The 57229-nt window shown below is 74.1% G+C and carries 52 protein-coding genes and 3 tRNA genes (1 of these 55 cut by a window edge); 36 read left to right on the top strand and 19 right to left on the bottom strand.

Annotated features, from left to right (window positions below; all coding sequences use genetic code 11):
• Positions 1-54 precede the first annotated feature (54 nt).
• From grpE to ACW69E_RS19720, 4 genes are all read left to right on the top strand, one after another.
• Positions 55-738: a nucleotide exchange factor GrpE gene (gene grpE, locus ACW69E_RS19705; protein WP_457499593.1), complete on the top strand. Its 684-nt coding sequence runs from the start codon at positions 55-57 to the stop codon at positions 736-738.
• 33 nt (positions 739-771) lie between these two features.
• On the top strand, positions 772-1956 hold the full coding sequence (dnaJ, locus tag ACW69E_RS19710; RefSeq protein ID WP_457499594.1) for a molecular chaperone DnaJ: 1185 nt from the start codon (positions 772-774) through the stop codon (positions 1954-1956).
• A 5-nt stretch (positions 1957-1961) separates the two neighbouring features.
• Positions 1962-2438, top strand: a complete 477-nt coding sequence (locus ACW69E_RS19715; protein ID WP_457499595.1) for a heat shock protein transcriptional repressor HspR — start codon at positions 1962-1964, stop codon at positions 2436-2438.
• A gap of 247 nt (positions 2439-2685) precedes the next feature.
• Entirely contained in the window at positions 2686-3546 is an 861-nt protein-coding gene (locus ACW69E_RS19720) for a trypsin-like serine peptidase (RefSeq protein WP_457499596.1), read from the top strand.
• Positions 3547-3692: 146 nt separating this feature from the next.
• Here the strand turns inward: ACW69E_RS19720 and ACW69E_RS19725 are convergent, their stop codons facing one another.
• A complete protein-coding gene (locus ACW69E_RS19725; protein ID WP_457499597.1) occupies positions 3693-4124 on the bottom strand; it encodes a pyridoxamine 5'-phosphate oxidase family protein in 432 nt (143 codons plus the stop codon).
• A 111-nt stretch (positions 4125-4235) separates the two neighbouring features.
• On the opposite strand from ACW69E_RS19725, the gene clpB reads away from it, so the two are divergent.
• Positions 4236-6833 (top strand): ATP-dependent chaperone ClpB, encoded by a 2598-nt coding sequence (gene clpB / locus ACW69E_RS19730; protein ID WP_457499598.1) that lies wholly within the window; start codon positions 4236-4238, stop codon positions 6831-6833.
• Positions 6834-7030: 197 nt separating this feature from the next.
• Positions 7031-7558 (top strand): YbjN domain-containing protein, encoded by a 528-nt coding sequence (locus ACW69E_RS19735; protein ID WP_206350342.1) that lies wholly within the window; start codon positions 7031-7033, stop codon positions 7556-7558.
• A 155-nt stretch (positions 7559-7713) separates the two neighbouring features.
• On the opposite strand, the gene ACW69E_RS19740 is transcribed toward ACW69E_RS19735, so the two are convergent.
• The gene (locus ACW69E_RS19740; protein ID WP_457499599.1) at positions 7714-8949 is read right to left on the bottom strand and encodes a pyridoxal phosphate-dependent aminotransferase; all 1236 of its coding nucleotides are present in this window, start codon (positions 8947-8949) and stop codon (positions 7714-7716) included.
• 476 nt (positions 8950-9425) lie between these two features.
• On the opposite strand from ACW69E_RS19740, the gene ACW69E_RS19745 reads away from it, so the two are divergent.
• The 14 genes from ACW69E_RS19745 to ACW69E_RS19810 all read left to right on the top strand — a co-directional run bounded on the left by ACW69E_RS19745 (position 9426) and on the right by ACW69E_RS19810 (position 24404).
• Complete coding sequence (locus ACW69E_RS19745; RefSeq protein ID WP_457499600.1) at positions 9426-9677, top strand: hypothetical protein; 252 nt, start codon at positions 9426-9428, stop codon at positions 9675-9677.
• Positions 9678-9925: 248 nt separating this feature from the next.
• Positions 9926-10459, top strand: coding sequence for a DUF2617 family protein (locus ACW69E_RS19750; protein ID WP_457499601.1), 534 nt, complete (start codon positions 9926-9928; stop codon positions 10457-10459).
• A gap of 202 nt (positions 10460-10661) precedes the next feature.
• Positions 10662-12431: a polyamine aminopropyltransferase gene (locus ACW69E_RS19755; protein WP_457499602.1), complete on the top strand. Its 1770-nt coding sequence runs from the start codon at positions 10662-10664 to the stop codon at positions 12429-12431.
• A gap of 118 nt (positions 12432-12549) precedes the next feature.
• The gene (locus ACW69E_RS19760; protein ID WP_457499603.1) at positions 12550-13650 is read left to right on the top strand and encodes a hypothetical protein; all 1101 of its coding nucleotides are present in this window, start codon (positions 12550-12552) and stop codon (positions 13648-13650) included.
• A gap of 36 nt (positions 13651-13686) precedes the next feature.
• Positions 13687-14517 carry an aldose epimerase family protein gene (locus ACW69E_RS19765; protein ID WP_457499604.1) on the top strand — a complete coding sequence of 277 codons (831 nt, stop codon included), beginning with the start codon at positions 13687-13689 and terminating at the stop codon, positions 14515-14517.
• A gap of 64 nt (positions 14518-14581) precedes the next feature.
• Complete coding sequence (gene pyrE, locus ACW69E_RS19770) at positions 14582-15121, top strand: orotate phosphoribosyltransferase (protein WP_457499605.1); 540 nt, start codon at positions 14582-14584, stop codon at positions 15119-15121.
• A 337-nt stretch (positions 15122-15458) separates the two neighbouring features.
• Positions 15459-16481 (top strand): class II fructose-bisphosphate aldolase, encoded by a 1023-nt coding sequence (fbaA, locus tag ACW69E_RS19775; RefSeq protein ID WP_457499606.1) that lies wholly within the window; start codon positions 15459-15461, stop codon positions 16479-16481.
• 206 nt (positions 16482-16687) lie between these two features.
• Complete coding sequence (locus ACW69E_RS19780; RefSeq protein ID WP_206350355.1) at positions 16688-17101, top strand: DUF3151 domain-containing protein; 414 nt, start codon at positions 16688-16690, stop codon at positions 17099-17101.
• A gap of 162 nt (positions 17102-17263) precedes the next feature.
• Positions 17264-18166 carry a tryptophan 2,3-dioxygenase family protein gene (locus tag ACW69E_RS19785; protein WP_457499607.1) on the top strand — a complete coding sequence of 301 codons (903 nt, stop codon included), beginning with the start codon at positions 17264-17266 and terminating at the stop codon, positions 18164-18166.
• Positions 18159-19433 (top strand): kynureninase, encoded by a 1275-nt coding sequence (gene kynU, locus ACW69E_RS19790; protein WP_457499608.1) that lies wholly within the window; start codon positions 18159-18161, stop codon positions 19431-19433. Before ACW69E_RS19785 ends, kynU begins: the two co-directional genes overlap by 8 nt.
• The gene (locus tag ACW69E_RS19795; RefSeq protein WP_457499609.1) at positions 19426-20220 is read left to right on the top strand and encodes an alpha/beta fold hydrolase; all 795 of its coding nucleotides are present in this window, start codon (positions 19426-19428) and stop codon (positions 20218-20220) included. The genes kynU and ACW69E_RS19795 overlap by 8 nt, the downstream gene beginning before the upstream one ends.
• Before the next feature lie 74 nt (positions 20221-20294).
• On the top strand, positions 20295-21752 hold the full coding sequence (locus ACW69E_RS19800; RefSeq protein WP_457499610.1) for a sensor histidine kinase: 1458 nt from the start codon (positions 20295-20297) through the stop codon (positions 21750-21752).
• A complete protein-coding gene (locus ACW69E_RS19805; protein ID WP_457499611.1) occupies positions 21749-22414 on the top strand; it encodes a response regulator in 666 nt (221 codons plus the stop codon). Before ACW69E_RS19800 ends, ACW69E_RS19805 begins: the two co-directional genes overlap by 4 nt.
• A gap of 139 nt (positions 22415-22553) precedes the next feature.
• Positions 22554-24404 (top strand): protein kinase domain-containing protein, encoded by a 1851-nt coding sequence (locus ACW69E_RS19810; RefSeq protein ID WP_457499612.1) that lies wholly within the window; start codon positions 22554-22556, stop codon positions 24402-24404.
• On the opposite strand, the gene ACW69E_RS19815 is transcribed toward ACW69E_RS19810, so the two are convergent.
• The 3 genes from ACW69E_RS19815 to ACW69E_RS19825 form a co-directional block, all read right to left on the bottom strand.
• Positions 24388-25086: a hypothetical protein gene (locus tag ACW69E_RS19815; RefSeq protein WP_457499613.1), complete on the bottom strand. Its 699-nt coding sequence runs from the start codon at positions 25084-25086 to the stop codon at positions 24388-24390. The genes ACW69E_RS19810 and ACW69E_RS19815 overlap by 17 nt on opposite strands.
• 154 nt (positions 25087-25240) lie before the next feature.
• Positions 25241-26878, bottom strand: a complete 1638-nt coding sequence (locus tag ACW69E_RS19820; protein WP_457499614.1) for an ABC transporter permease — start codon at positions 26876-26878, stop codon at positions 25241-25243.
• Positions 26875-27846 carry an ABC transporter ATP-binding protein gene (locus ACW69E_RS19825; RefSeq protein WP_457499615.1) on the bottom strand — a complete coding sequence of 324 codons (972 nt, stop codon included), beginning with the start codon at positions 27844-27846 and terminating at the stop codon, positions 26875-26877. The genes ACW69E_RS19820 and ACW69E_RS19825 overlap by 4 nt, the downstream gene beginning before the upstream one ends.
• Positions 27847-27942: 96 nt before the next feature.
• Between ACW69E_RS19825 and ACW69E_RS19830 the strand changes: the two genes are divergently transcribed.
• Positions 27943-28503: a GbsR/MarR family transcriptional regulator gene (locus tag ACW69E_RS19830; protein ID WP_457499681.1), complete on the top strand. Its 561-nt coding sequence runs from the start codon at positions 27943-27945 to the stop codon at positions 28501-28503.
• Between the two features lie 64 nt (positions 28504-28567).
• Here ACW69E_RS19830 and ACW69E_RS19835 read toward each other — a convergent pair whose 3' ends face one another.
• Positions 28568-29434, bottom strand: coding sequence for a diacylglycerol kinase (locus ACW69E_RS19835; protein WP_457499616.1), 867 nt, complete (start codon positions 29432-29434; stop codon positions 28568-28570).
• A 304-nt stretch (positions 29435-29738) separates the two neighbouring features.
• Between ACW69E_RS19835 and ACW69E_RS19840 the strand changes: the two genes are divergently transcribed.
• Positions 29739-31022: an adenylosuccinate synthase gene (locus tag ACW69E_RS19840; RefSeq protein WP_457499617.1), complete on the top strand. Its 1284-nt coding sequence runs from the start codon at positions 29739-29741 to the stop codon at positions 31020-31022.
• A gap of 134 nt (positions 31023-31156) precedes the next feature.
• Here the strand turns inward: ACW69E_RS19840 and ACW69E_RS19845 are convergent, their stop codons facing one another.
• Entirely contained in the window at positions 31157-31630 is a 474-nt protein-coding gene (locus ACW69E_RS19845) for a MarR family winged helix-turn-helix transcriptional regulator (protein WP_457499618.1), read from the bottom strand.
• Positions 31627-32238, bottom strand: a complete 612-nt coding sequence (locus tag ACW69E_RS19850) for a DJ-1/PfpI family protein (RefSeq protein ID WP_457499619.1) — start codon at positions 32236-32238, stop codon at positions 31627-31629. Before ACW69E_RS19850 ends, ACW69E_RS19845 begins: the two co-directional genes overlap by 4 nt.
• 162 nt (positions 32239-32400) lie before the next feature.
• Here ACW69E_RS19850 and ACW69E_RS19855 point away from each other — a divergent pair, with 162 nt between their 5' ends.
• Both ACW69E_RS19855 and ACW69E_RS19860 read left to right on the top strand, forming a co-directional pair.
• Positions 32401-33054, top strand: a complete 654-nt coding sequence (locus ACW69E_RS19855; protein WP_457499620.1) for a GntR family transcriptional regulator — start codon at positions 32401-32403, stop codon at positions 33052-33054.
• Between the two features lie 75 nt (positions 33055-33129).
• Positions 33130-33780: a hypothetical protein gene (locus tag ACW69E_RS19860; protein ID WP_457499621.1), complete on the top strand. Its 651-nt coding sequence runs from the start codon at positions 33130-33132 to the stop codon at positions 33778-33780.
• Between the two features lie 48 nt (positions 33781-33828).
• Here ACW69E_RS19860 and ACW69E_RS19865 read toward each other — a convergent pair whose 3' ends face one another.
• Positions 33829-34575 (bottom strand): SLATT domain-containing protein, encoded by a 747-nt coding sequence (locus tag ACW69E_RS19865; protein ID WP_457499622.1) that lies wholly within the window; start codon positions 34573-34575, stop codon positions 33829-33831.
• Positions 34576-34914: 339 nt separating this feature from the next.
• Between ACW69E_RS19865 and purD the strand changes: the two genes are divergently transcribed.
• From purD to ACW69E_RS19885, 4 genes are all read left to right on the top strand, one after another.
• The gene (purD, locus tag ACW69E_RS19870; RefSeq protein ID WP_457499623.1) at positions 34915-36195 is read left to right on the top strand and encodes a phosphoribosylamine--glycine ligase; all 1281 of its coding nucleotides are present in this window, start codon (positions 34915-34917) and stop codon (positions 36193-36195) included.
• A gap of 226 nt (positions 36196-36421) precedes the next feature.
• Entirely contained in the window at positions 36422-38110 is a 1689-nt protein-coding gene (locus ACW69E_RS19875; protein WP_457499624.1) for a hypothetical protein, read from the top strand.
• Between the two features lie 229 nt (positions 38111-38339).
• On the top strand, positions 38340-39818 hold the full coding sequence (locus tag ACW69E_RS19880; protein ID WP_457499625.1) for a N,N-dimethylformamidase beta subunit family domain-containing protein: 1479 nt from the start codon (positions 38340-38342) through the stop codon (positions 39816-39818).
• 150 nt (positions 39819-39968) lie between these two features.
• Positions 39969-40883: a phosphoribosylaminoimidazolesuccinocarboxamide synthase gene (locus tag ACW69E_RS19885; RefSeq protein ID WP_457499626.1), complete on the top strand. Its 915-nt coding sequence runs from the start codon at positions 39969-39971 to the stop codon at positions 40881-40883.
• A gap of 100 nt (positions 40884-40983) precedes the next feature.
• Here the strand turns inward: ACW69E_RS19885 and ACW69E_RS19890 are convergent.
• From ACW69E_RS19890 to ACW69E_RS19925, 8 genes are all read right to left on the bottom strand, one after another.
• Positions 40984-41056: transfer RNA gene (locus ACW69E_RS19890), tRNA-Gly, on the bottom strand.
• A gap of 23 nt (positions 41057-41079) precedes the next feature.
• A complete protein-coding gene (locus tag ACW69E_RS19895; RefSeq protein ID WP_457499682.1) occupies positions 41080-41721 on the bottom strand; it encodes a response regulator in 642 nt (213 codons plus the stop codon).
• 35 nt (positions 41722-41756) lie between these two features.
• Positions 41757-43040, bottom strand: a complete 1284-nt coding sequence (locus tag ACW69E_RS19900) for a sensor histidine kinase (RefSeq protein ID WP_457499627.1) — start codon at positions 43038-43040, stop codon at positions 41757-41759.
• A 16-nt stretch (positions 43041-43056) separates the two neighbouring features.
• Positions 43057-43890, bottom strand: coding sequence for an ABC transporter permease (locus ACW69E_RS19905; RefSeq protein ID WP_457499628.1), 834 nt, complete (start codon positions 43888-43890; stop codon positions 43057-43059).
• Complete coding sequence (locus ACW69E_RS19910) at positions 43887-44864, bottom strand: ABC transporter ATP-binding protein (protein WP_457499629.1); 978 nt, start codon at positions 44862-44864, stop codon at positions 43887-43889. The genes ACW69E_RS19905 and ACW69E_RS19910 overlap by 4 nt, the downstream gene beginning before the upstream one ends.
• Before the next feature lie 160 nt (positions 44865-45024).
• Positions 45025-45097: transfer RNA gene (locus ACW69E_RS19915), tRNA-Gly, on the bottom strand.
• A 74-nt stretch (positions 45098-45171) separates the two neighbouring features.
• Positions 45172-45243 (bottom strand) — tRNA-Gly (locus ACW69E_RS19920).
• A 101-nt stretch (positions 45244-45344) separates the two neighbouring features.
• The gene (locus tag ACW69E_RS19925) at positions 45345-45698 is read right to left on the bottom strand and encodes a histone-like nucleoid-structuring protein Lsr2 (RefSeq protein ID WP_457499630.1); all 354 of its coding nucleotides are present in this window, start codon (positions 45696-45698) and stop codon (positions 45345-45347) included.
• Between the two features lie 335 nt (positions 45699-46033).
• Here ACW69E_RS19925 and purS point away from each other — a divergent pair, with 335 nt between their 5' ends.
• The 7 genes from purS to purM all read left to right on the top strand — a co-directional run bounded on the left by purS (position 46034) and on the right by purM (position 54433).
• Positions 46034-46300, top strand: coding sequence for a phosphoribosylformylglycinamidine synthase subunit PurS (gene purS / locus ACW69E_RS19930; protein WP_093663089.1), 267 nt, complete (start codon positions 46034-46036; stop codon positions 46298-46300).
• Positions 46297-46974: a phosphoribosylformylglycinamidine synthase subunit PurQ gene (purQ, locus tag ACW69E_RS19935; RefSeq protein ID WP_457499631.1), complete on the top strand. Its 678-nt coding sequence runs from the start codon at positions 46297-46299 to the stop codon at positions 46972-46974. The genes purS and purQ overlap by 4 nt, the downstream gene beginning before the upstream one ends.
• A gap of 91 nt (positions 46975-47065) precedes the next feature.
• Positions 47066-49315 (top strand): phosphoribosylformylglycinamidine synthase subunit PurL, encoded by a 2250-nt coding sequence (purL, locus tag ACW69E_RS19940; protein WP_457499632.1) that lies wholly within the window; start codon positions 47066-47068, stop codon positions 49313-49315.
• 176 nt (positions 49316-49491) lie between these two features.
• The gene (locus ACW69E_RS19945) at positions 49492-50721 is read left to right on the top strand and encodes a hypothetical protein (protein ID WP_457499633.1); all 1230 of its coding nucleotides are present in this window, start codon (positions 49492-49494) and stop codon (positions 50719-50721) included.
• An 84-nt stretch (positions 50722-50805) separates the two neighbouring features.
• Positions 50806-51609: a sterol carrier family protein gene (locus ACW69E_RS19950; RefSeq protein ID WP_457499634.1), complete on the top strand. Its 804-nt coding sequence runs from the start codon at positions 50806-50808 to the stop codon at positions 51607-51609.
• A gap of 87 nt (positions 51610-51696) precedes the next feature.
• Entirely contained in the window at positions 51697-53256 is a 1560-nt protein-coding gene (gene purF, locus ACW69E_RS19955) for an amidophosphoribosyltransferase (protein ID WP_457499635.1), read from the top strand.
• Positions 53257-53347: 91 nt separating this feature from the next.
• On the top strand, positions 53348-54433 hold the full coding sequence (purM, locus tag ACW69E_RS19960) for a phosphoribosylformylglycinamidine cyclo-ligase (protein WP_457499636.1): 1086 nt from the start codon (positions 53348-53350) through the stop codon (positions 54431-54433).
• A 102-nt stretch (positions 54434-54535) separates the two neighbouring features.
• On the opposite strand, the gene ACW69E_RS19965 is transcribed toward purM, so the two are convergent.
• Both ACW69E_RS19965 and ACW69E_RS19970 read right to left on the bottom strand, forming a co-directional pair.
• Positions 54536-54814, bottom strand: coding sequence for a DUF3073 domain-containing protein (locus ACW69E_RS19965; protein ID WP_206350398.1), 279 nt, complete (start codon positions 54812-54814; stop codon positions 54536-54538).
• A 354-nt stretch (positions 54815-55168) separates the two neighbouring features.
• The gene (locus ACW69E_RS19970; protein WP_457499637.1) at positions 55169-56281 is read right to left on the bottom strand and encodes a Leu/Phe/Val dehydrogenase; all 1113 of its coding nucleotides are present in this window, start codon (positions 56279-56281) and stop codon (positions 55169-55171) included.
• A gap of 272 nt (positions 56282-56553) precedes the next feature.
• Here ACW69E_RS19970 and ACW69E_RS19975 point away from each other — a divergent pair, with 272 nt between their 5' ends.
• On the top strand, positions 56554-57229 hold the 5' portion of the coding sequence (locus ACW69E_RS19975; RefSeq protein ID WP_457499638.1) for a hypothetical protein. Its footprint extends 185 nt past the window's final position; the window shows 676 of its 861 coding nt (coding positions 1-676); it begins with the start codon at positions 56554-56556; its stop codon lies beyond the right edge, outside the window.

Genomic DNA, 57229 nt, shown 5'->3' on the forward strand with positions numbered 1-57229 from the left:
CGACGTGGTGGACGCCGAGATCGTCGACGACGACAAGCCCAAGGGTGATGCAGCGTGACGGAGGAGACCCCGGGTTTCGAGCAGGAGCCCGACGTCCCCGCCGAGCCGGGCAAGCCGGGCGAGCAGCCCGGTGACGCGGCGCAGGCCTCCGAGGCCGCCGAGGAGGCGGCCCCGGAGGCGGCCCCCGGAGCCTCCGGGGACGCCGAGCGGGTGGCGGCGCTGACCGCCCAGCTCGACCAGACCCGTACCGCGCTGAACGAGCGGACCCAGGACCTGCAGCGGCTCCAGGCGGAGTTCTCCAACTACCGCCGCCGGGTCGAGCGGGACCGGGTGGCGGTCAAGGAGGTCGCGATCGCCAACGTGCTCACCGAGCTGCTGCCGGTGCTCGACGACATCGGCCGCGCCCGGGACCACGGCGAACTGGTCGGCGGCTTCAAGTCGGTGGCCGAGTCGCTGGAGACGGTCGTGGCGAAGATGGGCCTGCAGCAGTTCGGGAAGGAGGGCGAGGCCTTCGACCCGACGGTGCACGAGGCGCTGATGCACTCGTACTCGCCCGACGTCACCGAGACGACGTGCGTGCAGATCCTGCAGCCCGGGTATCGCATCGGCGAGCGCACCATCCGGCCCGCGCGGGTCGGCGTAGCCGAGCCCCAGCCGGGCGCGCAGCCCGGCAAGGGCGAGGACCAGCAGGCGGAGACGGCAGCTGATGAGGAGAGCGGTGGCCCCGAGCAGGGCTGACGCGAGGGAAGACCGGGAGGAGGGACGCCGGGGATGAGTACCAAGGACTTCGTGGAGAAGGACTACTACAAGGTCCTCGGCGTCCCCAAGGACGCCACCGAGGCGGAGATCAAGAAGGCGTACCGGAAGCTCGCCCGCGAGTTCCACCCGGACGCCAACAAGGGCGACGCCCGGGCCGAGGAGCGCTTCAAGGAGGTCTCCGAGGCCCATGACGTCCTGGGCGATCCCAAGCGCCGCAAGGAGTACGACGAGGCCCGCGCGCTCTTCGGCGCCGGCGGTTTCCGCGCCGGCCCGGGGGCGGGCGGCCCCGGCGGCTTCAACTTCGACCTGGGCGACCTCTTCGGAGGCGCCCAGGGCGGCGGCGCCCCCGGGGCGGGCGGCTTCGGCGGCGGCCTCGGGGACGTCTTCGGCGGGCTGTTCGGCCGGAGCGGCGGCGCGGGCACACGTACCCAGCCGCGCCGCGGCCAGGACGTCGAGTCCGAGGTGACGCTCAGCTTCACCGAGGCGGTGGACGGGGCCACGGTCCCGCTGCGGATGTCCAGCTCGGCGGCGTGCAAGGCATGCGCGGGCACCGGCGACAAGAACGGCACCCCCAGGGTCTGCCCGACCTGCGTCGGCACCGGCCAGGTCAGCCGCGGCGGCGGAGGCGGGTTCTCGCTCACCGACCCGTGCGTGGACTGCAGGGGCCGGGGCCTGATCGCCCAGGACCCGTGCGAGGTCTGCAAGGGCAGCGGCCGGGCCACCAGCTCGCGCACCATGCAGGTCCGCATCCCCGCCGGGGTGTCCGACGGCCAGCGCATCCGGCTGCGGGGCAAGGGCGCGCCGGGCGAGCGCGGCGGCCCGAACGGCGATCTGTACGTCGTGGTGCACGTCGAGCCGCATCCGGTGTTCGGCCGCAAGGGCGACAACCTGACCGTCACCGTGCCCGTCACCTTCACGGAGGCGGCGCTCGGCGGCGAGATCAAGGTGCCCACCCTGGGCGGCCCGCCGGTCACCCTGAGGCTTCCCGCCGGCACGCCGAGCGGCCGGACGATGCGCGCCCGCGGAAAAGGGGCGGTGCGCAAGGATGGCACCAGGGGCGATCTGTTGGTCACCATAGAGGTGACGGTCCCGAGGGAGCTGAGCGACAAGGCGAGGGACCTGCTGGAGTCCTACCGTGACGCGACCGCGGGCGAGGACCCGCGGGCGGCGCTGTTCAAGGCCGCGAAGGGAGACTGACCGATATGGACGGCTACGGCCGCGGACGACAGGGCCAGGGACGGGGGCGCGCCAACCCGTACGAGCTGACGGACGAGTCACCGGTCTACGTCATCTCCGTGGCGGCACAGCTCTCCGGGCTCCACCCGCAGACGCTGCGGCAGTACGACCGGCTCGGTCTCGTCTCCCCCGACCGCACCGCCGGGCGCGGCCGCCGCTACTCGGCGCGGGACATCCAGCTCCTGCGCCAGGTGCAGCGGCTGTCGCAGGACGAGGGCATCAACCTCGCGGGCATCAAGCGCATCATCGAGCTGGAGAACCAGGTCGCGGCCCTCCAGACCAAGGTGGCCGAGCTCCAGCAGGCGGTGGAGGGCGCGGCGGTGGCCATGCGCCAGCGCGAGGCGCAGGTGCACGCCTCCTACCGCCGCGACCTGGTGCCCTACCACGACGTGCGGCAGTCCAGCGCGCTGGTGGTCTGGCGGCCTCAGCGCTCCGCCGACTGACCTTCGCCCCGCGGTGCGCCGGGACCCCGGCGCCCCCGAGGCCTGCTCTCCGGCCCGGCCGGTCCTCCGGCCGGGCCGGAGGCGTTCGCGGGCCCGGCGGGGCCGGGTGCGCGGCGGTGTGGGGCCGGCGTGGGGCCGTCCGGCGTACACATGCGTCCGTCCGGGTCCGCCCGAACGGACGCTCCGTGTCACCCGTCCGGCGGTGTGCGGATGGCATGCCGGGATGGGAGGGGCGCAGCGTGAGGGCATGGACAGGATACGTGCCGTCATAGCCGCTTTCGTGACCGTCACGACCTCCGCCGCGCTGCTGGGGGCCGCTCCCCTGGGCGTCCCCGCGGTCGATCCGGTGTCCGGCGCCGCGGCCGTTCGCACAACGGCCGACGGGGCCGGCACCCCCCGGGCGCCCTGGCCCGGCGGTACGGTGCGGACCGTCGGGAAGCTCATCGGGACCTATCCGGACGGGCAGCTGCTGGCCTGCTCCGGCGCAGTCGTGGACGCCCCCAACGGAAGCGTCGTCGTCACCGCCGCGCACTGCGTCCACAACCCCGGCGAGGCCCGCTGGAAGCATGCCTGGTTCGTCCCCGCCTACGACCGCCACGGCACCGCGAACGCCGCCCGGGCCGGCTGGCGGGTGGAGTCGGTGCACCTGGAGTCCGCCTGGAAGCGGGGGAGGCTGCCGCAGGCCCTGCCGTACGACTACGCCTTCCTGAAGGTGGAGAAGAAGGACGGGCGGACGATCCAGGAGGCGGTCGGCGCCAACCGGCTGGACTTCGAGCCCGTCGAGCCGGCCGAGCGCACCGTGGCCCTCGGCTACCCGGCCACCGAGCCGTACGACGGCGAGACGCTCGCCCACTGCGCGGGCACGCCCACCCTGCTGACCGAGCGGGACACCCGGCAGCCGAACGTGGGCGGGCTGCTGCTGGAGTCCTGCGACCTGACCCAGGGGTCCAGCGGCGGGCCGTGGCTGCGGGACTACGACGCCGCGAGCCAGTCCGGCACGGTGGTGGCCGTGATGTCGGTCGGCGACGACCGGGGCCGGGTGCTGGGCCGCCCCTTCCCGGCCGAGGCGCGCCGGCTGCTCCAGGCGGCGGGCGGGTCCGGCGGCTGAGCCGCGCGGCACCCGCCGGCCCGCGCCCGGCCGGCCCACGAGCCGACGCCGTCCCGCCCGATGTGCGACCGGGCGGGACGGCGTCCTGCCGTACGCGGGCACGTGTGCGGGTGCGGGCCGGGGGGACCGGAGGGGCGGGGGACGGGTCAGAGGGACGGGACGGTGCCCATCGCCCGGTCCAGGGCGATCTCGATCAGCACCCGCTCCGGGTTGGGCGCGGGGGTGCGCCCGTACCGCTCGGCGTAGCGGGCGACCGCGTCCGCGATCGCGCCCGCGTCGGTGCGCACCGAGGCGGTGCCCTCCAGGGTGGCCCAGCGCCCCCGGTCCACCTGGCAGACGGCGGCCCGGGCGCCCCCGGGCCTCCCCGCGGCGGCCAGGACGTTGGCGACCTTGGTGCTGGTGCGGCGGGTGATGACCCGTGCCAGACCGGCCCCGGGGTCGTAGGTGACCCCGACGGGCACCACATGGGGAGTGCCGTCGGGGCGGAGCGTGGTCAGGGTGCACAGATGCCGCTCACGCCAGAAGGCGAGGTACGCGTCGTCCGGGTGCCTTGGGTCCCGCCGGGATTCACTGGCCATGCTCCGGAAACTATCCCGGCGGCACTCCCGTTCACGCCTTGAGTGGAATAGACTCAACTTACTGCATGCTGATGTGTGCAGAGTTGGCGACAGGAGGAGGAGCACGCACCCGTGGACGCCGAGCTGACCAACAGGAGCCGGGACGCGATCAGCGCGGCCAACAACCGCGCCCTCACCGGGGGCCACCCCGACATCACCCCGGCGCATCTGCTGCTGGCCCTGCTGGAGGGCCAGGACAACGAGAACATCCAGGACCTGCTCGCGGCGGTCGACGCCGACCAGGCCGCCCTGCGCTCGGCCGCCGAGCGGCTGCTGGGCTCGCTGCCCAGCGTGCAGGGCTCCACCGTCGCCAAGCCGCAGCCCGACCGCGACCTGATGGCCGTCCTCGCCGACGCCTCCCGGCGGGCGAAGGAGCTGGGCGACGCCTACGTCTCCACCGAGCACCTGCTCATCGGCCTGGCGGCCAGGGGCGGCCAGGCCGGCAGGCTGCTCACCGAGCAGGGGGCTACCGCCGAGAAGCTGCTCACCGCCTTCGAGACCTCCCGCGGCGGCCAGCGCGTCACCACCGCCGACCCCGAGGGCACCTACAAGGCCCTGGAGAAGTTCGGCACCGACCTGACCGCCGCGGCGCGCGAGGGCCGGCTCGACCCCGTCATCGGCCGCGACCAGGAGATCCGCCGCGTGGTGCAGGTGCTCTCGCGGCGCACCAAGAACAACCCGGTCCTCATCGGCGAGCCCGGCGTCGGCAAGACCGCGGTCGTCGAGGGCCTGGCGCAGCGGATCGTCAAGGGCGACGTCCCCGAGTCGCTGAAGAACAAGCGCCTGGTCGCCCTCGACCTGGGCGCGATGGTGGCCGGGGCCAAGTACCGCGGCGAGTTCGAGGAGCGGCTCAAGGCCGTCCTGGGCGAGATCAAGTCCAGCGACGGGCGGATCGTCACCTTCATCGACGAGCTCCACACCGTCGTCGGCGCGGGCGCCGGCGGCGACTCGGCGATGGACGCGGGCAACATGCTCAAGCCCATGCTGGCCCGCGGCGAGCTGCGCATGGTCGGCGCCACCACGCTGGACGAGTACCGCGAGCGGATCGAGAAGGACCCGGCCCTGGAGCGCCGCTTCCAGCAGGTGCTGGTCGCCGAGCCCACCGTCGAGGACACCATCGCCATCCTGCGCGGCCTCAAGGGCCGCTACGAGGCGCACCACAAGGTGCAGATCGCCGACGGCGCGCTGGTGGCCGCCGCCGCCCTGTCCGACCGCTACATCACCTCCCGCTTCCTGCCGGACAAGGCCATCGACCTGGTCGACGAGGCCGCCTCCCGGCTGCGCATGGAGATCGACTCCTCGCCCGTGGAGATCGACGAGCTCCAGCGCGCCGTGGACCGGCTGAAGATGGAGGAGCTGGCGCTGGCGGGCGAGAGCGACGAGAGCTCCCGGGAGCGGCTGGAGCGGCTGCGCCGCGAACTGGCCGACCGCGAGGAGGAGCTGCGGGGGCTGACCGCCCGCTGGGAGAAGGAGAAGCAGGGCCTCAACCGTGTCGGCGAGCTGAAGGAGAGGCTCGACGAGGTGCGCGGCCAGGCCGAGCGCGCTCAGCGCGACGGCGACTTCGAGACCGCCTCCAAGCTGCTGTACGGCGAGATCCCCACCCTGGAACGCGAGCTGGAGGAGGCCTCGGCCGCCGAGCGGGAGCAGGAGACGAGCAAGGACACCATGGTCAAGGAGGAGGTCGGCTCGGACGACATCGCCGACGTCGTCGCCTCCTGGACCGGCATCCCCGCCGGGCGGCTGCTGGAGGGCGAGACAAGGAAGCTGCTGCGCATGGAGGAGGAGCTGGGCAGGCGGCTGATCGGCCAGGGCGAGGCCGTGCGCGCCGTCTCCGACGCCGTACGCCGCTCCCGCGCCGGGGTCGCCGACCCCGACCGGCCCACGGGCTCGTTCATGTTCCTCGGCCCCACCGGCGTCGGCAAGACCGAGCTGGCCAAGGCACTCGCCGACTTCCTCTTCGACGACGAGCGGGCCATGGTCCGCATCGACATGAGCGAGTACGGCGAGAAGCACTCGGTCGCCCGGCTGGTCGGCGCGCCCCCCGGCTACGTCGGCTACGAGGAGGGCGGCCAGCTCACCGAGGCCGTGCGGCGGCGCCCGTACAGCGTGGTGCTGCTGGACGAGGTGGAGAAGGCCCACCACGAGGTCTTCGACATCCTGCTCCAGGTGCTCGACGACGGGCGGCTGACCGACGGGCAGGGGCGGACGGTGGACTTCCGCAACACCATCCTCGTCCTCACCTCCAACCTCGGCAGCCAGTTCCTGATGGACCCGCTCGCCAAGGAGGAGGAGAAGCGGGAGAAGGTCATGGCGAGCGTCCGCTCCGCCTTCCGGCCGGAGTTCCTCAACCGGCTGGACGATCTGGTGATCTTCTCCGCGCTCAGCGGCGAGGAGCTGCGCAGCATCGCCCGGCTCCAGATCGGCGCCCTGGCCCGGCGCCTGTCCGACCGCCGCCTCGCCCTCGACGTCTCCGACGCGGCCCTGGACTGGCTGGCGGTCGAGGGCAACGACCCGGCCTACGGCGCCCGGCCGCTGCGCCGCCTGGTCCAGACGGCCATCGGCGACCGGCTCGCCCGCGCGATCCTGGCCGGCGAGGTCCGCGACGGCGACACCGTCCGCGTGGACGTCGCCCTGGAGGAGGAGGGGCTGGCCGTCACCCCGGTGCGGTGACCACGACGCCGTGACAGGCGGTGCCCGGCGGCTCCTGGGCCGCCGGGCACCGTCACGCATGCGTGACGCCGGGGAAGGGAACCCCCGTGCGGTCGGACGATCATGTCAGTCCGACGGGCGAGCGGTGAAGTCCGGGCTTGCCAGGACGGGGCCGGGGTGGGGGAGGATGGCAGGAATCGTATGAAGGGAAATCCACGGTGACTATCGACCCGTCCTCGATCCCGAACTTCGGGGGCCAGCAGCCCGAACAGCAGCCGACGGGGCCTGCCGGGCCCGTCATCCCGGACCAGGACCTGGTCAAGCAGCTCCTCGACCAGATGGAGCTGAAGTACGTCGTCGACGACGAGGGTGACCTCGCGGCGCCGTGGGAGGAGTTCCGCACCTACTTCATGTTCCGCGGCGAGAAGGAGCAGCAGGTCTTCTCCGTCCGGACGTTCTACGACCGTCCCCACTCCATCGAGGACAAGACCCGCCTGCTGGAGCTGATCGACGACTGGAACCGCCGCACCCTGTGGCCGAAGGTCTACAGCCACACGCACGACGACGGCACGGTCCGCCTGATCGGCGAGGCCCAGATGCTGGTCGGCGTCGGCGTCTCGCTGGAGCACTTCGTCTCCAGCACGGTGAGCTGGATCCGCGCCTCGGTCGAGTTCGACCGCTGGCTCGTGGAGCAGCTCGGCCTGGCCAAGGACGTCGAGGAGTCCGACGGTGAGGGTGAGGGCTGACCTCTCCGCCCCCCACACGAGGCCCCGCGCGGCCCCGGTGCACGGCACGCTTCGCGTCCGCCGCGCCGGGGCCGCCGCGCGTCCGGCGCCCTGAGGGCCGGGGCGCCGCCGGTGCGTGGGTCCGGCGGTACGCGGCCCCGGCCCGCCGCCGGCCGTCAGGAGGCGGCCCGGGGGCCGTTCGGGCCCGGACCCGGGGCCGGGGTCAGCGCGCCCAGGCGCTCCACCGCCTCCCGCAGCACCTCCTCGCGTTTGCAGAACGCGAAGCGCACGAAGTGCGCGCCTTCCTCCGCGTGGTCGTAGAAGACCGCGTTGGGCACGGCGACGACGCCGCAGCGCTCGGGCAGGGCGCGGCAGAAGGCCACACCGTCGCTCTCGCCCAGGGCGCGGATGTCGGTGGTGACGAAGTAGGTGCCGGCCGGGCGGAAGACCTCGAAGCCCGCCCGGGCCAGGCCGTCCGCGAGCAGGTCCCGCTTGGCGCGCAGGTCCTCGCGCAGCCCGGTGTAGTACGAGTCGGGCAGGGCGAGGGCCTCGGCGACCGCGTACTGGAAGGGGCCGGCCGATACGTACGTCAGGTACTGCTTGGCCGAGCGCACCGCCGACACCAGCTCCGGTGTGCCCGTCACCCAGCCGACCTTCCAGCCGGTGAAGGAGAAGGTCTTGCCGGCGGAGGAGATGGAGACGGTGCGCTCGCGCATCCCCGGCAGGGAGGCGATGGGGATGTGCTCGCCGTCGAAGACCAGGTGCTCGTAGACCTCGTCGGTGACCACCAGCAGGTCCCGCTCCACCGCCAGCGCGGCGATCTCCGTCAGCTCCTCGCGGGTGAGGACGGTGCCGGTGGGGTTGTGCGGGGTGTTCAGCAGGAGCAGCCGGGTGCGGCCGGTGACGGCGTCGCGCAGCTCGTCGAGGTCCAGGCGGTACGCCGGCCCGGTGCCGGGGGAGGGCCGCAGGGTGACGGGGACGCGGGTGCCGCCGGCCATGGCGACGCAGGCCGCGTAGGAGTCGTAGTACGGCTCCAGCGCGATCACCTCGTCGCCCGGCTCCACCAGGGCCAGCAGGGCGGCGGCGATCGCCTCGGTGGCCCCGGCGGTGACCAGGACCTCGGTGTCGGGGTCGTACTCCAGGCCGTAAAAGCGCCGCTGGTGGCCGGCGATCGCGTCGCGCAGCTCGGGGACGCCGGGGCCGGGCGGGTACTGGTTGCCGCGGCTCTCCCGCAGGGCGCGCACGGCGGCCTCGCGGACCTGTTCGGGCCCGTCGGTGTCGGGGAAGCCCTGGCCCAGGTTGATCGATCCGGTCCGGACGGCCAGCGCCGACATCTCGGCGAAGACCGTCGTGCCGAACCCGGCCAGGCGGCGGTTGAGCAGCGGTCGTCCGGTGGAGGTCATGGCGGCCATCCTCCGCCCGGCACCCGGCTTCCTCAACTCCCCCCGCCCGTGCTTTGCTGCGGACGTCGTGACGGCGGCCCCGGTGGGGGCGCGGGAGAGGGGTGTCGTGATGGGGTGGTTGGCCGGCGGTCTCGCCGTGTTCCTGTTGCTGCTGGTCCTGGCGGTGGTCGTTCCTGCCCTGCGGGGCGGGCGCCGGACGTCCGGGGGCCGCCGGGGCGGTTCGTCCGGGGACGGTGACGGCGGCTGGTGGGGGGACGGCGGTTCGGACGGCGGTTCGGGCGACTCGGGTGGCGGGTGCGGCGGAGGAGGCGGAGGGGACTGAGCGGCGCCGGGCCGGCCCCGGCGGGGCGGCGCCCGGTGACCACCCGAAGCTCTGGACTTCCTCAACTCCGCTTTGACGCGGGCGGCGCGGGGGGATCGTGACTCCAGACCCGCACGGGGGGTGTGCGGGCACGGGGGACACGAGGGGACATGAGGGGGATGCCATGACGGCGGTCGTCATCATCTGCATGGTCGTGGTCCTGGCGCTGGCCGTGATGGCGGTCGGCGCGGTCACGAGAGGGAGCCGCCGCACCCGGCGGAGCACCGGCACGGGAGCGCCGGGGGTGTGGATCGGGGCCGGCGGCGGTTCGCACGACGGCGGTTTCCACGGCGGTGATTCGCACGACGGCGGTTCGTCGTGCGGTGGCGGTGGCGGTGGATGCGGTGGTGGCGGCGGGGGATGTGGAGGCGGCTGACGCTGTTCACCCGTACGGCGGTTGCAGTTCAACGGGGAGAACATCTGACCTGCTAGGCCCCCGCTGGTATGGAAAACAGACGAAGGTGAGTAAAAAGCCTGTAGGAGCCGCACATTCCGTGATTCGGTGACTGATGTACCCGGACTTCACGTGGGCGCGAGCCGGCGGCAGGCAGTATCCCTGCCCCCTTCGGGGTCCTGTTCCAGGGGCCGAGCCGGTCTGCCCTCACAGCGTTGCGGAGCCGACCCATGCTCACCGATCTCAAGACCCCGTACACAGACACCCGCGCCGGTGACCTCGCCTGGGCACTCGGGCGCGAACCCATGCCGGCCCTGGCGAAGCTGGATCTCGAACTCGAGGGAACAGCGGTCCAGCTGAGACTTCTCGGCGCTTCCCACCAGGTGCTGCTCGCGGACGAGGGCGGCATCTTCTGCTCGGAGACCGTGGCGTGCATCCCCGGCAGCAGGACACCGCTGCCGCTGGGGGTGTCGAAGCGGATGGACGACCGGGAGTACGCGTTCGCGGCGCGCGTCGAGACGCTCTCCGACGGCTCCTTCGCGGGGCGCGCCCAGGAGTTGCTCGCGCTCGTCGCGGACCACCCGCACGGGTTGGCCGGCACCTTCCCCGGCAGCCCGAACGCCTTCACCGCCCTGCTGGTCCAGCGGCGCGGCTGCCAGACGCACTGGCGGACCTGGCACGCCTACCCGCAGGAGCGGCGGCTCGTCGTGACCCACACCAGGGTGGGGGCGCGCGTACGGGAACCGGAGCGGGCGGGCGTGTGACCCCGGCGCGACCCGTGCGGGGCGTACGCGGGTGCGCGCCGCACGCTCCCGCTCCGCCGTGCGCCCCCGGCGCGCTCCGCGCCCCCGCCGGGGCGTACGCGCCGCACACGGGATCAAGGGGTGCCGGTTCGCGCACACGTACGGTTCATTGCACCTGTGTGGGTGACAGGACTCGCGGGAGGCGTCCCGTAGCGTTCCCGGCATGATCGAAATGCCCGCTTCCGTGCCGGCGGGGACGTCGGGGCCCGCGCCGCCGCGGGAGGAGCCGCCACGGGCCCCGTCGCAGGCGTCACCGCGGGAGCAGGAGCCGGCGAGGGAACGGGAACGGGAACGGCCGCAGGAACTCGTACGGCTGCCCGTGCCACCCGGGACCGGGCGCCTCCTCGTCCTCGCCGCGGTCTTCGTCTGCGCCGCCTGCGGTCTCGTCTACGAACTCGAACTCGTCGCCCTCGGCTCCCATCTGGCCGGCGACTCCGTCACCCACACCTCCGTCGTGCTGTCGGTGATGGTCTTCGCCATGGGCCTGGGATCGCTGCTCGCCAAGCGTCTGCGCACCCGCGCCGCGGCCGGGTTCGGGATCGTCGAGGCGCTGCTGGCGCTGGTCGGCGGAGGATCGGCGATGGCGCTGTACGCCTACTTCGCCTGGGTCGGCGGCTCGCTGGCGGTGCTGATCGGCTTCTCGCTGGTCATCGGGGTCCTCATCGGCGCCGAGATGCCGCTGCTGATGACCCTCATCCAGCGGATCCGGAAACAGGACGCCGGCGGCGCGGTCGCCGATCTGTTCGCCGCGGACTACGTGGGCGCCCTCGCCGGCGGACTCGCCTTCCCCTTCCTGCTCCTCCCGCTGATGGGCCAGCTCCCCGGAGCCCTGGTGGTCGGGACGGTGAACGCCGTCGCGGGCGGAGTGCTGGTGCTGTGGCTGTTCCGCGGCGACCTGTCGCCCCGCTCGCGCCGCACCCTGCTGCTCGTCAACGCACTGGTGGTGGCACTGCTGGTCACCGGGGTCGCCGTCGTCGACTCCTTCGAGCAGGCCGCGCGCCGGGCGGTGTACGGCGGTGAGGTGCGGACGGTGCGGAACACCGCCGTACAGGAGATCGTGCTCACCGAGGGCGTCCGGCACTCCGGCGGGAGCGAGCCGACCGGTTTCGGGATGTTCCTCGACGGTCGGCTGCGGGTGTGCGGCGGGGACGAGCGGCGCTACCACGAGGCGCTGGTCCACCCCGCGATGGCGGCGGGCCCGCACGGCAGGGTGCTGGTCCTGGGCGGCGGCGACGGACTGGCCCTGCGCGAGGTACTGCGCCATCCGGGGGTGGAGTCGGCGACGGTGGTGGAGCTCGACCCGGGCGTAGTGGAGCTGGCCCGCACCGATCCGGTGCTGGGCCGCCTCAACCGCCGTTCGCTGGACGACCCGCGGGTGCGGGTGGAGACGGGGGACGCCTTCGACTGGCTGCGCTCCTGGCCGGACTCCGGCCGGCCGCCGTACGACGTGATCGTCTCCGATCTGCCCGACCCCGGAGCCTCGGACAGCTCCCGGCTGTACTCGCAGGAGTTCTTCGGGCTGGCCGCGCGGGCCCTGTCGGAGCGGGGGCGGCTGGCGGTGCACGCGGGACCGGCCGGGGAACGCCCCCGCACGTACTGGACGGTGGAGACCACACTGCGGACCGCGGGCCTGCGCACCGCCCCCTACACGGTGGACGGGCGGCTGTCCGGCCTCCCCGCCGGCTCCGGCCGCCCGCAGGGGCGCGAGGGCACGGCCGCGGGAGGCCGGGACGGGCCCGGCGACAGGCCCGGCGACTGGGGCTTCGTGCTGGCGGCGCACGGCGCTCCACCGCCGCTCGCCCTCGGGCCGGGCGGTCCGGCCCCGCGCGCCTTCGGCGCGGCGGACCTGCGCCGAGCCGCGGCTCGCGCGGAGCAGAACCGTATCGCCGGCCTGCGGCCCTCCACCCTGACGCACCCCCGCTACCGGGACTGAGCGACGCGCCCGGGCGGGGGAACCCGGCACCCGGGAGCGAGGGGCGCGCGGAGTACGACGTGCCGACGCCCGTACGGAGCGGGCACTGGCGGGGGAGGTACTGGGTAGGCTCCGCCCCATGGAGCATGAGGTGTACGTTCCGTTCACTGCCGCGGCCGTGCGGGCGGCGCTCGCCGAGCCGGAGCGCGCCGTGCGCTGTGTGCCGGGGCTCCAGCCCGACGGCCTGGAACCCGAGGCCCCGGACACGATGCCCGCCGGAGGCGGCGCGGTCGTCCGGGGGCGGCTGCGGGTGCGGATCGGGGGCTCCAGCATCACCTACCGCGGCAGCCTGCGTCTGACGTACGACGCGGACGGCGAGGGTGGTGAGGGCGGTGTCTGCGCGATCCGCGCGGAGGGTGCGGAGGCCCGGGGCGACGGCTCGGTGGAGCTGGCCCTGACGATCGTGCCGCGCCCGGCCGACGACGGCGAGGGCACCGTGCTCGTCTGCACCGGGAAGCTGCGCGGCGACGGCCGGATCACGGAGTTCGAGGAGAAGCAGCGTTCCGCCGCCGGCCGTCGGCTGCTGGACCGCTTCGGCGGTGAACTGGCCGCCGGCATGGCGGCCGACCCGGTCTCCCCGGTGGACGCCGCCGGTACGGTCGCCGCGCCCGGCGGGATCGGCGAGCCCGACGACAACGAACCCGTGATCCCGGGTATCCCCGCGCCCGAGACGCCCGGTTCGGCCGATGCCAGGAACAGTGCGGGCGCCGGGAACGGCAGAGGTACCGCAGGCGCGGGAAGCGCCGAGGGAGCGGGAGGGCCGGAGGAGCCCGGCGCCCCGGACGCCCCGGGCGCCCCGGGCGCCCCGGACGAGGAGGCCCGGGGCCGGGGGGTCTTCGACGTCGAGGTTCCGCCCTCCTCGCTCGACCCGTCGAGCCAGGAGGGTTTCGGCGGGGAGTTCGAGGGCGGCGGACTCGAGGGCGGTCTGGGCGACGACCTCGTCGACGAACTGGACGAGGAGTCGCGTTCCGCCGCCGAGGCGGCCCACGCCCGCCGGACGATGATCGGGCGCAGCGCCGAGGAGGTCGACCACGCCCCGCCGCGCGGCCGCTACGCCCCCCTGCCCCCGCCGGAGGAGGTCTCCCCGGCCGCGGCGGTGCTGCGCTGGGCCGCTCCGGCGGCGGCGCTGGCGGTGGCCTCGGCGGTCGTGGTGGGCCGCGTGCTGCGGCGACGGCGTTGAAGATCGCGGTTACCGCAGGCCGTCGCGGTTAAGGTCATGGATGTGACTCTCCATGACGCCCAAGACACAGACAGCGGAGTCCGTCTGCGAGCCGGCGGCACCGAGGTGACCGTCGACCCGGCCCGCGGCTGCCGGATCTCCTCCCTGCGCATCGACGGTACGGAGGTGCTGAGGCAGGGGTTGCGGTACGGCGCGTTCGTGATGGTGCCCTGGTGCGGGCGGACCCGGCAGGGGCGGTTCCTCAACGGCGGCGAGCGGTACCAGCTCCCCGTGACCGCCGGGGAGCACGCCATCCACGGCACCGTGCGGGCCGCTCCCTGGCACACGGTCCGCAGCGACGGGCGGACCGCCTCCTTCTACCGCGACCTCACCGACCCCTGGCCCTGGCCGGGCCGGGTGACGCAGGTGGTGGAGCTGGCCGAGGACGGCGGCGCGCTCACCCTCACACTGGGTGTGGAGACGGCCGGGGACTCCTTCCCCGCGCAGGCCGGCTGGCACCCCTGGTTCCTGCGCAACCTCGGGCAGGGCGGGCAGGACGTGGAACTGGACTTCGCTCCCGCCTGGCAGGAGGAGCGGGGCGAGGACCACATCCCCACCGGTCGCCGCATCGAACCGCGCCCGGGGCCCTGGGACGACTGCTTCGGCATGCCGGACGGGGTGGACGTGACACTGACCTGGCCGGGTGAGCTGGAGTTGAAGGTCGCCAGCCGCGCCGAGTGGGTGGTCGTCTACGACGAGCAGCCCGAGGCCGTCTGCGTGGAGCCGCAGACCGGCCCGCCGGACGGGCTCAACTCCCACCCCCGCCTGGTCACACCCATCGATCCGCTGGAGGTCTCCACGGTCTGGTCGTGGCGCAGGCCGGCGTAGGGCCGGGGCCGGGGCCGAGGGGAGCGGCGCGGAGGCGGCGCGGGGCTGGCTTAGGCTCATCGGCATGAGCGACGCGCGCGAGAAGCTTCTGCAGCAGATCAAGGGCAAGGCCGTGGTCCACGGCAGGGTGACCCTCTCCTCCGGCAAGGAGGCCGACTACTACGTGGACCTCCGCCGGATCACCCTGGACGCCGAGGCGGCTCCGCTGGTCGGGCAGGTGCTGCTCGACCTGACCGCCGACGTCGAGTACGACGCGGTGGGCGGCCTGACCCTGGGCGCCGACCCGGTGGCCGCCGCGATGCTGCACGCCGCCGCCGCACGCGGCCGGAAGCTGGACGCGTTCGTCGTCCGCAAGGCGGGCAAGGCCCATGGCCTTCAGCGCCGGATCGAGGGACCGGACGTGGCCGGCCGCCGGGTGCTGGCGGTCGAGGACACCTCCACCACGGGCGGCTCGGTCCTCACGGCGGTCGAGGCGCTGCGGGAGGCCGGTGCGGAGGTCGTGGGCGTGGCGGTCATCGTCGAGCGCGGTGCGGCCCCGGCGATCGAGAAGGCGGGGCTGCCGTACTACCAGGCGTACGGGCTGGAGGACCTGGACCTGTCCTGAACCCGCCTCCGCCGTCCCCCCTGGCTCCGGCCCCGGTTCCGGCCCCGCGCAAACCTCGCGGGGCGACCGGAGAGGTCCGTGAGAGTCACTGTTTCACGTGAAACGGTGACTCTCTGTGGCCCGGCCGGCGGTGCGGGGGCGACCCCCGGCAGGCCCTCGGCCGGTCCCCGGCCGGGCCGTGGTGGGCGAACCGGCCCCTCCGGGGGCTCCCGTCCCGTCCCCCGGACGCGGGGGTGGAGCAATCTCACACGTCTGGGAGGATGGGGACGACGATGACGTCGTTCCGTTGACCCACACCAGAGCCTTAGAGCTTCGCAAACCATCAAGGAGCGGACAGATGCCCATCGCAACCCCCGAGGTCTACAACGAGATGCTCGACAGGGCGAAGGCAGGCAGGTTCGCCTACCCCGCCATCAACGTGACCTCGACGCAGACGCTGCACGCCGCGCTGCGCGGTTTCGCCGAGGCGGAGAGCGACGGCATCATCCAGATCTCCACCGGCGGTGCCGAGTTCCTGGGCGGCCAGTACAGCAAGGACATGGTGACCGGTGCGGTCGCGCTGGCCGAGTTCGCGCACATCGTCGCCGAGAAGTACCCGGTCAACGTCGCGCTGCACACCGACCACTGCCCCAAGGGCAAGCTGGACGGCTATGTGCGCCCGCTGCTGGAGCTCTCCCGCAAGCGCGTCGAGGCGGGCATGAACCCGCTGTTCCAGTCCCACATGTGGGACGGTTCGGCCGAGACCCTGGCCGACAACCTGGAGATCGCCCAGGAGCTGCTGGCCGCCGCCGCTGCCGCGAAGATCATCCTCGAGGTCGAGATCACCCCGACCGGCGGTGAGGAGGACGGGGTCAGCCACGAGATCAACGACGAGCTGTACACCACCGTCGACGACGCCATCCGCACCGCCGAGGCCCTGGGCCTGGGCGAGAAGGGCCGCTACCTGCTGGCCGCCTCCTTCGGCAACGTCCACGGCGTCTACAAGCCGGGCAACGTCGTGCTCCGCCCCGAGCTGCTGAAGGACCTCCAGGAGGGCGTGGCCGCCAAGTTCGGCAAGCAGGACCCGTTCGACTTCGTCTTCCACGGCGGCTCCGGCTCCACCGAGCAGGAGATCGCCACCGCGCTGGACAACGGCGTGGTGAAGATGAACCTCGACACCGACACCCAGTACGCGTTCACCCGCCCCGTCGCGGACCACATGCTCCGCAACTACGACGGTGTGCTGAAGGTGGACGGCGAGGTCGGCGACAAGAAGACCTACGACCCGCGCAGCTGGGGCAAGCTGGCCGAGAAGAGCATGGCCGAGCGCGTCGCCAAGGCGTGCGCCGACCTGCGCTCCACCGGCACCCGCATGAAGTAACGTCCGGCGAGGCGCACCAGCACCACCTGCATCTCTCCGTACGGTCCCCCGTCCGGCCGCCCCGGGCCCGGGCGGGGGACCGTACGGACGCGAGCCCGGTACCCGGCATCCGCCGCGGACGCCGGGCTCGTCGCGTACTGCCCTCCGCATGCCGTCCTCCGCACGCCGCCCTCCGCTCACCGGCGGCGAGCGTGCAGACTGGGGCCATGGCCATTCACGAGAACCTGCTCGGGGGACCGCCCCCGACCCACCTTCCCGACGATCCCGAGCCGCGTGAGCTGCTCGCCTCGGGCACCTCGCCCGCCGAGGTCGCCGCGGAGCACCCGACCTCCTCCCTGGCCTGGGCCCAGCTCGCGGACGACGCCTTCGCGGCCGGACGCACGGTCGAGTCGTACGCGTACGCCCGCACCGGCTACCACCGCGGCCTGGACGCCCTGCGCCGCAGCGGCTGGAAGGGGCACGGCCCGATTCCGTTCGAGCACGAGCCGAACCGGGGCTTCCTGCGTGCCCTGCACGCCCTCGCCCGCGCCGCCCAGGCCATCGGTGAGCAGGAGGAGTACGAGCGCTGCACCACCTTCCTGAAGGAGAGCTCGCCCACCGCGGCGGCGACGCTTTCCTGACGGTCCTCCCGGCAGTTCTCCCGACGGCTCTCCCGTCGGGAGACGCCTTCCGGCGGGAGATCCCTCCCGACCGGCCCTTGCCGTCGCCGGGCCCCGAACCGATGATCTGCGGAGAAGGCCCGGCGACCCCGGGCGAGCGCGCGAGGAGAACAGAGAACAGCCATGCCGTCAGAGCCGTCAGAGCCGTCACAGCCGACCGGTACGTCACAGCCGACCGGAGCGCGGTCCGGGACCGGTGCCGGAGCCGAGAGCGGTTCGGAGAACCCGAACCTCGACTTCGCGGGCACCACACCGTACGAGGACTACGTCAGGGCGGACGTCCTCACCCACCTCCAGCACCCCCTCTCCGACGACCCCGGGGAGATGTCCTTCCTGGTGACCACACAGGTGATGGAGCTGTGGTTCACCGTCATCGTCCACGAGTGGACGGTCGCCTCCCGGGCGCTGCGCGCGGACGACCCGCGCACCGCGCTGGAGGCGCTCAGGCGCTCGGTGTACGAGATGCTCTCGCTCAACGCCTCCTGGGAGCCCCTGGCCCATCTCACCCCGGCGCAGTTCAACGCCTACCGCGGTGCCCTCGGCGAGGGGTCCGGCTTCCAGTCCGCGATGTACCGGCGCATGGAGTTCATGCTCGGGGAGAAGTCCGCGTCCATGCTCGTACCGCACCGCGGCGCGCCGCGCGTGTACGACGAGCTGGAGAAGGCCCTGCACGAGCCGAGCCTGTACGACGAGGTGCTGCGTTATCTGGCCCGCCGCGGCGAGGACATCCCCGGGGAGGTCACCGGCCGGGACGTCTCGCAGCGGTACGAGCCCCACCCGGCGGTCGAGCGGGTCTGGGCGCGCATCTACTCCGGCGACCCCGGCAGCGAGCTGCTGCGTCTGGGCGAGGCGCTGACCGAGGTGGCCGAGCAGGTCTGGCGCTGGCGCAACGACCATCTGGTGGCCACCCGCCGCGCGATGGGCTCCAAGCAGGGCACCGGCGGCTCCGCGGGTGTGGCCTGGCTGGAGAAGCGCGCCCGCAAGAACGTCTTCCCCGAGCTCTGGACGGCCCGCAGCCATGTCTGACGCAACCGAGAACGCACCCGGAAACGCCCCCGGGAACGCAGTGGGAAACACCGCCCTGCGCGAGGAGGCCGCGAAGCTCGACGCGGCCGACGCCCTGGCCGGCCGGCGCGACGCCTTCGTCCTGGAGGACGAGAAGGGCGAGAGCGTCGTCTACCTCGACGGCAACTCCCTGGGCGCGCTGCCCCGTTCCGTGCCCGCCCGCGTCGCGGACGTGGTGGAGCGCGAGTGGGGGCGGCTGCGGATCCGCTCCTGGACCGAGTCCGGCTGGTGGACCGCGCCCGAGCGGGTCGGCGATCTGATCGCCCCGATCGTCGGCGCCGCGCCCGGCCAGATCGTGGCGGGCGACTCCACCAGCGTCAACGTCCTCAAGGCGGTGGTCGCCGCGATCCGGATGGCCCGCGAGGACAACCCGGCCCGCACCGACCTGCTGGTGGACGCCACCACCTTCCCCACCGACGGCTACATCGCCGCCTCCGCGGCCCGGCTGACCGGCGCCGCGGTCCGCGCGATCCCGCCCGGAGGCATCCCCGGCTCGGTGGGCCCGCGTACCGCCGCCGTGCTGGTCAACCACGTCGACTACCGCACTGGCGAGCTCCACGACCTGCCCGGCATCACCGCCGCCGCCCACGAGGCGGGGGCGTACACGGTGTGGGACCTGTGCCACAGCGCGGGCGCCCTCCCGGTCGGGCTGGACGAGCACGGCGTGGACCTGGCCGTCGGCTGCACGTACAAGTACCTCAACGGCGGCCCCGGCGCCCCGGCCTACCTCTACGTCCGCAGCGGTCTCCAGCCGCGCTTCGACTCCCCGCTGCCCGGCTGGCACTCGCACGCCGACCCGTTCGGCATGAGCCACGAGTACGAGCCCGCCGACGGCGCGCCGCGCGGCCGGGTCGGCACGCCGGACATCCTGTCCATGCTGGCGCTGGAGGAGGCGCTGAAGGTCTGGGACGGGGTGGACGTGGCGGCCGTGCGCGCCAAGAGCCTGGCCCTGACGGACTTCTTCCTGCGCTGCGTGGGCGGTTACGTGCCCTCCGGGCGCGTGGAGTCGGCGACCCCGGCCGAGCACGCCCGGCGCGGCAGCCAGATCGCGCTGCGCTGCGCGGACGCCGGGGAGGTGATGGCAGAGCTGGTCGCGCGCGGCGTGGTGGGCGACTTCCGCCGCCCGGACGTGCTGCGCTTCGGCTTCACCCCGCTGTACACGTCCTTCGCCGACGCCGAGCTGGCCGCCCGGGTCCTCGGCGAGGTGCTGGCGGAGCGCGATGCCTGAGACGGCGTCCGCGGGCGGGACGGAGGAGGCGGCGCTGCTGGGCCTGGCCCCGGCGGCGCCGTCCGCCGCCGAGCGCTACGGCCCCCATCCCTCGCAGGTGATCGACCTGCACGGCCCGCCCGGCGGGCCCCTGGTGGCCGTACTGCACGGCGGCTTCTGGCGCGAGGCGTACGACCGCGTCCACCTGTCCCCGCTCGCCGCCGCGCTGGCCTGCGGGTACGGGCTGCGGGTGGCGCTGGTGGAGTACCGGCGCGTCGGCGGGGGCGGCGGCCGGCCGGGCACCTTCGAGGACGTCGGCGCCGCCCTGGAGCATCTGCGCGGAGTTGGGGAGCTCCGGGCACTGGCCGGGCACTCGGCGGGCGGCCACCTCGCCCTGTGGGCGGCCTCCCGCGGCCTGGCGCGGTGCCCGGTGGTCGCCGTCGCCCCGGTCGCCGATCTCGCCCGCGCCCATGAACTGGACCTGAGCGGCGGCGCGGTGGCCGAGCTGCTGGGCGGCGAGGAGCACCTCGCGGCCCGGCTGCCCGAGGCCGACCCGATGCTGCTGCCGCCGCCGGACCCGGAGGCGGTCCCCGTGGTGCTGCTGCACGGCACCGAGGACGCGGACGTCCCCGTCGAGCTGTCCCGCCGCTACGCCGCCGCCCGGCCCGCGGCCCGGCTCGCCGAGCTGCCCGGCACCGGCCACTACGCGCCCGTCACCCCGGGCACGGCGGCCTTCGGGCTGCTGGCGCGGGAGCTGGCGCGGTACGCGGGCGTGAGGCACCTGGGTGTGAGGCACCTGGGCGTGTAGTACCTGAGAGGGACCTCCGAGGATGCGACCGCGGGCGGACGACCCCGGCGCCCGCGGTCCCTAGTGTCGTCACCGTGACCGACACCACGAACCCGGCCGCGGCGAAGACGGCGGCCACCGGGACGGCCGGCGGCTCCCGACAGCCCACCGAACTGCGGATGGCCCGCGACGCCCTGCACGACCTGCGCGCGGACCTGCTGACCGGAGCCTTCGCCTTCCGGCCGCTGCCACCGCTGCCCGAGGACCACCGCCTGCTGCGCCCGCTGCCCGCCGCCCTGCGCGGTCCGGCCCGCCGGCTGCCGCATCTGGCCCTGGTGGGCCTGGCACTGCTGCTGATGTTCATCGAGGTCGTCAACTCCTACTCCAGCGACGGCGGTTTCGTACGGGCGCTGTTCCTCGGCGTGCCGCTGGTCGTGCTGCTCTTCCGGCCGGTCGGTGCCTTCTGGCTGTCGCTGGGCGGCATGCTCTTCACGGCGGCCGTCGCCCCCGGTGCCTGGGTCGCCTGGCCCTGGACGGGTGTCTCCTTCGTGGCGCATCTGGTGGTGCTGCTGGGCGTCGCCGCCCGCACCCGCCCCCGGATCTCGCTCCACATGTGGCTGCTGACCGCACTGGTCGGCGGGCTCGCCGCCGTGACGGACCCCTACCGGGGCGCTGCGGTCGCCTTCGCCATGACGGTGGTCTCGGGGATCGCCCTCACCCTGCTGCTCGCCGTGCGCGGCTGGCGCGACTCGCGCCGGCAGGTCGTCGAGCAGGTCGCGGTGGTGGAGGAGGAGCGGTCCCGGCGCACCCTGCTGGAGGAGCGCACCACCATCGCCCGCGAGCTGCACGACGTGGTGGCCCACCACATGTCGGTGGTCGCCATCCAGGCCGAGGCGGCCCCCTACCGGGTCCAGGACCCGCCCGAGGAACTGGTGGCGGCGCTGGCCACCATCCGCCAGAACGCGGTGACGGCCCTGACCGAACTGCGCCGCGTCCTGGGCGTCGTCCGCGCCGACCTGCCGGGTGATCTGGACGACTGGGGTCCGGAGGCGCCGCAGCCCACCCTCGCCGATCTCGACGGTCTGCTGGAGAACGTACGCCGGGCCGGGCTGGAGGTGGAGTCGGTGACCACCGGGAGGCCGCGGCCGCTGCCGCAGGGCGTGGAGCTGTCCGCGTACCGCATCGTGCAGGAGGCGCTGAGCAACGCCCTGCGCCACGCGCCCGGTGCGAGTGCCCGGGTGGAGCTGGGCTACGTACCGGTCGGGCTCGGCCTGCGGATCGTCAACGGACCGCCCGGCGGACCGGTGAAGGCGTCCGGGGGGTCCGGGCACGGACTGATGGGGATGCGGGAGCGCGCGGCGATGCTCGGGGGCGAGCTGACGGCCGAGGAGACCGGGGACGGCGGCTTCGCGGTGGAGGCGTTCCTGCCGGTGGGGCATGACGCCGCACCGGACGCCGCGCCGGGTTCCGCGCCGGGGACAGTACCGGGCTCCGCGCCGGGCACAGCGCCGGACGCCGCACCGGGGGTCGTGCTCCGCAAGGACGCGCCGTGATCCGGGTGGTGATCACCGACGACCAGATGATGGTCCGCGAGGGCTTCTCCGTCCTGCTGAACGCCCAGCCGGACATGGAGGTCGTCGGCGAGGCGGTCAACGGGCGCGAGGCGGTGGAGGCGGTCGCCCGGCTGGAACCGGACGTCGTGCTGATGGACATCCGCATGCCCGTGGCCAACGGGCTGGAGGCCACCCGTGAGATCTGCGCCTCCGGATCGGCCGCCAGGGTGCTGATCCTGACCACCTACGACCTGGACGAGTACGTCTACCAGGCGCTGCGCGCCGGGGCGAGCGGCTTCCTGCTCAAGGACGCCTCCGCCGGCCAGCTGGCCGAGGGGGTGCGGACGGTGGCGGCCGGCGAGGCGCTGCTCGCGCCGACGGTCACCCGGCGGCTGATCGCGGAGTTCTCCCGGCTCTCGGCCGCCGACGGCCCGCGCGCCCCGCTCAGGGAGCGCATCGGGGATCTGACCGAGCGCGAGACGCAGGTGCTCGCGCTCGTCGCCCGGGGCCTGTCCAACGGCGAGATCGCCGACCGGCTCGTCGTCGCCGAGTCCACCGTGAAGACGCATGTCAGCCGGGTGCTGGTCAAGCTGGGGCTGCGCGACCGCACCCAGGCGGCCGTCTTCGCCTACGAGTCGGGGCTCGTCGTCCCCGGAGGCTGACGCGCCCGGCACCGGACCGGGGAACCGCGCCCGGCACCGGGCACGGGGGAACCGGTCACGGATCGGTTGCCGTCGTCCCCGGCGTGCGTCCGCACCTCTATTCTCGACGGACGAGGTGAACGGGGAGGAGCCGCGCGCGATGGAACCACTGGGGGACGGTGACCCGCGCTGGATCGGCGCGTACAGGTTGCTGGGGAGACTGGGCGCGGGCGGGATGGGCCGGGTCTACCTGGCGCGTTCCGAACGCGGCCGTACGGTCGCGGTGAAGGTCGTCCAGGAGGAGCTGGCCCGTCAGCCCTCCTTCCGCGAGCGTTTCGCCAAGGAGGTCAACGCCGCGCGGCGGGTCGGGGGCCAGTGGACGGCTCCGGTGCTGGACGCCGACACCGATGCCGCGACCCCCTGGGTGGCCACCGGCTACATCGCCGGGCCGTCGCTGCAGGAGGTGGTGGACGAGGACTACGGGCCGCTGCCCGAGCACTCGGTGTACGCGCTGGCCGCCGGGCTGGTCGAGGCGCTGCGCGCGATCCACGGCGCGGAGCTGGTGCACCGCGATCTGAAGCCCTCGAACGTGCTGGTCACCATCGACGGGCCGAAGGTGATCGACTTCGGCATAGCCCGCGCCCTGGACTCGGTGACCGGGAGCGGGCTGACCCAGACCGGCGCCGTCATCGGCTCGCCCGGCTTCATGTCGCCCGAGCAGGTGCGCGGCGAGCGGGTCACCCCGGCCGGCGACGTCTTCTGCCTCGGCGCGGTGCTCGCCTACGCGGCGACCGGGCGGATGCCGTTCGGCACGGCCGACAGCGGCTTCCACGCCCTGCTGTTCCGCATCGCCGAGGAGGAGCCCGACCTGAGCGGTCTGTCCGGCCCGCTGCGCGAACTGGTGGCGGACTGCCTGGTCAAGAACCCGGCCGGCCGGCCCTCACTGGACGACCTGGCCGCCCGCGTCGCGGCGCACACGCCGCCCGGCGGGACCTGGCTGCCGGGCGAGGTGCTGGCCCAGCTCGGCCGCCACGCGGTGCGGCTGCTGGACAGTGAGGACCCGGAGACGGCGGCGAGCGCCCTCGCGCGGCCCGGGGCCGCGGTGGGCCCGGCCCCGTCCGCGCCGCCCGCCGCACCGGGCACGCCCGCGCCGCACACGGGACCCGCGCCGGGGGCCGCCCCGGGGTACACGGCGCCCGTTCCGCCGACCGTGCCGCCCCAGCCCGCCTACCCGTCGGGGCCGACCGCCGCGCCCTACGCGCCGCAGGCGCCCCGGTCGTGGCACTCCACGCCCCCGCCCCCGGTCACCGCCCCCTACCCCGCGCCCGGCGCCGCCGTGCGCCCCGGCGCCGCGCGCTCGGCGCGCACGCTGTCGCTCGTGCTGAGCGCCGGGCTGAGCGCGCTGCTGCTGTGCACGCTGGTGCAGCTCGTGCTCGACTTCCAGGTCTACGGGGAGCTGAACGAACTCCACGAGGGCGGCTACCTGGCGTACGCGGCCTTCGACCACGGCTCCCTGCGGAACACCACCGAGGTGATGGCGGTCCTCTCCGCGCTGTTCCAGCTGCCGGTGATCGTGCTGTGGCTGGTGTGGTTCTGGCGGGTCCGGGCGAACGCGGAGGCGTTCGCCCCCGGGCAGATCCGCTACCACCAGGGATGGGCGATCGGCTCCTGGCTGGTGCCGGTGATCTGGTTCTTCATGCCCAAGCAGATCATCAACGACGTCTGCGACCACAGCGACCCCACCTCCACCCGCACCACCTGGTACGGCCCGCGCCGGAGCAGCAACCGCGGCCTGCTCAACGGCTGGTGGACGATGTGGCTGACCGGCATGGTCGTCGGAGTCCTCAACTACCGGCCGTGGTACGAGGCCGAGACCGTCGACGAGGCGCAGGGCAGCGCGGCCCTCACGGTCCTCGCCGACTTCCTGGCCGTGCCCGCCACGGTACTGGCGATCCTGGTGGTCCTGCGGCTGACCTCCCTCCAGGACGACCGGATCAAGGCCGGCCGCTGACCCGCGGGTCGCCGGTCCGCCGGCCGCCGGTCCGCAGGCCACCGAACCGGCGACCGCCGGCCCGGCGCAGCCGGCGTACCGCGGACAGGGCCCCGGCGCGGTGGCGCAGGAGCACCGCGCCGGCCGCCAGCGCGGTCAGCCCGGCCAGCCCCGCCGCCCCGCCGAAGGCCGCCGCCGGGGAGGACCCGGTGCCCGGTTCCGCCGCGACGCCGGTGTGGGTGAAGGAGGCGGACAGCAGCTCCCCGGTGCCGCAGACCGCGACCACGGGGTAGCTGCCGCCGACGGCCAGCCCCTCCCGCAGCGGGGCGGTGGCGTGTCTCTCCAGGGCGGGACGGTCGTCGGCGCGTTCGAGCGCGACGGTCCGCTCGAAGGCGGGGGAGGAGACGACACCGCCCGAGCCGCCCGCCTCGCACACGGCGCGTACGCCGAGGGCCCCGCCTCCGTCCCCGCCCGCGCGGGCGGGGGTGAGGGTGAGCTCCTGGCCGGTGTCCGGCCCGCCGCCGCCCCCTTCCCCGCCCTCCGCGGCGGAGGCGGCCGTGGGGGCGGCCGCCAGCGCCAGGGCGGCGGCGGCCGTACCGGCGGCCAGCGTGCGGCGGGCGCGGCGGCACCGGAGGCGGGCGGGGGCGTGGGCGCGGGGACGGGGGGAGTGCATGGCGGAGACCTCCGCTGCGTTCGGGTGCACGTCGCCCCCATGCGAGCAGCGTCCCCGCCGTCCCGCATCCCCGGGTGGTGCGGGGGGATGACGCGGCTGCCCCGTACGGCGGAACGGGCCGGGCGGCACGGGAGGCGGGGGACGGGAGGCGGAACGGGCCCCCGCCCCGCCTCCCGCCGGTGCCTCAGCCGATGTCGCGGCGGCGGAAAGCGGCGAGCCCCGCCGCCGTCAGCGCCGCCGCGGCCAGCAGTATCCACAGGTACGGGGCCGCGGCCGGGTCCCCGCCCGGCAGCTTGGGCAGGTGCGTGAACGGTGTGAGGTTCATGACCGCCCGGGGCAGGTCGAGCGCGGGGCCGAGCCAGCCGATGACGAGCGCGCCGCCGACCAGCCCCCAGGCCGCCGGGGCCGCCCCGGGCACGGCGCCCAGGAGCAGCACCGCCACGCCGGTGAGCGCCCACACCGCCGGCGCCTGCGCGAGGACCGCGCCGGTCACCCGCCACACCGCGCCCGGCTCCCCGGCGGCCAGCCCGTAGCCCGCCCCCATGGCCAGACCGCAGGAGGCGAGCAGGACGGCCGATCCGGCGAAGGCGAAGAGCAGATGGCCGGCCGCCCAGCGCAGCCGGGGCACCGCGCCGGCCAGGATCGGCTCGGCGCGCTCGGACGTCTCCTCGCCGCGCATCCGCAGGACCGCGCCCACCGCGTAGATCGCGGTGATCATGCCGAACAGCCCGGCCATGGCGGCGAGGAAGGCGTCGGTGAGGCCCGAGGCGCCACCCATCCGCTCGATGATCTCGCGGCTCTGCTCGTTGTCGCCGAGCAGATCGCCCGCCCCCTCGGCCATGCCGCCGAAGACCAGACCCGCCAGGACCAGCCCGGTGCCCCAGCCCAGCAGCGAGCCGCGCTGGAGCCGGAAGGCCAGCCCGTAGGGGCCGTTGATCCGGCCGGTGGCCGGGCCGGGCCGGGTGGCCAGGAAGCTCGCACCGATGTCGCGCCGCCCGGCCAGCTCGTACGCGGCGGCCGTAACCGCCACCGCCAGGCCCAGGGACAGCAGCAGCACCCAGGGCCGTTCGTCGGCGAACGGCCGTGCGTTGCGCGCCCAGGCCAGGGGGGAGGCCCAGGCCAGGGGGGAGGAGCCGTCGGCGGTGCCGGAGTCCCCGGCGGCCCGCAGCACGAAGGCGGCGCCCAGTACGGCGCCGGTGAGCCCCTTGGCGAGCCGGGCGCTCTCGGTGAGCTGCGCGGCCAGGGCGGCGACCGCGGCGAAGACCAGCCCGGTGCTCCCCAGGGCGAGCCCGGTGGTCAGCGATCCGCCGGCGGGCAGCCCGACGCCCGTCAGGCCGAGGGTGACGAGGGCGGCGACGGCCGCGTTCGCGATCGCCGCGGCCAGCAGGGCGGAGGTGAGCGGGGCGCGGCGGCCCACCATCGCGGCGGAGATCAGCTCCTGGCGGCCGGTCTCCTCCTCCTCGCGGGTGTGCCGCACCACGATGATCATGCTCATGATGGCGATGAGCACGCTGCCGATGGTGAGCATCTCCCAGACGGCCAGGCCGCCCAGGGAACTGCTGAAGGCCGGGCCGTACACCGCGCGCATCGAGGTGTTGGCGTTCATCGACGCGACCATCTCGGCGCGTTCGGCGGCGGTGGGGTAGAACTGCTCGACGGCCGCGGCGTTCTGCACGGCGAGCACGGTCAGCAGCAGGACCCACACCGGGATCAGCACACGGTCGCGGCGCAGCGCGAGCCGCAGCAGCGCGCCGGCGCCGGCCAGGTCACGGCGAGAGCCGTCGCGGCGGGCGGCCGCCGCCGGCTGTGCGACGGCGGTCATGACGCCACGACCTCCTCGCCGTCGGCCGCCGCGGCGGCGCCGTTCCCGAGGCCCGCCGGCTTCCCGGGCCTCCCCGGCTCGTCCTGGTAGTGCCGCAGGAAGAGCTCCTCCAGGGTGGGCGGGGTGCTGGTCAGGCTCCGTACGCCGGTCTCCGAGAACCGCCGCAGCACGCCGTCCAGCTTGTCGGTGTCCACCTGGAGCCGCACCCGGTGGCCCCGCACGGACAGGTCGTGCACGCCGGGCAGGCCGGACAGCCCGTCCGGCTCGCCCGCCAGTTCGGCGCTGACGGAGGTGCGGGTCAGATGCCGCAGGTCGGCGAGCGACCCGCTCTCGACGGTGACGCCCCGGCGGATGATGCTCACCCGGTCGCACAGCGCCTCGACCTCGCTGAGGATGTGGCTGGACAGCAGCACCGTCCGCCCCCGGTCGCGCTCCTCGGCGACGCAGTCGCGGAAGACCCCCTCCATCAGCGGGTCGAGCCCGGAGGTCGGCTCGTCCAGGATCAGCAGCTCCACGTCGGAGGCGAAGGCGGCGACGAGGGCGACCTTCTGCCGGTTGCCCTTGGAGTAGGTGCGGCCCTTCTTGGTGGGGTCGAGCTCGAAGCGCTCCAGCAGCTCGTCGCGGCGCCGGGCGTCGAGCCCGCCGCGCAGCCGCCCGTAGAGGTCGATGACCTCGCCACCGGAGAGGTTGCGCCACAGGGTCACGTCACCGGGCACGTAGGCGACGCGGCGGTGGAGCTCGACGGCGTCCCGCCAGGGATCGCCGTCCAGCAGCCGGGCGGTGCCGGAGTCGGCGCGCAGCAGGCCCAGCAGGACGCGGATGGTGGTGGACTTCCCCGAGCCGTTGGGCCCGAGGAAGCCGTGGACCTCGCCGGTCTCGACGTGCAGGTCGAGTCCGTCGAGCGCGCGGGTGCGGCCGAAGGTCTTCACGAGACCGGAGACCGAGATGGCGGTGGTTGCCTTGGTCATGGTTGCGAAGCTACTCTAATTTCAGAAATTTGCGAAGACAGAAAACGGCCAGGATGGTCCAGGCGTTCGTGACCTGCGAGGATGGGGCCCGTGGTGGTGAGTGAACAGCCGAACGAGCCGAACGGACAGGTCGAGCCGACCGGGCGGCCCGTGGACCCGCGCACGCGGCCCTACGGCCCCGAGGTCGCCGAGTTCGTCGAGCGTTTCGCCGCCGAGCTGACCGAGGCGGGCATGCAGCGCATGGCCTCGCGGGTCTTCGCCTGCCTGCTGACCGAGGACTCCGGCACCCTCGGCTCCGCCGAGCTCTCCGAGCGCCTGCGGATCAGCCCGGCCGCCGTCTCCGGCGCCATCCGCTACCTCTCCCAGGTCCATCTGGTCACCCGCGAACGGGAACCGGGCTCGCGCCGGGAGCGCTACCGGGTGCACGCGGACGTCTGGTACGAGGCGATGACCGACCGCGACGCGCTGCTCGGGCGGTGGGGCGCCACCTTCGACCAGGGCCTCAAGGCCGTCGGCCCCGACACCCCGGCGGGCCGCCGCATAGCCGAGACGGCGGAGTTCTTCGACTTCATGCGGCGGGAGCTGGCCATGATGCTGGACCGCTGGCACGCCCACCGCGAGGCCGTGCGCGGCGGCGACTCCTCCGAGCCCTCCTGACGCGCGTCCGCCGCCCGGCCCGCGGAAGCCCCGGGTCCGGCTCCGAGCCCGGCCCCGGGCGGTCTCAGACGGGCGAGGGCCGCTGGGGCGGTACGCCCGGCGCGGTGGCCGGAGGGCCCGCCGGAGGTACGGTCAGGCGCAGCGCCGAGGGGTGCGCCGTCCAGGTGCGGGTGAGGACGGGACCGGAGACCACCGCGTCGGCGCGGTAGCGGAAGTGCGGCCCCGAGACCGTGACCGTGCGGGCCCGCGCCCGCACCGGGCCGTCCTCCGGCCGCCGCCGCACGACCACGTCCACCAGACCGCCGCCCGGTGTGAGCGAGACCCGCTCCACCGGGCTGTCGAGATCGGTCAGCAGCACCCCGTCGGCCTCGACGCGCAGCCGCGCCGCCCCGGGGCCGGGCGCGGGCCGGGTCAGGGTGCGCACCAGGGAGCGGCAGCGGCCCAGCGGTCCGCGCGCCGGTCCGCCCCCTGTACCCCGCCGCTCCCGCTCACCGTGCAGCGGCGGGATGCGCAGACCCCCCAGCACCACGCCGCCGCTGTCGTCTATCAGCAGGTCGAAGCGTCTCTCCCGGCCCTCCAGCACCGTCCGCGCCGCCCGTACCGCGTCCAGCGGCACCCCCAGCGTCCCGGCCAGCGCCACCGACCCCGGCCGCCCCACCGGCACCACCGACAGCGCGCAGTGCGCCAGCCCGCGCTCCAGGTGCAGCAGCCGCACCGCCCGCAGCAGCGCCCGGTCGTCCCCTATCACCACCGGGCGCCTGCGGCCCCGGCGGGCCAGCGCCCGCGCGGCCTCCTCGGGGCCGTCCGGCAGGCACACCTTCACTCCGGGAGAGCCCGCGGCCAGCACGTCCCTGGCGATCCGTACGGACTCCCCGTCCGTACGGCGTGCGAGGGGGTCGACGAGCACGAGCAGCGGATGCGGAACCGGCACCTCGGTCCTTCCTTCGGTCGTCCCGGCCGCCTGCGGCCACCGGGGGCGGCCGGAATCGGCGGCCGCGGGGGGGAGTTGGCTGTGGTGGGTACGGACGGCGGGATCGGCGGGGGTGCGGCCGGGGGTCGTCGCGTTCGCCTCCCGTCGGAGGAGTCCGGTAATCTCTCGGTGCAAGAGCCCCTGTCGCTGTTGCGGTCAGGGGTTTCGTCGATTCGGGGCACCGGTCCGACGGTTCTTGTCAGCGCGTTCGGTCCACGGCCGACACGCACGTTGGACATGCCCCGGCCGGAAGGGGTGTACGCCTGTGCCCGCACTCGTGCTGCTCGGCGCTCAGTGGGGTGATGAAGGCAAGGGGAAGGCCACCGACCTGCTCGGTGGCTCGGTGGACTACGTGGTGCGCTACCAGGGTGGCAACAACGCCGGCCACACGGTCGTCGTCGGCGACCAGAAGTACGCGCTCCACCTCCTCCCCTCCGGCATCCTCTCCCCGGGCTGTGTCCCGGTGATCGGAAACGGCGTCGTGGTGGACCCGGCGGTCCTGCTCTCCGAGCTGAGTGGGCTCGAAGAGCGCGGCGTGGACACGTCCAAGCTGCTGATCAGCGGAAACGCGCATCTGATCACGCCGTACCACACCACGATGGACAAGGTGACCGAGCGCTTCCTGGGCAAGCGCAAGATCGGCACCACCGGCCGCGGCATCGGCCCGACGTACGCGGACAAGATCAACCGCGTGGGCATCCGCGTCCAGGACCTCTTCGACGAGTCGATCCTGACGCAGAAGGTCGAGGCGGCCCTCGACCAGAAGAACCAGATCCTCGCCAAGCTCTACAACCGCCGGGCCATCGCCGTGGAGCAGGTGGTCGAGGAACTGCTCGGCTACGCGGACGCGCTGCGCGGCTACGTCTGCGACACCACCCTGCTGCTCAACGACGCGCTCGATCAGGACAAGGTCGTCCTCTTCGAGGGCGGCCAGGGCACGCTGCTGGACGTGGACCACGGCACCTACCCCTTCGTGACCTCCTCCAACCCGACCGCCGGCGGCGCCTGCACCGGCGCGGGGGTGGGCCCGACGAGGATCGACCGGGTCATCGGCATCCTCAAGGCGTACACCACGCGCGTGGGCGCCGGGCCGTTCCCGACCGAGCTGTTCGACGAGGACGGCGAGAAGCTGCGCACCATCGGCGGCGAGCGCGGCGTCACCACCGGCCGCGACCGGCGCTGCGGCTGGTTCGACGCGGTGATCGCCCGGTACGCCACCCGCGTCAACGGGCTCACCGACTTCTTCCTCACCAAGCTGGACGTGCTCACCGGCTGGGAGAGCATCCCGGTCTGCGTCGCCTACGAGATCGACGGTCGGCGGGTCACCGAGCTGCCCTACAGCCAGACCGACTTCCACCACGCCAAGCCGGTCTACGAGATGCTGCCGGGCTGGTCCGAGGACATCTCGGGGGCCAAGGAGTTCTCCGACCTGCCGAAGAACGCGCAGGCCTACGTGAAGGCGCTGGAGGAGATGTCGGGCGCGCCCGTCTCCGCCATCGGCGTCGGCCCGGGCCGGGACGAGACGATCCAGATCAACTCGTTCCTCTGACCGGGGGACCCTGACCGGGGACTCCTGACCGGGGACCCCGGCCGGGCCTCCCGCCGACCGCACCCACCGGGGGGCCGCGCCGTACTCGACGGCGCGGCCCCCCGGTGCGTGGACCGGTGCGCGGTCCCGCGCGCTCACACCCCCGCCGGCCCGGCGCCGTCCGCGTCCCGCGCCTCCAGGCCGTCCAGCGCCTTCGACAGCCGCTCCAGCGCGTCGCGCACCTCGGCGAAGGCATCCTCGCCGCCCAGCGCCTCGCCCAGGCGCGCGGCGAACTCCGCGTGGCCCGGGGTGATCCGGTCCACCGCCGCGCGGCCCTCCTCGGTGGGGGCGAGCAGCTTGGCGCGGCGGTGCGCGGGGTTGGGCTCGTACACCGCCAGGCCGCGCTCGACCAGCAGGTCCGCCACGCGCTGCACGCTCTGCCGGGTGACGCCCATGGCACGGGCTATGCCGGACACCGGCAGCGGCTCGCGCAGCACCGCGCCGAGCACCTGCCACCAGGCGGCGGTCAGCCCGGCGGGCCGGGCCAGCCGCTCGGCGGCGGACAGGAACCGCCCGTTCAGCCGGAAGACGGCCAGCGCCGTGTCCGACAGCAGTCCGGGGGCGCTCACGCCGCCCCGCTCGCGCCCTCGTGGGCCGCCAGCACCCCGTAGGCGCTCGCGTCGGAGTGCCGGAACAGCCGGAACCAGGCGTCGAGCACCTCGGGCGGGTACACCTCCAGCCGGGTCAGGATCTCGCGGGCGAACGCCACCGGCTCGGTGGGGCCGGCGGTGATCAGGTCCCCGTCGGCGCAGGCGTCGGTCTCGCGGTAGTGGCCGCCGCCCCGGTAGCCGGTGGCGGCCAGCACCTCGGCGGCGGCGCCGGTGTGGGGGCGGTCGTCGAGCAGTCCCTCCTTCGCCAGCCCGGTCACGGCCCCGCAGATGGCCGCGACGGGCACCCCGGCCTCCAGGAAGGCGCGGGCCGCCGCGGCGAAGGGCGGAAGCACCTTCTCCCAGGCGTCCGCTCCCGGCAGGATCAGCAGCGCGCTGTCGGCGGGCCGCAGGTCGGCGACGGACAGGCCGGGCGACACCTGCATGCCGCCCATGCTGATCACGGGCTCGCCGCTCTCGCCGACGTACACCACATGGTGTCCGGCGCCGGTCAGGGCGGTGGTGGCGTAGGGGATCTCCCAGTCGGCGAAGGTGTCGTAGACGGCTACGTGCACGGTCCTGCGTTCCATGGCCCCTCCCCGGAGCTGATCGCCGGGACGCTTATGACACCATGTTGTCACTTCGACAGGAAGCTGTCAAAAAGCGGACGCTAGGCTTGCCCCCTGGAAAAAGGGGGTGCGGATGACGGACGGCGCCGGTGCCCGGACGTTCGAAGCAGTGAGGAGGCGCCCGTGATCCAGCGCAGCACACTGCGCGCGCAGATCGCGGACGCGCTGCGCGACGAGGTCCTCGCCGGGCGTCTCCCGGCGGGCCGGGGCTTCACGGTCAAGGAGATAGCCGAGCAGTACGGCGTCTCCGCCACCCCGGTGCGCGAGGCACTCGTCGACCTGTCCGCGCAGGGCCTGCTGGACGTGGAGCAGCACCGGGGTTTCCGCGTCCACGTCTTCACCACCGCCGACTACCGGGCCATGGTCCAGGCGCGCACCCTGGTCGCCGAGGGCGTCTTCCGCAGACCCGCCGGCCCGGCCCGGCCCGCCCCCGGCGACGAGCGGCTGGCCTCGGTGCGCCGCCGCGCCGAGGCCGCCGAGCGGGCCGTCCTCGGCGGGGACCTGGACGTGCTCATCGGCTACGACCTGCGCTTCTGGCGTGAACTGGGCGAGTTGATGGGCAACCCCTACATAACCGAGTTCCTGGACCGGCTGCGCGTGCAGTGCTGGGTCTTCGCCGTGCCGCACCTGCGCGAGCGGCCCGGCCTGCGGGAGCTGCTGTGGACCGGCTACCGCGAGCTGGCCGAAGCGGTCGGGCGCGGGGACGACTCGGCGGCCGGACGTCTCGTCGCGGCCTGCGACGAGCGCTGCCTCGCCCTCGCCGAGAGGCTGGACTGAGCGACTACGCTGTTGCGCCCGGAGCCCGTACCGCTCCGCGCTCCCCGCCCGCCGCCCGCCGTATTGGAGCACCCGTTGGCCTGTGACCTCTGGCTGGTGCCGCTCGTCGACGTGCTGTGCCACAGCCCCGACAACCCCTTCGCCGAGGAAATCGCGTCCTACGACAGGGCGCTGAGCGCCGCCGGGCTGCCACCGGTCCCCGTCCACGGCTACATGCCCGGTCTGTCGGGCGACGTGGCGCCGGTCGCCGGCTTCGACTACGACGCGCTGCACTTCCTGCGCCGCGCCCATCTGCTCCAGCTCTGCGGCCTGGAGGTCACCCCGGTCGACGAACTCGGCGGTGACTACGAGCAGTTGCTGGAGATGTTCGCCCCGACGGCCCAGCAGTCGCACCTGGTGTGGCACTACGACCACGCCGGCGCGTACGTCCCCCTCGACTTCGCCCACCCGCTGTCCGACGACGAACTCCTCGCCGGCGGCGGCCCGCTGGGCTCCAGCCACGGACTGCTGCGCGAGCTGGAGGCGGTCGCCCCCCACCTGGGCATCGACCCCGCCAACCCGCCCCCCGCCCCGGCGCCCCCGGCCGGCCCCACGGAGCTGGAGGAACCGGCGGCCGCGCCGGCGTACGACGGCGAGCCGTTCGCGCGGGAGCGCCACGTCTGGCTGGGGCTGCACGCCGCGGCCACCCGGAGCCTGGCGCAGAGCTCCATGATCATCTTCGGCTGACGCGGCGCCGCCGACCGCCGGCACCGCGTCGGAACCCGCCCGTCGCCGTCAGCGCGGCCCCTCCGGGGGCCGCTGCCGCGGCATGCTCGGCCGGACGCCCGGCGGCATCGAGAAGCGGGACGGCTGCGCGGCCCGCCCGGTGCGCGCGCTCCAGGCGGAGGAGGTCAGCGACTGGGTGTGCAGCGGCGCCGGACCGGAGCGGAACTCCACCATCCAGGCGGCCGTCTCGCCCCGCACCAGCTCGGTCACGTCCTCCGAGAAGCGCCGCAGCACCCCCAGGCACCGCTCGGCGGCCTCGCTCGCCGTGCCCTCGGTGGGCCCGAGCACCTCACGCACGCTCTCCGACGCCCAGTCGTACTGCAGCATCTCCAGCCGCCGCTGGACCGCCTGCGCCGTGGCGATGCCGCGCATCCAGCCCGAGGTCAGCCCGAACCAGCGGTCGCACCCCGCGCACACGGCCGCCAGCAGCAGCGCGGGGAACGCCCACAGGGCCGCGCCCCGCGCCCCGCCGGCCAGCTCCAGCAGCGGCAGCACGCCCCCGGCCGCCAGCCCCGCGGCGGTCCCCGCCCGCAGGGCCCTGGCCCACCGGCGCTTGCGCGCCCGGTCGGCCAGATACCACTCCACGACCTCCAGCGCCCCGCTCTCCACCCACCGGTACAGCTCGTCCAGGCGCTCGGCGGGCTCGCCCCAGTCCCCCAGCGGGAACGGCCGCCCGAGCAGGTCCCCGCGCTCGCCCCGCCCCGTGCCGCCGCTCGTGCCGCCGCCCGTTCCGGGGCGCATCTCCGGCTGACTCACCCGCCACTCCCAACAAAGCCCTCGCTCGGATCCATTCGCGGACGGACCTCCCTCGGACCGCTCGGTGCCCTTTCCTACCCCCAAAAGTGGGAGACCTCTCGGCCTTCGCGGTATTTCCGCCCATACGTGCATCCCGATTGGGTATACAGGCCCCGCTTTCATCACCCGATGGGGTGAGAAGCGCGTTTCGGGTGCCGTTCCGCGCCCCTGACCACGTGCGACACCCCGCCTGCGCCCCCGATCTCCCGGCCGCGTCCGGAAGGCGCCCGGAAGGTGCCCGGCGTCCGCCCTCCGGGCAGACCCGCCGGGGCCCGGGAGGGGGCGGATAGGGTGCAGGGCGTGAAGGTCCTCGTCATCGGCGGCGGCGCCCGCGAACACGCCCTGTGCCGCTCCCTGTCCCTCGATCCCGACGTCACCTCGCTGCACTGCGCGCCCGGCAACGCCGGAATCGCCGAGGTGGCGACCCTGCACTCCGTCGACGCGCTCGACGGCCGGGCCGTGGCCGAACTGGCCGCCGGACTGGAGGCCGACCTCGTCGTGGTGGGGCCGGAGGCCCCGCTGGTGGCCGGGGTGGCCGACGCCGTGCGCGGGCGCGGCATCGCCGTCTTCGGCCCGTCGGCCGAGGCCGCCCGGCTGGAGGGCTCCAAGGCGTTCGCCAAGGAGGTCATGGCCGCCGCCGGGGTCCCCACGGCCCGCTCCTACGTGTGCACCACCGACGAGGAGGCCGACCGCGCGCTGGACGCCTTCGGGCCCCCGTACGTCGTCAAGGACGACGGGCTGGCGGCGGGCAAGGGCGTCGTCGTCACCTCCGACCCGGAGGCCGCCCGCGCCCACGCCCGCGGCTGCGATCAGGTGGTGATCGAGGAGTACCTGGACGGCCCCGAGGTCTCCCTGTTCGCCGTGACCGACGGCGAGTGCGTCGTACCGCTGCGGCCCGCCCAGGACTTCAAGCGCGCCCACGACGGCGACGAGGGCCCCAACACCGGCGGCATGGGCGCCTACTCGCCGCTGCCCTGGGCCGACCCGAAGCTGGCCGACGAGGTGCTGGCCACCGTCCTGCAGCCCACCGTGGACGAGATGCGCCGCCGCGGCACCCCCTTCTCCGGACTGCTCTACGCGGGCCTGGCCATCACCTCGCGCGGGGTGCGCGTGGTGGAGTTCAACGCGCGTTTCGGCGACCCGGAGACCCAGGTCGTCCTGGCCCGGCTGAAGACCCCGCTGTCCGGCCTGCTGTACGCGGCGGCCACCGGCGCCCTGGCCGAGTTCCCCCCGCTGCGCTGGAGCGAGGACGCGGCCGTCACCGTCGTCGTCGCCTCCGAGGGCTACCCCGTCTCCCCCCGCACGGGGGATGTGATCGAGGGGCTGGAGGAGGTCGCGGAGAAGGACGCCCCCACCGCGTACGTCCTCCACGCCGGCACCCGGCTGGACGAGGAGGGGCGCGTGGTCAGCGCGGGCGGCCGGGTCCTGTCCGTCACGGCCACCGGAGCCGGTCTCGCCGAGGCGCGCGAGCACGCCTACCGGGCGGTCTCCCGCATCCGGCTGGCCGGTTCGCACCACCGCGGCGACATCGCGGCCGCGGCGGCCGGGGCCGCCACGGAGACGGCGGGCGGGGAGGCCTGAGCCGGAGCCCCGGCCGGATGTCCTGCCGGGGTGTCCGTCCGGACCCCGGGCCGGCACCCCGGCGAGCGGATTTCCGCACCCAGCTTTACCCAAAGCCATTCCATCGAGTGACCGCTTCCTCATCCGGCTGACGGCCCCGCGGGCGCCCACTAGGGTTCCCGCGGACGGCTCCGGCAAGTGGCCCACCGCACATTGCGGTGTCGCCTGCCGGTGCCACAGTGGGGGAATGACGGCAGGCGCGGGGGAACGGCAAGGGGGTGAGCGACTCGTGGCGGTACCGGAGACGGGCGCGCGTTCGGCGCGCGACCACGCGCTGGCGGTCCTGAGGGTACGCGGCGCCGCGCTGGGCGCCGCGCTGCTGCCCGCCGCCGCGGCGGTCGTCCTGCTGGCCGGAGGGGCCACCGGCCACCTCCGCGGCGACGGCTGGGACGCACTGCGCTGGGCGGCCGCGGCCGTCGCCGTGCCGGTGCTCGCCGCGGCGGCGGGCGTGGCCGCGGTGATCACCCGGGCGCGCCCGGCGGTCAGCCCCACCGTGCAGATCGAGGAGTCGGCCGCCCCCGACCTGTACCGGCTGATACGCGACCTCGCCGACCGGCTCGACGTCCCCGCGCCCTCGGCGATAGCCCTGACGCCGGACTGCGACAGCTGGCTGGAGGACCGGGCGCACACCACCCGCGGCCGCCGCCTGCCGCGCCCCGGCACGGCACGCCGCGCGGACGCCCCGGTACTCGTCGTCGGCTCCCCCTTCCTGTGGTGGATGCGGGTGGCCGAGCTGCGGGCGCTGCTCGCACCGATCGTGGCCGGCACGGGCCCGTCCGCCCACCCGGACATCGCCGCCGCGCGGCGCTTCGTCCGCGGACTGGACGCCGCCGCGGCGGTCGCCGTCGCGGCCCGCGGCCCGGTGCCCAAGCGGCTCGCGTACGACTTCACCGGCTGGGTCTCCCGGCTGCTGCTGCGCGCCGGGGCCTCCCACGCGGCGGAGATGGAGCGCATGGTGGCGGCCGCGGCCGCGGTGCGGGCCCAGACGGTCGACTACGGCCTGCGGGTCGTCGCCCAGGAGCAGGTGGGCCTGGCGTACGCCGGCTGGGACCGGCTGCTGACCAGGGTCGCGCTGCCCGCCTGGCGCACGGGCCGCTGGCCCGCCCGGCTGGACGCCGGAGTGGTCTCCGCCCTCACCGAGCTGTCCCGCCGCGACCGGCTGGCCGAGGGCTTCGCCACCCGGCTGGGCGAGCGCCCCGCCTGCGATCTGCTGGAGGAACCCGGCGAGGTGGACCGCCAGGTGTCCCTGCTGGCCGCGCGCCTCTTCCACGGCGGCCCGGCCGAGCCCGGCCCCGACTGGGCCCCGGTGGACTGGCAGGAGTACCCGGAGGAGGTCGTGGACCGCATCTGGCGCTCCGAGGCCGCCCGCCTCTTCACGGCGCTGCGGGCCGACGGGAACCCGACGCTGGCCGAGCTGGTCGACCGGCTGACCGGTGAGGCGGTCCCGGACGGCCCGGACGCCCCGTCCGGCGGCGCCGACGCGCTCGCCGCCCGGATCGGCGCCGACCTCGCCCGCGAGGAGGCCGCCCGGGCCGACGCCGCCCGCGAGGCGGGCACGATCCCCATGCCCGTCCCCGGCGGGGACGGCGCGCTCCTCCCGCCCGGCGGCGGCTTCCCCCTCCAGCCGCCGCGCTCCGGACGCGAGCTGCTGGCCGAGCACATCACGGCCGCCGTGTGCTGCGCGGCCGTGGACACCGCCGGGGCGGCCCCCGGGCTCGACTGGCTGGACGGCCCCGCCCTGTTCTTCGACGGCGAGCGCCGGGCCGATCTGGCCCGCCCCGTCCTCGCCCTCGCCGAGGACGGCGACCCCCGGCCGCTGTGCGACTGGCTGGCGGCCGTCGGCGTACGGCCCGACAAGCCCATCCGCCTGGTCTGAGCCGCCGGCGGTCCGGGCGCCGCGCGGCGCCCGGACCGCCCACGTCACCGCCCTCCGGCCCCTCCCCACGGATCCCGGCGGCCCCCGAGGCCTCTGCCCGCGCCCCGTGTTCGAGCCGTGTTCGGCCGGGCCCCCGGACATTCGGCGACAAGGGGTGACAGGACGTTCGCTTTATGTGATGTGCTGGTGTCCGGCATCGCGGGAGCGGACACAGGGAGGGGAGACGCGGGTGGGCACGGAGCAGATCCGGCGCTGGGAGTCGGGGGCTCTCGCGCACGCGGTCACCGATCCGTTCGGGCAGGGACCGCTGCCCTGGCTGCGGTGCGGCGAGCACTACTTCGACGACACCGGCCACGTCGTCCCCTGGTACCTCGACCACAGCAGCCTGGACGGCGGACGCACCCCGTCCACGGCGGGCGGCGGCCCGTGCGCGGCCGACGACGTGCGCTGCCAGATCAAGGGCTTCACCTCCGAGAGCGCGGTCTCGCCCGGTGAGTCCATCGACTTCCGGATCACGGTCAACCCGCCCCAGCCCTTCGGCGTGGACGTCTACCGCATCGGCCACTACGGCGGTGAGGGCGCCACCAAGATCACCACCAGTCCCCGGCTGTCCGGCATCGTCCAGCCCCCGCCGCTGGCCGCCGACCGCACCGTCTCCTGCCACCACTGGTGGCTCTCCTGGCGGCTCCAGATCCCGGACTACTGGAGCACCGGCGCCCATGTGGCCGTGCTGACCACCGCCGACGGCCACCGCTCCCACGTCCCCTTCACCGTCCGCGACGAGCGCCCCGGCGACCTGCTGCTGGTCCTCCCCGACGTCACCTGGCAGGCGTACAACCTCTTCCCCGAGGACGGCCGCACCGGCGCCAGCCTCTACCACGCCTGGGACGGGGAGGGGCGGCTGCTGGGGGAGGAGGAGGCGGCCGTCACCGTCTCCTTCGACCGGCCGTACGCGGGCGCGGGCCTGCCCCTGCACGTGGGCCACGCCTACGACTTCATCCGCTGGGCGGAGCGCTACGGCTACGACCTGGCCTACGCCGACACCCGCGACCTGCACGCCGGCCGCGTCGACCCCTCCCGCTACCGCGGCCTGGTCTTCGCCGGCCACGACGAGTACTGGTCGGCGCCCATGCGCCGGGCCGTGGTGAAGGCCCGCGACAGCGGCACCTCGCTGGTCTTCCTCTCGGCCAACACCATGTACTGGCAGGTCGAGCTGGGCCCCTCGCCCTCGGGAGCCCCCGGCCGGCTGATGACCTGCCGCAAGCGGCGCGGCCCTGGCCGCCCGCGGCGCTGGCGCGACCAGGGCGAGCCCGAACAGCAGGTGCTGGGCGTCCAGTACGAGGGCCAGGTGCCCCGGCCGCACCCGATGGTCGTGCGCAACGCCTCCCACTGGCTGTGGGAGGCCACCGGGGCGGCGGAGGGCGAGGAACTGCCCGGCCTGGTGGCGGGCGAGGCCGACCGCTACTTCCCGCGCACCGCCCTGCCTCCGCACACCGGCCGCATCCTGCTCGCCCACTCGCCCTACCAGGGCGCCTCCGGCGCCCGCCGCCACCAGGAGACCTCCCTGTACGAGGCGCCCAGCGGCGCCCTGGTCTTCGCCTCGGGCACCTTCGCCTGGTCCCCGGCCCTGGACCGCCCCGGCCACACCGACTCCCGCATCCAGCGGGCCACGGCCAACCTCCTGGACCACATCTGCAAGCACCCCTGAGCGTCGCCCCCGAGCACCCACGGCCCCCGCGGCCCGCCCGGGCAGGGCCGTTCGCGCGGTACGCACCCACCCGTCCGTCCGACCCCGGCCGGTGGGGAGGGCGGAGGTACGGGAGAATCGGAACTCCTGGACCAAGCCACAGGAGGAGCCGTGACCGGATTCGTAGAGAAGCCCGAACCCGTACAGGTGCCGGGCCTGGTGCACGTGCACACCGGCAAGGTGCGGGACCTGTACCGGAACGAGGCGGGGGATCTGGTGATGGTCGCCAGCGACCGGGTGTCCGCCTACGACTGGGTGCTGCCGACGGAGATCCCCGACAAGGGCCGCGTCCTCACCCAGCTCTCCCTGTGGTGGTTCGACCAGCTCGCCGATCTGGTGCCGGGCCATGTGCTCTCCACCGAGCTGCCGCCCGGCGCCCCCGCCGACTGGGCGGGCCGCACGGTGGTCTGCCGCTCCCTGCGCATGGTCCCGGTCGAGTGCGTGGCCCGCGGCTACCTCACCGGCTCGGGCCTGGCCGAGTACCGCCGGACCCGCACGGTCTGCGGCCTGGCCCTGCCCGAGGGCCTGGAGGACGGCTCCGAGCTGCCCGCCCCCATCTTCACCCCGGCCACCAAGGCGGAGGTCGGCGAGCACGACGAGAACGTCCCCTACGAGGAGGTCGCCCGCCGGGTCGGCGCCGACACCGCCGCCGAGCTGCGCCAGCTCACCCTGGCCGTCTACTCCCGGGGCCGCGACATCGCCAGGGAGCGGGGCATCATCCTGGCCGACACCAAGTTCGAGTTCGGGTGGGCCGTGGAGGGCGGCGGCGAGGAGCGGCTGGTGCTCGCCGACGAGGTGCTGACGCCGGACTCCTCGCGCTTCTGGCCCGTCGACCAGTGGGAGCCGGGCCGCTCCCAGCCCTCGTTCGACAAGCAGATCGTCCGCGACTGGCTGACCTCCCCGGCCGCCGGCTGGGACCGCGGCGGCGAGGTCCCCCCGCCCGAGCTGCCCGCAGAGGTCGTCGAGCGCACCCGCGCCCGCTACATCGAGGCGTACGAGCTGCTGACGGGCACCCGCTGGAGCTGACGGCACGCGGGTGGGCCGCACGGCCCGCCCGCGTCCGCACGGAGGAGGGCTCCACACGCGGAAGACCCCGGTCCTGTGAGGGACCGGGGTCTTCTCCGTGAGCGGACGACGAGACTCGAACTCGCGACATCCACCTTGGCAAGGTGGTGCTCTACCAACTGAGCTACGTCCGCGTGCTCCGTTCGGTGCGCTCCTACTATAGCCAACCCCGCTCGCGTGCGATGCGCACGGCCGCGTGACGGTTCTCCGCCGACAGCTTCGCGGCGGCCGACGACAGGTAGTTGCGGACCGTCCCCGGCGCCAGCGCGGCCCGCGCGGCGATCTCCGCGACCGGTGCCCCGTCCGCCGCCAGCTCCAGCAGCTCGGCCTCGCGGGCGGTCAGCGGCGAGTCCCCGGCGCTGATCGCGTCGGCGGCCAGCTCCGGGTCCACATAGCGGTTTCCGGCGTGCACCGTGCGGATGATCTCGGCCAGCCGCTGCGCCGAGACGGTCTTGGGCACGAAGCCCCGCACCCCCGCGGCCAGGGCCCGCTTCAGGTGCCCCGGGCGGCCGTGCCCGGTCACGATCATGGTGGCGCAGGCGGGGAGTCCGGCACGCAGCTCCGCGGCGACCGCCACACCGTCCCTGCCCGGCATCTGGAGGTCCAGCACCGCCACGTCGGGCCGGTGGGCGAGGGCCATCGCCAGCGCCTCGGGCCCGGAGGCGGCCTCGGCCACCACCAGCAGGTCGTCCTCCAGCGCCAGCAGCGCGGCCAGGGCGCCCCGGATCAGGTGCTCGTCGTCGGCCAGCAGCACCCGTACGCGGCGCCCGCCGCCCTCCTCCGTGCCGCCGCCGTTCATACCGCCGCCGCCCGTGCCGTCCCGCATGTGCTCGCTCACCGCTCCCCTTCCCCGCGCACATCCCCGCGTACGTCCTCGCCGCCTTCCCGGCCCGCCCGTGCCGGTACCCGGGCCGTCAGCCGGAAGGTGCCGTCGCCGCGGCACTCACCGGTCAGTGTGCCGCCGAGCGCGGCCAGGCGTTCGCGGAGCCCGTCCAGCCCGGAGCCGCCCCCCGCGACGGCTCCGGGACCCGGCACACCGTCGTTCTCCATCACCAGCTCGGCGACCTCTCCGGCGGCCCGCAGCCGCACCGTGCACCGCCCGGCGTCGGCGTGCCGCAGCACATTGGTGGTCCCCTCGCGGACCACCCAGCCCAGCGCCGACTGCAGCGGCTCGGCCAGCTCCCCGCTGCCGCTGTCCTCGATCCGGCAGTCGATCCCGGCCGCCCTCAGCACCCCGCGCGCACCGACCAGTTCGGTGTGCAGATCGGCTTCCCGGTAGCCGCGCACGACCTCCCGCATCTCCCGCTGCGACTCCCGCGCGATCCGCTGCACCTCGGTCATCTGGTCCACGGCGGAGGGCGAGCCGCGCTGCGCGAGCTGCACGGCCAGCTCGCTCTTGAGGGCGATCACCGACAGATTGCGGCCCAGTACGTCGTGGAGATCCCGGCCGAACCGCAGCCGCTCCTCGGCCACCGCCAGCCGCGCCTGGGTCTCCCGGGCGGCCTCCAGCTCGCTGACGACCCGCATCGTCCAGGCCGAGCATCGGTAGGAGGCACCGAAAACGACGCCTCCGAGGACCGTGCCGACGACCGCGGCGGCCAGTTCCCCGCCCGCCGCCCCCAGCGCCCGGGCCGTGAGCAGCGAGACGGCCAGCAGCGCCACCACCAGTGCGGCGCTCCGCCCGCCGGACAGCACCAGCGGCAGCGGTCCGGCCAGGAACATCAGCAGCCAGACCACGGGCGGCAGCGCCTGGGGCGCCGACAGCTCACCGGCGCCGATCAGGGCGAGGACGGCGGCGATCCCGGCGGCGGTGAGGGCCACATAGGCCGCCGCCGGCCGCACGGGCCGCTCCTTCGTGCCCAGGTAGTACCGCAGACCGGCCCGGGACAGCAGCAGATGGCAGACGGTGTGGGCGGTGAACAGCACCCCCAGTACGATCGCCGCCCAGGCGGCCGGCCCCCTCGCCTGCGCGACGATCCAGCCGAGCAGCGCCACCCCCTCGAAGAGGGCGAAGCTGTAGATCGTGTACCGGGTGTACTGGTGGAAGCGGACCGGTCCGCTGGACCGCCGTATCCGCTCCACCCAGCCCAGCGCGCCTTCCCCGACCGCCACCGTCACACCCGCTCCTCGCACCTCAGTGACGCGGTTCCCAGCGGAACCACCGCCGTACAGCCAACACCGACACCAGGGCCCAGGCCACGGCGGTCCCCAGTGTCCGCAGCACCTCGCCCGGCTCACCGCCGCCGAGCCAGCCGTACCGCACCAGGTCCACCACCGGCGTCATCGGCAGCAGCCGCAGGACGTCGGCCACCCGCTCCGGCATGACCTCCAGGGGGACGAACATGCCCGAGCCGACCAGCGAGACCATCAGCAGCGGCAGTGCGGTGATCTGCGCGCTCTCCGTCGTCCGGGTGATCACGGCCGTCGCGGCGGCCGTCAGCACCATCAAGGCGGCGCCCAGCAGCACGCCCATGACCAGCAGGTCCGGCCGGTCCGGCGGCGTCATCTCCAGCAGGGCCGCGCCCGCCGCGACCAGCACGGCGCACTGCGCCAGCGCCACCGTGACCACCGGCAGCGCCGCGCCGGCCAGGATCTCCCAGTCCCGCAGCTCCCCGGTCCGCAGCCGCTTGAGGACCAGTTCCTCGCGGCGGGAGACGTAGGCGGGGATGAGGTTCAGATAGACGACGAGGATCAGCACCATAGGAATGCCGCTGGTCATCACCACATCGGTGGCGCTCAGCCCGGTGCCCTCCAGCGGCGCCTGCTCGACCGTGGAGCGCATGAACAGCACCATGGCCAGCGGCATCAGCAGGGCGGTGAACATGGCGGTGCGGTTGCGGACGAGCAGCGTCAGCTCCGCCCGGGCCAGCGACCGCAGCCGGCCCAGGGAGGCCGCCGCCCCGCCCGCGCCACCGCCGACCGCCGTGCCGCCGGTGTCCGTCCCGCCCCTGGTGTCCGTCGCGCTCATCGTGCTCCCGCCTCCGCCATCCGTGCCGTGCCCTCGTCCTCCGCCGCGTCCGGGCCGCCCCCGTGGGCGATCTCCAGGAACGCCTCCTCCAGGGAGGCCGAGCGGGCGTCCAGGCCCGCCAGCTCCACGCCCTCCTGCCGTGCCCACACGAGGAGCTCGGTCAGCGACTCCTGCAGCCGGCCGGTGCGGATCTCCACGCCCCGCCCGTGCTCGGCGGCCTTCAGCGACAGCGGAAGCCGGGCGGCGGGCACCCCCTCGGGCAGCGTGAAGCGGATCCGGGACGGGCGCGAGGCGGTGACCTCGGCAGGCGTGCCGGAGACGACGATCCGCCCCGCCCGCATGATCGCCAGCCGGTCGGCCAGCTCCTCGGCCTCCTCCAGGTAGTGCGTGGTCAGCACCACGGTCGTACCGCCCTCCCGCAGCTCCCGCACCAGCCGCCAGGTCTCCCGCCGCCCCTCGGCGTCCAGCCCGGTCGTCGGCTCGTCCAGGAAGAGCACCTCGGGCCGGCCGAGCAGGGCCATGGCCAGGTCCAGCCGCCGCCGCTCGCCGCCGGAGAGCTGCTTGACGCGTACGTCCGCGCGCGGGGCCAGGCCCACCATCTCCAGCGCCTCCGAGGTGGGGCGGGCCCCGCTGGTGCAGCCGGCCCACATCCGCGCGGTCTCGGCGACGGTCAGGTCGGAGGGGAAACCGCCCTCCTGGAGCATCACCCCGATCCGCGACCGCACCCGGGCACGCTCGCGGTACGGGTCGTGCCCGAGCACGCGCACCCGGCCGCCGCTGGGCTCGGCCATCCCCTCCAGCACCTCGACGGTGGAGGTCTTGCCCGCACCGTTCGTCCCCAGCAGCGCGAACAGTTCGCCGCGCGCCACGGAGAACGAGATCCCCCGTACGGCCTCGAAGCCGCCGTCCCCCTTCGCCGGGCCGTAGCGCCGCCGCAGCCCGCTCACCTCGATGACCTGCTCTCCGATCTCCATGCCACCAGGCTCGCGCGGATCCGGGTCCGGGGGCAGTGCGGGCTGTCACGAGCGCGCGTGACAAATGTCAACCGGCCGGTGGGCAGGAGGAGATGAGGGGGTGTGACATGACGCACACGAAGAAGGCCCCGGTCCTCGAAGGACCGGGGCCTTTTCCCTGAGCGGACGACGAGGCTCGAACTCGCGACCTCAACCTTGGCAAGGTTGCGCTCTACCAACTGAGCTACGTCCGCGTGCGACCTCCCGGCTCTCACCGAGCGGCGCGCCTTCACTCTACCCGATCCCGGAGACCCGGTGGAGTGAGCGGAGCGGGTGACAGGAATCGCACACTGCGCCTCCCTCTTGGAAAGAGGGCGCTCTACTACTGAGCTACACCCGCGTGACCACCTTGGTTCAGGCCGTTTCCGGCCGCCCCCGGCGGTGTGCTCCAGACTCTAGCCGATCACCCGGGGTGCCTGGCAAGTCGGCCCGGAGACGGGCTCAGCGCGACTCCTCGGCCCCGGTGCCGGAGGCGGCTGCGTGGGCCTCGTCGAAGGCCTCGTAGACCTTCTTGGGGATGCGGCCGCGCGGCGGCACCTCGAAGCCGTGCGACCGGGCCCAGGCCCGCACCGCGGACGGGTCCGGCGCGACGGAGGTGTGCTGGAACGTCTTCCCGGACCTGGCCCGCTTGCGGCCGGCCCGCACATAGGGGGCGAGGCCCATGCGCAGTTTCTTCGCGTTCTCTCGGTTGAGATCGATCTCGTACGACTTGCCGTCGAGGCCGAAGGTGACCGTTTCCGATGCTTCCCCGCCGTCGATGTCGTCGGAGAGTGTGACCACTACACGCTGTGCCACGGATATCGGTCCTTTCGGGAGGATCGCATGCGGAAACACCCGGAAACCACGTCTCTGACGTGCTGTTATATCGGTGTCGCCGACGATCGGTGTCAATGCCCTTTCCTTTGTACAGCGGCAGGCATTGTCTGGTGAAGCGGATGAATTGCCGTCCGCGTGTCATGCCGCGAACGCGACTTTACTTTTCCGGCGCCGATTCGGGCAGTACTTCCCGGTGTTTTCCGGGGCGCCGATACCCGACCGTGACCGGAGCGGCTCATATCTACGCGAGTAGAATTTTCCGCCGGGTACGCTGAAGCGGCAGCCTCCAGCACCAACACCCACCGGGAGTACCTGTGGCTCGCGTCGTAGTCGACGTCATGCTCAAGCCGGAGATCCTCGACCCCCAGGGACAGGCGGTTCAGCGTGCGCTGCCCCGGCTGGGCTACGAGGGCATCTCGGACGTCCGCCAGGGCAAGCGCTTCGAGCTCGAGGTGGAGGGCCCGGTCGACGACGACGCCCTCGCCCGTATCCACCAGCTCGCCGAGACGTTCCTCGCCAACACCGTGATCGAGGACTTCACCGTGCGCGTCGAGGAGCGCGAAGAGGTGACCCCCGCATGACGACCCGCATCGGAGTCGTCACCTTCCCCGGCTCCCTCGACGACGTGGACGCCCGGCGCGCCGTCAGCCTCGCCGGCGCCGAGCCGGTCGCCCTGTGGCACCGCGACAAGAACCTGCACCAGGTGGACGCCGTCGTCCTCCCCGGCGGCTTCTCCTACGGCGACTACCTGCGCTGCGGCGCCATCGCCCGGTTCTCGCCGGTGATGGAGACGGTCGTCGACCAGGCCCGCGCCGGCCTGCCGGTGCTCGGCATCTGCAACGGCTTCCAGGTGCTGTGCGAGTCGCACCTGCTGCCCGGAGCGCTCACCCGCAACGACCACCTCCACTTCGTCTGCCGCGACCAGCGGTTGCGCGTGGAGAACGCGGACACCGCCTGGACCTCCGACTACGCCGAGGGCCAGGAGATCACCGTCCCGCTCAAGAACGGCGAGGGCGGCTACGTCGCCGACGAGCGCACCCTGGACGAGCTGGAGGCGACCGGCCGGGTCGTCTTCCGCTACCTGGACGTCAACCCCAACGGCTCCCGCCGCGACATCGCCGGCATCAGCAACGAGGCCGGCAACGTCGTCGGCCTCATGCCCCACCCCGAGCACGCCGTCGAGGCCCTGACCGGGCCCACCACCGACGGGCTGGGATTCTTCACCTCGGTTCTGAAGAAGCTGGTCACCGCATGAGCGACGCACGCACGACCACTCGGCCGCAGACGGCCCCGATGCCCGCACCTCTGCGTCGTGCGGGCGGAGAAGCTCATCGAAAGGGCGCGGCATGAGTCTCGACACCGTCAAGCACGCGAGCGACACCCCGGACGTCGAGCAGCCCTGGGCCGAGCTCGGCCTCAAGCGCGACGAGTACGACCGCATCCGGGAGATCCTCGGCCGCCGCCCGACCGGCGCCGAGCTGGCCATGTACTCCGTGATGTGGTCCGAGCACTGCTCCTACAAGTCCAGCAAGGTCCACCTGAGGCAGTTCGGCGAGAAGGCCCCGGAGTCCGACGCCATGCTGGTGGGCATCGGCGAGAACGCCGGCGTCGTGGACGTCGGCCAGGGCTACGCCGTCACCTTCAAGGTGGAGTCGCACAACCACCCCTCCTACATCGAGCCCTACCAGGGCGCGGCCACCGGCATCGGCGGCATCGTCCGCGACATCCTGGCCATGGGCGCCCGGCCGGTCGCCGTGATGGACCCGCTGCGCTTCGGTGCGGCCGACCACCCCGACACCCGCCGCGTCCTGCCCGGAGTGGTCGCCGGCATCGGCGGCTACGGCAACTGCCTGGGCCTGCCCAACATCGGCGGCGAGGTCGTCTTCGACCCCTGCTACCAGGGCAACCCGCTGGTCAACGCCCTGTGTGTGGGCGTGATGCGGCACGAGGACATCCATCTGGCCAAGGCGTCGGGCACCGGCAACAAGGTCATCCTCTACGGTGCCCGCACCGGCGGCGACGGCATCGGCGGCGTCTCCGTGCTCGCCTCGGAGACCTTCGACGAGACGGGCCCGGCCAAGCGCCCGGCCGTCCAGGTCGGCGACCCCTTCCAGGAGAAGCTCCTCATCGAGTGCACCCTGGAGGTCTTCAAGGAGGACCTGGTCGTCGGCATCCAGGACCTCGGCGGCGCCGGCCTGTCCTGCGCCACCTCCGAGCTGGCCTCGGCCGGCTCCGGCGGCATGCGCGTCGAGCTGGACACCGTCCCGCTGCGCGACTCCACGCTCTCGCCCGAGGAGATCCTCATGAGCGAGTCGCAGGAGCGCATGTGCGCCATCGTCGAGCCGGACAAGGTCGACCGCTTCCTGGCCATCTGCGAGAAGTGGGACGTCATCGCCACCGTCATCGGCGAGGTCACCGACGGTGACCGGCTGGAGATCTACTGGCACGGCGAGCAGATCGTGGACGTGCCCCCGCGCACGGTCGCCCACGAGGGCCCGGTCTACGAGCGCCCCTACGCCCGCCCCGAGTGGCAGGACGCCCTCCAGGCCGACGACGCGAACGCCCTGCCCCGCCCGTCCGGCGGGGACGAGCTGCGCGAGCAGGTCCTGAGGCTGGTCGGCTCGCCGAACCAGGCGTCCAAGGCGTGGATCACCGACCAGTACGACCGCTACGTGCTCGGCAACACCGTCCTGGCCCAGCCCGAGGACAGCGGCATGATCCGCATCGACGAGGAGACCGGCCTGGGCGTCGCCGTCGCCACCGACGGCAACGGCCGCTACGCCAAGCTCGACCCGTACACCGGCGCGCAGCTCGCGCTGGCCGAGTCCTACCGCAACGTCGCCGCCACCGGCGCCAAGCCGCTGGCCGTCACCGACTGCCTGAACTTCGGCTCGCCGGAGGACCCGGGCGCGATGTGGCAGTTCGCCGAGGCCTGCCGCGGGCTGGCCGACGCCTGCCAGACGCTGGGCACCCCGGTGACCGGCGGCAACGTCTCCCTCTACAACCAGACGGGCGACACCGCCATCCACCCGACCCCGGTGGTCGGTGTGCTCGGCGTGATCGACGACGTCACCCGCCGCACCCCGATGGCGTTCGCCGAGGAGGGGCAGCTCGTCTACCTCCTGGGCGACACCCGCGAGGAGCTGGGCGGCTCGGCCTGGTCCCAGGTGATCCACGACCACCTGGGCGGACTGCCGCCCAAGGTGGACCTGGAGCGCGAGCGGCTGCTCGCCGAGATCCTGATCTCCGCCTCCCGCGACGGAATGATCGACGCCGCGCACGACCTGAGTGACGGCGGGCTCATCCAGGCGCTCACCGAGTCCTGCCTCAAGGGCGGGAAGGGTGCCCGGCTGATCGTCCCCGACGGTCTGGACCCCTTCGTGTTCCTGTTCTCCGAGTCGGCCGGCCGCGCGATCGTGGCGGTGCCGCGCAGCGAGGAGCTGCGCTTCACCGACATGTGCGGCGCCCGCGGCCTGCCCGCCACCCGCATCGGCGTGGTGGACGGTGACGCCGTCGAGGTCCAGGGGCAGTTCTCCGTCTCCCTGGCCGAGCTGCGCGAGGCCCACGAGGCCACCATCCCGGCGCTGCTCGCCTGAGGCCCGCGACGACGCCCCTGCGACGGCCGCCGTGCCCCGCCGCCCGCCCCGGCCGGCGGGGCACGGCTGTCACAGGGCGCTGGTAGGTTCGCCGCCGGACGGATGCCGGGGCCGTACGGAACGGGGGCGAGGGGCGGATGGACCGCGGGCGGTGGAGGAGGGCGTACAACCGGCTGGTGTGCGCCGTGGCCGTCCTCGCGATCGGGCTGAGCGGCTGGACGCTGTGGCAGTGGTGGGACCGCCGGCACACCGTGGACGAGGCATGCGGCGGTCTGGTCCCGGTGGGTGAGGTGCTGGCCCTGCGGGGGAGCGGGGGAGAGATCACCCCCGCCCGGAACCTCACGGAAGGAATCCGGCCGGACGACGCCCCGCTGCCGCAGAGCTGCGTCCTGCGCAGCGAGGAGGTCGCCGAGGGGCAGCGGCTGGGGCAGAGCGGCTCGTTCTTCTCCGCACAGGTGGCCACCGAGCCCACCGGGTGGACGTCCGAGGCCGTCGACGACTCCTTCGAGGACGCGCTCGACCCCACCAACCCGTACGTCGGCGTTCCGCGGGTGTACCAGCCGGTCGGCGGCGGCGTACCCGGGCACGTCACCGACACCGGTGTGTCCGTCCGGCTGCCCTGCCCCGGTACCGGGCACCGGGGCGAGGAGATCACCGCGATACGGGCCTCCGCCGAGCTGGACGCCGCCACCCGGGCGGAGTTCTCCGAGAACGGCCAGCTCGCCCAGGACGACCGCGACCGGCTGGCCCGCATCGCGGTCACCACCGCCAACAACCTCGCCGCCGAACTGGGGTGCCCCGACCGCCTCCCCGGGCCGCCGGACGGCATACCGGCGCTGAACACCGAGCCCGTCGCCCCGGAGAAGGCCGGGGGCACCTGCGCCTGGTACGGCGAGGCGGGTCTGCACACCGGGCGGGCCAACGCCTCCGGCTGGCTGCCCGACCGGGTGCTGGAGGCCCGCACCGGCGACGGCGTGTGGCAGGAGCGCTGCCTGCTGACCGTCACGGGGGAGGCGCGGGGAGAGGTGTACCGACGGTACGCGGACGACCCGGAGTACGGCCGCTTCCGGGAGGAATCGTCCATGGACGACAAGACCTGGTGGACGAGCGCGGAGAGCTTCTTCGGGGACGCCGCCGAGCGCGTCTCGAACGGCTCCGCCGGCGACGACCGGATGGCCGTCGCGGGCCGGGGCGGGTACGACCCCGAGGGAAACATCCTGTGGGCCACCTCCGTGTGCGGCGGGAAGCCGGCCGTGCACACCCTCACCGTCTCCTGGCCGTACGTCCATGGCGCTGCCCGCCACCTGGAGCCGGTCCTCCGCGCCTATGTCGAGGACGTCGCCGGTCGGCGCGGCTGCACGGACACCGCCATGCCCTCGGCGAGTGACTACCGGGAGGAGAGCTGATCCCGCGCCGGGGCCGGACGGGATCGGCGCCCCGACCGGCGGGTAACCGCCTGCTCCGGCCACGCGGCGTTCTACTCTGACGCCATGCCTCCGGTGAAGCGCAAGCCCAGGACGTACGACCCGGCCCTGGTGCGGGCCGGGCTCATCGGGCAGGTGGAGGCCGTGCGCAACGCCGTGCACGCCCTCACCCCCGACCAGCTGGCCCGGCCCTCCGGGCTGCCCGGCTGGGACGTGCGCCATCTGGTGGTCCACATCGCCGGGCAGATCGAGGCGGTGCCCCGGCTGCTGGCCGAGCCCCCGCCCCGGGCCGCCGCGCCGCAGACGGACCTGAACGCCTGGGCGGTGTCCGTGGCCGGCGCCGCCCACGAGCTGGACGAGGCGACCCGCAGGCACGCGCGGGCGTACGAGGACGCGGCCCGCGCGGTGGACGAGGCCGTCGAGGAGCTGGAGCCGGTGCTGGAGCAGGCCGTGCGCGCGGACGTGCTGCTGCCGCACCCCTTCGGCGCGATGCGGGCGCTGGACTTCACCGTGACCCGCCTGCTGGAGCTGGTGGTGCACAGCGACGACCTCACCCGGGCCACCGGCGTACGCGTCCCGCCGGTCCGCCAGGCCCTGGCGACGACCGTGCGGCTGCTGGCGGACGCGCTGGCCGCCAAGGCGCCCGGCGCCTCGGTGGAGGTGCGGATCCCGCCCTTCGCGGTCGTCCAGTGCGTGGCGGGGCCGCGGCACACCCGCGGCACCCCGCCGAACGTGGTGGAGACCGATCCACTGACCTGGATCCGGCTGGCGACCGGGCGCACCGAGTGGCTCAAGGAGCTGGATGCGGCGCATCTCACAGCGAGCGGCGAGCGTGCGGATCTGCGCGATCACCTCCCCGTACTGGAGTGATGACCTGCGGTAAGAGAGCGCTGGGGCCCCGGACGAGCCGCGGTCCCGGGTGCTGAGCACCGCGGGACCTGTCCTAGACTCGGTGATGTGCCACGTGGTGACGGACGACTCAACCACGACCTGCTCCCCGGAGAGAAGGGCCCCCAGGACGCCTGCGGCGTCTTCGGAGTCTGGGCCCCGGGGGAAGAGGTCGCCAAGCTCACCTATTTCGGGCTGTACGCGCTGCAGCACCGGGGACAGGAGTCCGCGGGCATCGCGGTGAGCAACGGCTCCCAGATCCTCGTCTTCAAGGACATGGGCCTGGTCTCCCAGGTCTTCGACGAAACCTCCCTCGGCTCCCTGAAGGGCCACATCGCGGTCGGCCACGCGCGCTACTCCACCACCGGCGCATCGGTGTGGGAGAACGCCCAGCCCACCTTCCGGGCCACCGCCCAGGGTTCGATCGCGCTGGGCCACAACGGCAATCTGGTCAACACCGCCGAGCTGGCCGAGCTGGTCGCCGCGCTGCCCAGCACGGGCGGCCGGGCCACCCAGGTCGCCGCCACCAACGACACCGATCTGGTCACCGCCCTGCTGGCGGGCCAGGTGGACGAGGACGGCAAGCCGCTCACCGTCGAGCAGGCCGCCCCCGCGGTCCTGCCGAAGGTCAAGGGCGCGTTCAGCCTGGTCTTCATGGACGAGCACACCCTCTACGCCGCCCGTGACCCGCAGGGCATACGCCCGCTGGTGCTCGGCCGGCTGGAGCGCGGCTGGGTGGTGGCCTCCGAGACCGCGGCCCTGGACATCGTCGGCGCGTCCTTCATCCGGGAGATCGAGCCCGGCGAGATGGTCGCCATCGACGAGGACGGACTGCGCACCCAGCGCTTCGCGGACGCGAAGCCGAAGGGCTGTGTCTTCGAGTACGTCTACCTCGCGCGCCCCGACACCGACATCGCGGGCCGCAACGTCTACCTCTCCCGCGTGGAGATGGGCCGCCGGCTGGCCGCCGAGGCCCCGGCCGAGGCCGATCTGGTCATAGCGACCCCGGAGTCCGGCACCCCGGCCGCGGTCGGCTACGCCGAGGCCAGCGGCATCCCGTACGGCAGCGGCCTGGTCAAGAACTCCTACGTGGGCCGGACGTTCATCCAGCCCTCGCAGACCATCCGCCAGCTCGGCATCCGCCTCAAGCTCAACCCCCTCAAGGAGGTCATCCGCGGCAAGCGCCTGGTGGTCGTCGACGACTCGATCGTCCGCGGCAACACCCAGCGCGCCCTGGTGCGGATGCTGCGCGAGGCGGGCGCGGCCGAGGTGCACGTGCGGATCAGCTCGCCGCCCATCAAGTGGCCGTGCTTCTTCGGCATCGACTTCGCCACCCGCGCCGAGCTGATCGCCAACGGCCTGTCGGTCGAGGAGATCGGCACCTCGCTGGGGGCCGACTCCCTGGCGTACATCTCGCTGGAGGGCATGGTCGGGGCGACCACCATCGCCAAGCCGAACCTGTGCCGGGCCTGCTTCGACGGCGAGTACCCGATGGAGCTGCCGGACCCCGGGCTGCTGGGCAAGCACCTGCTGGAGTCCGAGACCGCCGGGACCGCCGGCACCGACCCCGACGGGGTGCGGAGCATGCTCGCGGGCCCCGGCGCGGCCGACGCGCTGCGCAGGCCCTGACCCCGCCGGCTCGCCGGCGGCCGCCCGGCGAGCCGACAGCCGCCGACCGTCCGGTGAGCCACCGGGCCACCGTCCGTCCCAGAGGAAGACCATGACCTCCACCAACCCGACCCCGGCCGGCCAGGGCGCGAGCTACGCCGCCGCCGGAGTGGACATCGAGGCGGGCGACCGCGCCGTCACGCTGATGAAGGAGTGGGTGGGCAAGGCCCGCCGGCCCGAGAGCATCGGTGCGCTCGGCGGCTTCGCGGGCCTGTTCGACGCGTCCGCGCTGAAGGGCTACCGGCGACCGCTGCTGGCCTCGGCCACCGACGGCGTGGGCACCAAGGTCGCCGTCGCGCAGCGGATGGGCGTGCACGACACCATCGGCCACGATCTGGTGGCGATGGTCGTGGACGACCTGGTGGTCTGCGGCGCCGAGCCGCTGTTCATGACCGACTACATCAGCGTGGGCAAGGTCGTCCCCGAGCGGGTCGCCTCCATCGTCAAGGGCATCGCCGAGGGCTGCGTGCTGGCGGGCTGCGCACTGGTCGGCGGCGAGACGGCCGAGCACCCCGGGCTGATGGGCCCGGAGGAGTACGACGTGGCGGGCGCGGGCACGGGCGTCGTGGAGGCCGACGAGATCCTGGGCGCGGACCGCATCCGCCCGGGCGACGCGGTCGTCGCGATGGGTGCCTCCGGTCTTCACTCCAACGGGTACTCGCTGGTGCGGCACGTGTTCTTCGACCGCGCCGGCTGGTCGCTGGACCGCCATGTCGAGGACTTCGGCCGCACGCTGGGCGAGGAGCTGCTGGAGCCCACCAAGATCTACTCGCTGGACTGCCTGGCGCTGACGAGGGCCACCGAGGTGCACGCCTTCTCGCACATCACCGGAGGCGGACTGGCCGGCAACCTCGCGCGTGTCGTGCCCGACGGGCTGCACGCCACCGTGGACCGCTCCACCTGGAGCCCGGCGCCGGTCTTCCGGACGGTCGGCGAGCTGGGCGGGGTCGAGCGCGCGGAGCTGGAGAAGACCCTCAACATGGGCGTCGGCATGGTCGCCGTCGTCCCGCAGGAGTCGGTCGGCGCGACGCTTTCCCTGCTGCGTGAGCGCGGTGTGGACGCCTGGGTCGCCGGCGAGGTCGCCGAACGCGGCGACCGCGGCGAGGCAGTCGCCCTCACCGGGGACTACGCGGTCTGAGCGGCTGGAGCGGACAGGATCAAAACCCGGTCCGGCGGTGGCCGGACCGGGTGATGACCGCTATCGGTATGAGACCGCTCTGTTCAGTGGACGACGACGTCCTCAGGCGCGGCGTCGGTGGTTCGACGGTGAGGAGGACCCGCGGGAGTCGACCGGATGGTCGTCGCCCTCCGCGTCCTCGTCATCGTCGTTGTACAGATCCGCGTACCGTGCGTACGGGTCGTCCAGCTCATCGTCCTCGAACCGCTCGCCGTTCGGCGGCTGACTCGATGTCGATGCGCCCAGCTCCTCGGCCAGGCGTGCGAGATCAGTCCCACCGCTGTTGTACTTCAGCTGGCGGGCGACCTTCGTCTGCTTGGCCTTGGCCCGGCCGCGCCCCATGGCTCGACCCCCTCAACGACGGGGCTCAACGGCCCCAGAGTCTTGACACGCGTTCACGATGCGGAGCGGACCCTCGATTCGATCGAGGGACCGTCCGTGGAGCTTCAACGGTACCTGCTTCCGTGGCCGTACGGTACGCCGCCCGCACGACACGGCCGGTGCCCGCCCTGCCTGGTGACCATTTCTCCGCTGGTCAGTGGCGATTTTACCTTCTGTCCGCCCGGTCACCCGCCCAGGGGTGGTGAGGGATGTCTCCCCCACCGTTCGTCACTGTCGGTAATGCCCTGGTGGACGTTGGGTCAGTGGTGCCGGGTCGGCCCGGCGGGCCGGAGCCGCCGGGCCGGAACCGCCGGGTCAGCTCGCGGCGCCGGCCTTGCGGGCCTCGGCCATCCGCTGCTCGGCGATGCGGTCGGCCGCCACCGCCGGCGGCACGCCGTCCGCCGCGGCGCGCTCGAAGATCGCCAGAGTGGTGTCGTGGATCTTCTCGGCCTTCGCCTTCGCGCGTGCGAAGTCGAAGCCGTGGAGCTCGTCCGCGACCTGGATCACGCCGCCGGAGTTCACCACGTAGTCGGGCGCGTAGAGGACGCCCCGGTCGGCGAGGTCCTTCTCGACGCCCGGGTGGGCGAGCTGGTTGTTGGCCGCGCCGCAGACCACCTTCGCGGTCAGCACGGGGACGGTCTCGTCGTTCAGGGCGCCGCCGAGCGCGCAGGGCGCGTACACGTCCAGGCCCTCGGTGCGGATCAGCGCGTCGGTGTCGGCGACCGCCACCACCTCCGGGTGCGCGGCCGTGATCTGCTCGACCGCCTCGGGGCGCACGTCCGTGACCAGGACCTCGGCGCCCTCCTCGAGCAGGTGGCCCACCAGGTGGCGGCCGACCTTGCCGATGCCCGCGACGCCGACCTTCCGCCCGCGCAGCGAGGCGTCGCCCCACAGGTGCCTGGCGCTGGCGCGCATGCCCTGGTAGACGCCGAAGGCGGTGAGCACGGAGGAGTCGCCGGCGCCGCCGTTCTCGGGGGAGCGGCCGGTCACCCAGCGGGAGGCGCGCGAGACCACGTCCATGTCCTGGACGTAGGTGCCGACGTCGCAGGCGGTGACGTAGCGGCCGCCGAGGGAGTCGACGAAGCGGCCGTAGGCCTCCAGCAGGGCCTCGGTCTTGTGCTGCCCGGGGTCGCCGATGATCACGGCCTTGCCGCCGCCGTGGTCCAGCCCGGCGAGCGCGTTCTTGTACGACATGCCGCGGGCGAGGTTGAGGGCGTCCTTCACGGCGGCCTCCTCCGGGTTCTCCTCGGAGGCGTACGCGTGGAAGCGGGTGCCGCCCAGGGCCGGGCCCAGGGCGGTGGAGTGGATGGCGATGACCGCCTTCAGCCCGGTGGCCCGGTCCTGGCAGAGGACGACCTGCTCATGGCCGCCCTGCTCGGAGTGGAACAGGGTGTGCAGGACCGAACCGGTTTCGCGCTGCGCGCTCACGGCGCTCGCTGTGTTCTCTGAGCCGTCTCGGTGTCCGCCGACACCGACGGCGGGACGTACGTCAGTCACGGTGGTGACTCCTGTATGTCGCGGAAGGGCGCCCTTCCAGCATCCTCCCGCTTGTGGCGGCGGGATGCGGGGCGGGCCGGTTGGCATGAGGGTACGGCCTGAGGGCCCCCAGGAGTACGGGTGTGCAGTTGCGGTGCCACGATCAGGGTATTGAACTGCCGTTGTCCGCCCCCTCGGCCCGCTGCTCCGGGAGGAAGAAACCCTTGGCCCTCACTACTCCGGTGGCCGTCCCGTACGCGTCCTACCTGCGGGTCTACGAGCCGCTGGCCGCCTTCCCGGAGCCGGAGCGCTCCCACTGGGCCCGCTACGCCCGCAGCGGCGTCCTGCCCGGGGCGCAGGACGAACTGCGCCGGTCGCTGGCCGACCTGCTGCCGGTGCCGCCCGTGGTGGTGCCGGTGCGCGAGAGCGCGGACGCCTTCGTGGCCGAGGTGGACGGGGTGCTGTGCGTCTGCCCCTGGCGGACCAGGCTGCGGGGCTGGCAGGCGCTGGCCGGGCTCGGCGACGAGCTGCCGGCGCCGGTGCTGGATGCGGCGGTGCCGCCGGTGGTGCGGCGCGAGGCGGCGGCGGACTACGACCGCTGGCGGGAGCGGAACCCGGACGCCCGGCCGTGGATCCGCTCGGCCACCTGGCACGTCCCGGTGCGCTGGTTCGTGCTCTTCGCGGACGAGGAGCGCGAGTACGGCAAGGCGGCGGAAGACGGCGCCGGCGGCGCGGGGGAGGGGGTCGTCCTGCGCTACCGCACCCCGATGGTGCAGGCGCGGCGGCGGGTGGCGCGTGCGCTGAAGGTGCTGCGCGAGGAGCTGGAGGACAGCCCGCTGATCGACGGGCTGGTGGACGTGGGGCGCTGGCTGGAGGAGTTCCATCCGCGTTCGATGGTCG

The organism is Streptomyces sp. SS8, from assembly GCF_054072955.1.

Coding starts and splice junctions, on each gene's coding strand:
- dnaJ (WP_457499594.1), top strand. CDS start 772: ATGAGTACCAAGGACTTCGTGGAGAAGGACTACTACAAGGTCCTCGGC.
- ACW69E_RS19715 (WP_457499595.1), top strand. CDS start 1,962: ATGGACGGCTACGGCCGCGGACGACAGGGCCAGGGACGGGGGCGCGCC.
- ACW69E_RS19720 (WP_457499596.1), top strand. CDS start 2,686: ATGGACAGGATACGTGCCGTCATAGCCGCTTTCGTGACCGTCACGACC.
- ACW69E_RS19725 (WP_457499597.1), bottom strand. CDS start 4,124: ATGGCCAGTGAATCCCGGCGGGACCCAAGGCACCCGGACGACGCGTAC.
- ACW69E_RS19740 (WP_457499599.1), bottom strand. CDS start 8,949: ATGGCCGCCATGACCTCCACCGGACGACCGCTGCTCAACCGCCGCCTG.
- ACW69E_RS19745 (WP_457499600.1), top strand. CDS start 9,426: ATGACGGCGGTCGTCATCATCTGCATGGTCGTGGTCCTGGCGCTGGCC.
- ACW69E_RS19750 (WP_457499601.1), top strand. CDS start 9,926: ATGCTCACCGATCTCAAGACCCCGTACACAGACACCCGCGCCGGTGAC.
- ACW69E_RS19755 (WP_457499602.1), top strand. CDS start 10,662: ATGATCGAAATGCCCGCTTCCGTGCCGGCGGGGACGTCGGGGCCCGCG.
- ACW69E_RS19760 (WP_457499603.1), top strand. CDS start 12,550: ATGGAGCATGAGGTGTACGTTCCGTTCACTGCCGCGGCCGTGCGGGCG.
- ACW69E_RS19765 (WP_457499604.1), top strand. CDS start 13,687: ATGGATGTGACTCTCCATGACGCCCAAGACACAGACAGCGGAGTCCGT.
- pyrE (WP_457499605.1), top strand. CDS start 14,582: ATGAGCGACGCGCGCGAGAAGCTTCTGCAGCAGATCAAGGGCAAGGCC.
- fbaA (WP_457499606.1), top strand. CDS start 15,459: ATGCCCATCGCAACCCCCGAGGTCTACAACGAGATGCTCGACAGGGCG.
- ACW69E_RS19780 (WP_206350355.1), top strand. CDS start 16,688: ATGGCCATTCACGAGAACCTGCTCGGGGGACCGCCCCCGACCCACCTT.
- ACW69E_RS19785 (WP_457499607.1), top strand. CDS start 17,264: ATGCCGTCAGAGCCGTCAGAGCCGTCACAGCCGACCGGTACGTCACAG.
- kynU (WP_457499608.1), top strand. CDS start 18,159: ATGTCTGACGCAACCGAGAACGCACCCGGAAACGCCCCCGGGAACGCA.
- ACW69E_RS19795 (WP_457499609.1), top strand. CDS start 19,426: ATGCCTGAGACGGCGTCCGCGGGCGGGACGGAGGAGGCGGCGCTGCTG.
- ACW69E_RS19810 (WP_457499612.1), top strand. CDS start 22,554: ATGGAACCACTGGGGGACGGTGACCCGCGCTGGATCGGCGCGTACAGG.
- ACW69E_RS19820 (WP_457499614.1), bottom strand. CDS start 26,878: ATGACCGCCGTCGCACAGCCGGCGGCGGCCGCCCGCCGCGACGGCTCT.
- ACW69E_RS19825 (WP_457499615.1), bottom strand. CDS start 27,846: ATGACCAAGGCAACCACCGCCATCTCGGTCTCCGGTCTCGTGAAGACC.
- ACW69E_RS19850 (WP_457499619.1), bottom strand. CDS start 32,238: ATGGAACGCAGGACCGTGCACGTAGCCGTCTACGACACCTTCGCCGAC.
- ACW69E_RS19875 (WP_457499624.1), top strand. CDS start 36,422: ATGACGGCAGGCGCGGGGGAACGGCAAGGGGGTGAGCGACTCGTGGCG.
- ACW69E_RS19895 (WP_457499682.1), bottom strand. CDS start 41,721: ATGAACGGCGGCGGCACGGAGGAGGGCGGCGGGCGCCGCGTACGGGTG.
- ACW69E_RS19905 (WP_457499628.1), bottom strand. CDS start 43,890: ATGAGCGCGACGGACACCAGGGGCGGGACGGACACCGGCGGCACGGCG.
- ACW69E_RS19910 (WP_457499629.1), bottom strand. CDS start 44,864: ATGGAGATCGGAGAGCAGGTCATCGAGGTGAGCGGGCTGCGGCGGCGC.
- purQ (WP_457499631.1), top strand. CDS start 46,297: ATGACGACCCGCATCGGAGTCGTCACCTTCCCCGGCTCCCTCGACGAC.
- purL (WP_457499632.1), top strand. CDS start 47,066: ATGAGTCTCGACACCGTCAAGCACGCGAGCGACACCCCGGACGTCGAG.
- ACW69E_RS19950 (WP_457499634.1), top strand. CDS start 50,806: ATGCCTCCGGTGAAGCGCAAGCCCAGGACGTACGACCCGGCCCTGGTG.
- purM (WP_457499636.1), top strand. CDS start 53,348: ATGACCTCCACCAACCCGACCCCGGCCGGCCAGGGCGCGAGCTACGCC.
- ACW69E_RS19965 (WP_206350398.1), bottom strand. CDS start 54,814: ATGGGGCGCGGCCGGGCCAAGGCCAAGCAGACGAAGGTCGCCCGCCAG.